Source organism: Vibrio sp. 1580 (assembly GCF_033340055.1).
In genome coordinates, this window is record NZ_JAWOVT010000005.1 from 103,658 (window position 1) to 161,328 (window position 57,671).

The 57,671-nt window shown below is 45.4% G+C and carries 46 protein-coding genes (1 of these 46 cut by a window edge); 20 read left to right on the top strand and 26 right to left on the bottom strand.

The genetic code is table 11. The features are described from left to right. Nucleotides 1-454: 454 nt before the first annotated feature. The 8 genes from yacG to nadC form a co-directional block, all read right to left on the bottom strand. On the bottom strand, nucleotides 455-649 hold the full coding sequence (gene yacG / locus R7093_RS09800) for a DNA gyrase inhibitor YacG (protein WP_017635922.1): 195 nt from the start codon (nucleotides 647-649) through the stop codon (nucleotides 455-457). Between the two features lie 158 nt (nucleotides 650-807). Further along, nucleotides 808-1,548 carry a cell division protein ZapD gene (gene zapD, locus R7093_RS09805; RefSeq protein WP_005373086.1) on the bottom strand — a complete coding sequence of 247 codons (741 nt, stop codon included), beginning with the start codon at nucleotides 1,546-1,548 and terminating at the stop codon, nucleotides 808-810. Nucleotides 1,549-1,575: 27 nt separating this feature from the next. Next, nucleotides 1,576-2,190: a dephospho-CoA kinase gene (gene coaE, locus R7093_RS09810; RefSeq protein WP_047102660.1), complete on the bottom strand. Its 615-nt coding sequence runs from the start codon at nucleotides 2,188-2,190 to the stop codon at nucleotides 1,576-1,578. Beyond that, nucleotides 2,191-3,060, bottom strand: coding sequence for a prepilin peptidase (locus tag R7093_RS09815; protein WP_017635919.1), 870 nt, complete (start codon nucleotides 3,058-3,060; stop codon nucleotides 2,191-2,193). It abuts the gene before it with no gap. A 64-nt stretch (nucleotides 3,061-3,124) separates the two neighbouring features. Beyond that, nucleotides 3,125-4,348, bottom strand: a complete 1,224-nt coding sequence (locus R7093_RS09820; protein WP_047102659.1) for a type II secretion system F family protein — start codon at nucleotides 4,346-4,348, stop codon at nucleotides 3,125-3,127. A gap of 23 nt (nucleotides 4,349-4,371) precedes the next feature. Continuing rightward, a complete protein-coding gene (pilB, locus tag R7093_RS09825; RefSeq protein ID WP_047102658.1) occupies nucleotides 4,372-6,057 on the bottom strand; it encodes a type IV-A pilus assembly ATPase PilB in 1,686 nt (561 codons plus the stop codon). A gap of 3 nt (nucleotides 6,058-6,060) precedes the next feature. Next, entirely contained in the window at nucleotides 6,061-6,519 is a 459-nt protein-coding gene (locus R7093_RS09830) for a pilin (RefSeq protein ID WP_047102657.1), read from the bottom strand. A gap of 262 nt (nucleotides 6,520-6,781) precedes the next feature. Next, nucleotides 6,782-7,669, bottom strand: coding sequence for a carboxylating nicotinate-nucleotide diphosphorylase (gene nadC, locus R7093_RS09835; RefSeq protein WP_047102656.1), 888 nt, complete (start codon nucleotides 7,667-7,669; stop codon nucleotides 6,782-6,784). Nucleotides 7,670-7,761: 92 nt separating this feature from the next. Here nadC and ampD point away from each other — a divergent pair, with 92 nt between their 5' ends. From ampD to lpdA, 5 genes are all read left to right on the top strand, one after another. Beyond that, nucleotides 7,762-8,313, top strand: a complete 552-nt coding sequence (gene ampD, locus R7093_RS09840; protein ID WP_025768186.1) for a 1,6-anhydro-N-acetylmuramyl-L-alanine amidase AmpD — start codon at nucleotides 7,762-7,764, stop codon at nucleotides 8,311-8,313. A 405-nt stretch (nucleotides 8,314-8,718) separates the two neighbouring features. Continuing rightward, on the top strand, nucleotides 8,719-9,486 hold the full coding sequence (gene pdhR / locus R7093_RS09845; protein WP_005379989.1) for a pyruvate dehydrogenase complex transcriptional repressor PdhR: 768 nt from the start codon (nucleotides 8,719-8,721) through the stop codon (nucleotides 9,484-9,486). 48 nt (nucleotides 9,487-9,534) lie between these two features. Then, a complete protein-coding gene (gene aceE / locus R7093_RS09850) occupies nucleotides 9,535-12,198 on the top strand; it encodes a pyruvate dehydrogenase (acetyl-transferring), homodimeric type (RefSeq protein ID WP_005386612.1) in 2,664 nt (887 codons plus the stop codon). A gap of 19 nt (nucleotides 12,199-12,217) precedes the next feature. Then, the gene (aceF, locus tag R7093_RS09855; RefSeq protein WP_318146638.1) at nucleotides 12,218-14,131 is read left to right on the top strand and encodes a pyruvate dehydrogenase complex dihydrolipoyllysine-residue acetyltransferase; all 1,914 of its coding nucleotides are present in this window, start codon (nucleotides 12,218-12,220) and stop codon (nucleotides 14,129-14,131) included. Between the two features lie 267 nt (nucleotides 14,132-14,398). Next, nucleotides 14,399-15,826 carry a dihydrolipoyl dehydrogenase gene (gene lpdA / locus R7093_RS09860; protein WP_005379993.1) on the top strand — a complete coding sequence of 476 codons (1,428 nt, stop codon included), beginning with the start codon at nucleotides 14,399-14,401 and terminating at the stop codon, nucleotides 15,824-15,826. A gap of 145 nt (nucleotides 15,827-15,971) precedes the next feature. On the opposite strand, the gene opaR is transcribed toward lpdA, so the two are convergent. After that, entirely contained in the window at nucleotides 15,972-16,586 is a 615-nt protein-coding gene (opaR, locus tag R7093_RS09865; RefSeq protein WP_005379994.1) for a transcriptional regulator OpaR, read from the bottom strand. A gap of 319 nt (nucleotides 16,587-16,905) precedes the next feature. Here opaR and hpt point away from each other — a divergent pair, with 319 nt between their 5' ends. Beyond that, nucleotides 16,906-17,436, top strand: a complete 531-nt coding sequence (hpt, locus tag R7093_RS09870; RefSeq protein ID WP_005379995.1) for a hypoxanthine phosphoribosyltransferase — start codon at nucleotides 16,906-16,908, stop codon at nucleotides 17,434-17,436. 78 nt (nucleotides 17,437-17,514) lie between these two features. Here the strand turns inward: hpt and can are convergent, their stop codons facing one another. After that, nucleotides 17,515-18,183, bottom strand: coding sequence for a carbonate dehydratase (can, locus tag R7093_RS09875; RefSeq protein WP_005379996.1), 669 nt, complete (start codon nucleotides 18,181-18,183; stop codon nucleotides 17,515-17,517). 281 nt (nucleotides 18,184-18,464) lie between these two features. On the opposite strand from can, the gene R7093_RS09880 reads away from it, so the two are divergent. From R7093_RS09880 to R7093_RS09895, 4 genes are all read left to right on the top strand, one after another. Beyond that, a complete protein-coding gene (locus tag R7093_RS09880) occupies nucleotides 18,465-20,135 on the top strand; it encodes a SulP family inorganic anion transporter (RefSeq protein ID WP_005379997.1) in 1,671 nt (556 codons plus the stop codon). 250 nt (nucleotides 20,136-20,385) lie between these two features. Further along, the gene (locus tag R7093_RS09885) at nucleotides 20,386-21,303 is read left to right on the top strand and encodes an ABC transporter ATP-binding protein (protein ID WP_005380000.1); all 918 of its coding nucleotides are present in this window, start codon (nucleotides 20,386-20,388) and stop codon (nucleotides 21,301-21,303) included. Further along, nucleotides 21,304-22,074, top strand: coding sequence for an ABC transporter permease (locus tag R7093_RS09890; RefSeq protein WP_005386598.1), 771 nt, complete (start codon nucleotides 21,304-21,306; stop codon nucleotides 22,072-22,074). A gap of 127 nt (nucleotides 22,075-22,201) precedes the next feature. Further along, the gene (locus R7093_RS09895) at nucleotides 22,202-23,131 is read left to right on the top strand and encodes a Kdo(2)-lipid IV(A) acyltransferase (protein ID WP_047102654.1); all 930 of its coding nucleotides are present in this window, start codon (nucleotides 22,202-22,204) and stop codon (nucleotides 23,129-23,131) included. Nucleotides 23,132-23,184: 53 nt separating this feature from the next. On the opposite strand, the gene panC is transcribed toward R7093_RS09895, so the two are convergent. The 7 genes from panC to sfsA form a co-directional block, all read right to left on the bottom strand. Then, on the bottom strand, nucleotides 23,185-24,090 hold the full coding sequence (panC, locus tag R7093_RS09900; RefSeq protein WP_005380005.1) for a pantoate--beta-alanine ligase: 906 nt from the start codon (nucleotides 24,088-24,090) through the stop codon (nucleotides 23,185-23,187). Nucleotides 24,091-24,101: 11 nt separating this feature from the next. Then, on the bottom strand, nucleotides 24,102-24,896 hold the full coding sequence (panB, locus tag R7093_RS09905) for a 3-methyl-2-oxobutanoate hydroxymethyltransferase (protein ID WP_005386592.1): 795 nt from the start codon (nucleotides 24,894-24,896) through the stop codon (nucleotides 24,102-24,104). Nucleotides 24,897-24,920: 24 nt separating this feature from the next. Next, entirely contained in the window at nucleotides 24,921-25,406 is a 486-nt protein-coding gene (folK, locus tag R7093_RS09910) for a 2-amino-4-hydroxy-6-hydroxymethyldihydropteridine diphosphokinase (RefSeq protein WP_017635910.1), read from the bottom strand. Beyond that, complete coding sequence (pcnB, locus tag R7093_RS09915; protein ID WP_005386589.1) at nucleotides 25,403-26,770, bottom strand: polynucleotide adenylyltransferase PcnB; 1,368 nt, start codon at nucleotides 26,768-26,770, stop codon at nucleotides 25,403-25,405. The genes folK and pcnB overlap by 4 nt, the downstream gene beginning before the upstream one ends. Before the next feature lie 102 nt (nucleotides 26,771-26,872). Next, a complete protein-coding gene (gene gluQRS, locus R7093_RS09920; RefSeq protein WP_047102653.1) occupies nucleotides 26,873-27,736 on the bottom strand; it encodes a tRNA glutamyl-Q(34) synthetase GluQRS in 864 nt (287 codons plus the stop codon). 95 nt (nucleotides 27,737-27,831) lie between these two features. Further along, nucleotides 27,832-28,278 carry an RNA polymerase-binding protein DksA gene (gene dksA / locus R7093_RS09925; RefSeq protein ID WP_005386584.1) on the bottom strand — a complete coding sequence of 149 codons (447 nt, stop codon included), beginning with the start codon at nucleotides 28,276-28,278 and terminating at the stop codon, nucleotides 27,832-27,834. Between the two features lie 136 nt (nucleotides 28,279-28,414). Then, the gene (gene sfsA, locus R7093_RS09930) at nucleotides 28,415-29,131 is read right to left on the bottom strand and encodes a DNA/RNA nuclease SfsA (RefSeq protein ID WP_047102652.1); all 717 of its coding nucleotides are present in this window, start codon (nucleotides 29,129-29,131) and stop codon (nucleotides 28,415-28,417) included. A 66-nt stretch (nucleotides 29,132-29,197) separates the two neighbouring features. On the opposite strand from sfsA, the gene hrpB reads away from it, so the two are divergent. The 10 genes from hrpB to R7093_RS09980 all read left to right on the top strand — a co-directional run bounded on the left by hrpB (nucleotide 29,198) and on the right by R7093_RS09980 (nucleotide 45,524). Continuing rightward, nucleotides 29,198-31,666: an ATP-dependent helicase HrpB gene (gene hrpB / locus R7093_RS09935; protein WP_258473815.1), complete on the top strand. Its 2,469-nt coding sequence runs from the start codon at nucleotides 29,198-29,200 to the stop codon at nucleotides 31,664-31,666. Beyond that, nucleotides 31,659-34,031, top strand: coding sequence for a penicillin-binding protein 1B (gene mrcB / locus R7093_RS09940; RefSeq protein ID WP_005380020.1), 2,373 nt, complete (start codon nucleotides 31,659-31,661; stop codon nucleotides 34,029-34,031). The genes hrpB and mrcB overlap by 8 nt, the downstream gene beginning before the upstream one ends. Before the next feature lie 122 nt (nucleotides 34,032-34,153). Then, nucleotides 34,154-36,484 (top strand): patatin-like phospholipase family protein, encoded by a 2,331-nt coding sequence (locus R7093_RS09945; RefSeq protein WP_047102650.1) that lies wholly within the window; start codon nucleotides 34,154-34,156, stop codon nucleotides 36,482-36,484. 268 nt (nucleotides 36,485-36,752) lie between these two features. Then, nucleotides 36,753-39,350, top strand: a complete 2,598-nt coding sequence (acnB, locus tag R7093_RS09950) for a bifunctional aconitate hydratase 2/2-methylisocitrate dehydratase (RefSeq protein ID WP_047102649.1) — start codon at nucleotides 36,753-36,755, stop codon at nucleotides 39,348-39,350. A 99-nt stretch (nucleotides 39,351-39,449) separates the two neighbouring features. Next, complete coding sequence (locus R7093_RS09955) at nucleotides 39,450-39,818, top strand: YacL family protein (RefSeq protein WP_017635908.1); 369 nt, start codon at nucleotides 39,450-39,452, stop codon at nucleotides 39,816-39,818. Between the two features lie 188 nt (nucleotides 39,819-40,006). Beyond that, a complete protein-coding gene (locus tag R7093_RS09960) occupies nucleotides 40,007-40,345 on the top strand; it encodes a P-II family nitrogen regulator (protein ID WP_005386570.1) in 339 nt (112 codons plus the stop codon). 27 nt (nucleotides 40,346-40,372) lie between these two features. Further along, nucleotides 40,373-41,602, top strand: coding sequence for an ammonium transporter (locus tag R7093_RS09965; protein WP_047102648.1), 1,230 nt, complete (start codon nucleotides 40,373-40,375; stop codon nucleotides 41,600-41,602). Between the two features lie 152 nt (nucleotides 41,603-41,754). Continuing rightward, entirely contained in the window at nucleotides 41,755-42,768 is a 1,014-nt protein-coding gene (locus tag R7093_RS09970; RefSeq protein ID WP_005386566.1) for a Fe(3+) ABC transporter substrate-binding protein, read from the top strand. Nucleotides 42,769-42,867: 99 nt separating this feature from the next. Then, a complete protein-coding gene (locus R7093_RS09975; protein WP_005386564.1) occupies nucleotides 42,868-44,493 on the top strand; it encodes an ABC transporter permease in 1,626 nt (541 codons plus the stop codon). After that, nucleotides 44,493-45,524, top strand: a complete 1,032-nt coding sequence (locus tag R7093_RS09980; RefSeq protein WP_005380055.1) for an ABC transporter ATP-binding protein — start codon at nucleotides 44,493-44,495, stop codon at nucleotides 45,522-45,524. The genes R7093_RS09975 and R7093_RS09980 overlap by 1 nt, the downstream gene beginning before the upstream one ends. Before the next feature lie 158 nt (nucleotides 45,525-45,682). Here the strand turns inward: R7093_RS09980 and R7093_RS09985 are convergent, their stop codons facing one another. The 9 genes from R7093_RS09985 to R7093_RS10025 all read right to left on the bottom strand — a co-directional run. Beyond that, nucleotides 45,683-47,095: a phosphoglucomutase/phosphomannomutase family protein gene (locus tag R7093_RS09985; RefSeq protein WP_047102647.1), complete on the bottom strand. Its 1,413-nt coding sequence runs from the start codon at nucleotides 47,093-47,095 to the stop codon at nucleotides 45,683-45,685. Nucleotides 47,096-47,220: 125 nt separating this feature from the next. Further along, complete coding sequence (locus R7093_RS09990; protein ID WP_047102646.1) at nucleotides 47,221-49,629, bottom strand: GH36-type glycosyl hydrolase domain-containing protein; 2,409 nt, start codon at nucleotides 49,627-49,629, stop codon at nucleotides 47,221-47,223. A gap of 84 nt (nucleotides 49,630-49,713) precedes the next feature. After that, nucleotides 49,714-51,633, bottom strand: a complete 1,920-nt coding sequence (locus R7093_RS09995; RefSeq protein ID WP_047102645.1) for a beta-N-acetylhexosaminidase — start codon at nucleotides 51,631-51,633, stop codon at nucleotides 49,714-49,716. An 8-nt stretch (nucleotides 51,634-51,641) separates the two neighbouring features. Next, on the bottom strand, nucleotides 51,642-52,532 hold the full coding sequence (locus tag R7093_RS10000) for an N-acetylglucosamine kinase (protein ID WP_047102644.1): 891 nt from the start codon (nucleotides 52,530-52,532) through the stop codon (nucleotides 51,642-51,644). A 2-nt stretch (nucleotides 52,533-52,534) separates the two neighbouring features. Next, nucleotides 52,535-54,274, bottom strand: a complete 1,740-nt coding sequence (locus R7093_RS10005) for a glycoside hydrolase family 9 protein (RefSeq protein WP_047102643.1) — start codon at nucleotides 54,272-54,274, stop codon at nucleotides 52,535-52,537. Between the two features lie 63 nt (nucleotides 54,275-54,337). Continuing rightward, complete coding sequence (locus R7093_RS10010) at nucleotides 54,338-55,333, bottom strand: ABC transporter ATP-binding protein (RefSeq protein WP_005380041.1); 996 nt, start codon at nucleotides 55,331-55,333, stop codon at nucleotides 54,338-54,340. Between the two features lie 47 nt (nucleotides 55,334-55,380). Next, nucleotides 55,381-56,364, bottom strand: coding sequence for an ABC transporter ATP-binding protein (locus R7093_RS10015; RefSeq protein ID WP_005386550.1), 984 nt, complete (start codon nucleotides 56,362-56,364; stop codon nucleotides 55,381-55,383). A 2-nt stretch (nucleotides 56,365-56,366) separates the two neighbouring features. Then, nucleotides 56,367-57,392: an ABC transporter permease gene (locus tag R7093_RS10020; RefSeq protein ID WP_047102642.1), complete on the bottom strand. Its 1,026-nt coding sequence runs from the start codon at nucleotides 57,390-57,392 to the stop codon at nucleotides 56,367-56,369. Nucleotides 57,393-57,394: 2 nt separating this feature from the next. Then, nucleotides 57,395-57,671, bottom strand: partial view of an ABC transporter permease gene (locus tag R7093_RS10025; protein ID WP_318122927.1) — the 3' portion only. 710 nt of this gene lie beyond the right edge of the window; 277 of the gene's 987 nt are visible here — the last part of the coding sequence; the start codon falls outside the window, past its right edge; its stop codon occupies nucleotides 57,395-57,397.

Genomic DNA, 57,671 nt, shown 5'->3' on the forward strand with positions numbered 1-57,671 from the left:
CAAAGATTACAGAGTACCGTGGTTAAAATTCGTCATTCTGGACAGCGACGAAGGAGCGTGATTCAGAATCTACTAGTTGAGAATGTAAGTGTTTAAGTTGTTAGCTTCATCCTTGCTATGAGTAGATTTCTGATGCCGCTATGGCTCCTCGGAATGACAGGAAATGATGGTCAAAGATTACAGAGTACCGTGGTTAAAATTCGTCATTCTGGACAGCGACGAAGGAGCGTGATTCAGAATCTACTAGTCGAGCATGCAAGTGTTTACGTTGTTAGCTTCATCCTTGCTATGAGTAGATTCCTGATGTCGCTATGGCTCCTCGGAATGACGGAAAATGATGGTCAAAGATTATATAGCACTGAGGTTCAAATTCGTCATTCTGGACAGCGACGACGGAGCGTGATTCGGTTCCCCAAGAAGGAACCTAGGGTATTCCTTTACCCTAGGTCTCAATTTAATACTGGTCTTCAGACCAGCCATCACTATCGGACATATCGGGTGCGCCTGGGATGGTGTTTTCTTCATCTGCCCATTCACCAAAATCAATCATTTGGCATTGTTTACTGCAGAAAGGGCGATGAGGACTTTGTTCTCCCCATTCTACGTCGGCGCCACATTGTGGGCATTGAACGATGGTAACTTTAGACATAGTTGAGCGTCCCATTACTAATTGGTGTTAAAGGGTAGTATACCTAAACGAATTAAAGATGGCTTATTCAACGCGCTATTGCTGCTACGAAATTTTATCAAATATAAGCGCAATAAAGCGTTGAATTTTAGATTATGGAGGCGAGGCGTAGTGTCGTCTTAGCTGCAAACAGCAAGTTCAAATTCAATATCTTGTGTGCATGCTTGACCGTTTTCAAACGACATGAACTTGATCGCAAAGCGATTTTTATGACCTGAAATCATAGGATAAACGCCATATTCCATTGGGATGTGAAGTCTTAGAATGTTGGCTTCATCAGCGTCGCTTTGGAAGAAACCTGCACGACCGATTTGAGCTTTGAAATGTCCGGTCTCTCTAGTGAGCTTTAACCATAACGAAAGCGCATCAGATAAGGGCTTTAAGCTTGCTTGCCACTGTTGTGCATCACGCTTTTTACGTTCAATAGGTAGATGAAGCCAGTAGTGTAATGCTGGCAGATCAAAACAGCATGAACCACCCGGTAGATTAAAGCGTTGGCGGATAGAGCTTAAGAAGCGATCTTCTTTTAATGCTTGGCCAAAACGTTCAGCACCCATTAGTTGGCTATGAACGACATCTATCTCTTGTAGTAGGGTATTTAATGCGTCTTGATCGACACCATCAACATTTAGCCAATGGCGGTACGACAGCCGTTGCTTCTCAAGATCTTTAGCCAGTTCACTTTTCAGTTGGATTTGTTCGAAGATCTCAACCATATCGAATAACGCACGGAAAAACAGTTGATACTGATGATTTTCGCTAAACCCAGAGGCCAAGTGAGCCTGACGCAGCAGAGACTCCACTCTTAGATAAATACGAGTTTTCTCATTTAACGGATGTTCAAATTTGTGCGTGGTCATCGACATAAGCCTTTGTGAGTTTCGTTCCTATTTTCGCAGATTTTTCTTACACATGGCTAGGTACTTTTCGTGCAAATCTGTGATTTGAAGCAAAAGATCAGGGTCACTTGGATTATTCTTAACCACATCGTCTGCAAGCGCGAGCCTTTGCTCTCTTGATGCTTGAGAGGCAAGGATGGCGCGAACTTGATCTTCACTCACATTGTCTCGTTTCATCGTGCGAGATATCTGTGTATTCGGTTCTACATCGACGACAAGAATGCGATCACACAAACTATCTAGCTTGTTTTCTACGAGCAACGGCACCACAAGTAACGCATACTCTGAAGTGACTTGCTGCAAATCTTCGATCATCTTTTCACGAATTATCGGGTGCAACAGTGCATTGAGCCATGCTTTTTCATCTGAATTCGAAAAGATTTTTTCTCTCAGCTTTGCGCGATCTAAAGTTTGGTCTTCACGTACGATATCGTGACCAAAGTGTTCAATAATCGCGTTTAGGCCGGGAGTACCTGGCTCGACAACTTCTCTTGCTACAATGTCGGCATCGACGATATCGATTTTAAATTGTTGTTTGAACAGATTCGCGACGGTTGTTTTTCCACTAGCGATACCGCCTGTTAAACCAATAACCAAAGCCATTTACACTCCTAGAACTGAAGTAAAGTACCAGTTTAAAATCTGGTCGCCCCAAATTAAGCTTATCCAACCAGCAATTGCTAAGTAAGGACCGAAAGGGAAAGCTTTTTCAATTCCCTGCTTTTGCAAGCGTAGTTGAATGATGCCAAATACGATGCCAACCACAGAAGAAAGTAGAATGATCATCGGCAGTGACTGCCAACCTAGCCAAGCTCCTAGTGCCGCCAGTAGTTTAAAATCACCATACCCCATTCCTTCTTTACCAGTAAGTAGCTTAAAGCCCCAGTAAACGGACCAGAGACATAGGTAACCAGCAATAGCACCAATGACAGAATCTTGTAGAGTAACAGGACTTATTTCGACTAATGCTAAGGCAATGCCAGCCCAAGTTAATGGTAATGTTAATTGGTCAGGTAACAACATAGTATCGAGATCGATAAATGTTGCGGCGATTAAGATAAAAGTAAAAAAGAGTAGGGCAACGGTAAAGTAACTAAAACCAAAGTAATAAGCGATAAAGCCTGAACAGAACGCGGTGAGCAGTTCAATCAGTGGATAGCGTGCACTAATGGTTGCCTGACAGTTGTGACATTTGCCTTTTAAAAGCAGCCAGCTAATCACAGGAATGTTGTCGCGAATACGTATCGGTGTTGCGCATTTCTGGCAGGAGGAGCGTGGAACGCTCAAGGTCAGCACTTCTTTAGGAGGTTCTATTTTGTATTCAGGAAATGACTCGGCACATTCGCGTCGCCATTCTAGTTCCATGATTTTAGGTAGTCGATAAATAACCACATTGAGGAAGCTACCCACGATCAGACCGAAGATGGTGGCAAATACAACGAATAGCCAAGGGTAGTACTGGAATACTTCCATATTTGTCTCTTGAGCGATGAGTGAAATCAGCAAGATGCTGTTTTAAAGGAGTTAACAGCCCATTCTAGCCCAATACACTCATTAAGTTAAAGATTGGCAAGTACATTGCTGTCACTAATCCGCCAACAACGATACCTAAAAAAACGATAATTAGTGGCTCTAGAATTTTACTAAGGTTGTCGACGGTGTTATCGACTTCAAACTCGTAGATCGTTGCAACTTTATTGAGCATGTCGTCAAGTCGACCAGACTCTTCACCGATCATAACCATTTGTAACACCAATTCAGGGAACACATTACAGTTGCGCATGGCTACATACATTGGCATACCTGCGGCGGTATCACGGTAAACTTCTTCTATGGCGAGTTGATAGTGTAAGTTTCCTGAGGTTTTTGATGTGGTTTTTAAACTGGTTAGAATTGGAATACCCGCTGTAAAGCTTGTGGCGAGTGTTCGACTAAATTTGGCGATAGCGGCTTTTGATAATACAGGGCCCAGAACAGGAAATTTAAGCACAGAGCGGTTGAGCATTAAGCGAAAAGAATCTGAACGCTTAGAGAGGATTCTCGCCGAGGTGAATAAACTAATGGAGCCTAGTGCGATAAACGGACTCCAGTTTTGTGTCCAGGCGGAAAGATCTAACACTTGCCTGGTAAACCAAGGTAAGTCAGCACCAAAACCAACAAACATTTTTTCGAACTCGGGAATGACTTTGGTGAGCATGATAAACGACACGCCTAACGCTACTAGCACTACCATGGCTGGGTAAATCAGTGCTTTGATCACTTTCGCACGAAGCTGCTCATTTTTTTCTCGGTAGGTGGCTAAGCGCTCGAACACTTCCGCTAAGTTACCGGATTGCTCACCTGTTGCGATAAGGTCGGTATAGAGTGGGTCAAAGTGTTCACTTGCAGTGCGCATGGCTTTTGACATGGGCGTACCGGCTTCAACGGCGCGTGTCACGCTCATCAAAATGGATTTCATCTCTGCTTTTTTATTGTTTTCTGAGACCAATTTTAAAGCCTGAACTAACGGCACACCAGTTATCAACATCGTCGAAATCTGACGGGTGAACACCGTGATGTCTCTGCCTTTCACGCGATGGCTGAGTTTAGTGAGAAACGAGATACTGCTTTTCTTTAACTTCTTGATCTTGATGTGCTGTGCGTCTAGACGCTCGCGTACTTCAATTTCTGTCATCGCGAGGGTTTGTCCAGACGTCTTTTTGCCTGAACTGTTGATGCCTTTCCAGCGGAAGTTTTTAAGTTGTGGTGTAGTGCTTTTCATAGAGGTGACTGCTGATTAAAGGATTAAAAATAAAGTACGCGCTGTAGTTCACTAAAACTTGTGATCCCTTGTTTGAGTTTTTCTATGCCCGACATTTGTAACGTGCTCATACCATTTGCGATGGCGAGTTTTTCTAGTTCATGTACCGAGGCACCTTTAATAAGCGCTTCGGAAAGAAATTCATCAAAGCGCATCACTTCATAAATCCCCGTTCGGCCGGAATAACCATGGGTACACTCATTGCATCCATCGGGATTGGCTTTAAAAATGTTGTCGCTTGCTTGAATTCCGAGATGTTGTAGCTGAACGGTAAGCTCTTGTGATTGTTTGCAGTGCGAGCACAGTTTACGGGCTAAGCGCTGGGCAATAATCAAACTAAGAGATGAGGCCAAGTTAAAGCTTTCTACGCCCATGTTTGATAAACGAATAACCGTTTCAGCCGCAGAATTGGTATGTAAGGTTGAAAGTACTAAGTGACCGGTTTGCGATGCTTTTATGGCTATTTCCGCAGTGTCTAAGTCACGAATCTCACCGACCATTACCACATCGGGGTCTTGACGCAAGAAAGAGCGCAGTGCTTCGGCAAAACCAAAACCAATCTTAGGCTGAACTTGAACTTGGTTAATGCCCGATAAGTTAATTTCTACTGGGTCTTCTGCCGTGGAAATGTTGATTTCTGGCTTATTGAGGATACTCAGCCCAGTGTACAGAGATACGGTTTTTCCGCTCCCGGTTGGGCCTGTCATCAGAATCATGCCTTGTGGGCGACGCAGCGCATCCAAGTACAATTGTTTTTGTTGTTCGCTATAACCAAGCTTGTCGATATCCAATGATGCAGAGCTGCTGTCGAGCAGTCGTAGTACAATTTTCTCTCCAAATAGAGTAGGCAGCGTGGATACACGCATATCAATTGCGGTGTCTTGATTCAACTTGAGCTTAATACGCCCATCTTGTGGTAAACGTCGCTCTGCAATATCAAGTTTAGAGAGGATTTTGATACGAGCGGATAAGCGGCGACTTAAGTGGCTTGGTGGCTGCTGTGTTTCAATTAAGATGCCATCACAGCGTAGGCGCACGCGGTACATCTTTTCATAAGGTTCAAAGTGGATATCGGATGCGCCTTTGCGCACAGCGTCCAGCAGAATTTGGTTTATGTAACGGCTGACGGGCGACTCGTCTTGGCTCAAGTCTTCAATGTTGTCGATTTCATCTGCGCCCACATCAACCAGATTGGCTAACTCTTCTTGGTTGATCTCTTTTAACCCGGACTTCTCATGACTCAATGAACGACCATACAAGCGTCGAATTGCCGCGCTGAGTTGACTAAGTTCCCCCAAGACCAATTCAACCTGTAAACCAGTGGCAAAGCGAAAATCATCTTCTGCTTGTTGGTTGGTGGGGTCGGCAACGGCGAGTAATAACGTTGAAGACGTACGCTGGAGTGGGAGTGCGTTATGCCGTGTGATTAATTCACGTAGACCGAGTTGTTGACAAAGTGAGGCGTACTCATACTGAGATAACTCGGGCTGATTTAAACCAAAGAGAGAACTTAAGTGATCAGCGAGTTCGCTTGATGTAAATAATCCAGAACTGAGTAAAGCTTCCGGCATCGAAATGCCAGAAGCTTTGACTTGCTCAAGTAACGATTCTTCTTGGGAAAAGGTGAGTAATCCGACCTGACGAAGAATTGTTGAGAGGTTACTTTGCACGTATTATGCACCAGTGCATGTTTTAGGTAACAATTGTTCAACTGCAGGAATGTCTGATGTACAAGCCCATGCACCTGTATTTGAAGTTCTAGTAAGAACAACGGTATGGCCCGCAACAAGTGTACTAGCATCGTTTCCGGCTGCATCAAAAGTGAATGTTACAGTTCCCGCATCGACGTTCGTGGTATCCTGAGCAAATGCTACGGTACCTAAAGGCATTACAGGTACACCTAGCGCTGTTTCTTGGCCAGCAGCTGGGAATTGTCCTGTTTCTACAGTAAATGCTTCAACATTTGTTTTAGCTCCAGTCAGAGTTGCTAATACCGATGCCACTTCACTTTTCGCAACGTACTTTTGATATTGAGGAAGTGCAATTGCCGCTAAAACACCAATAACGGCCACCACAATCATTAATTCAATCAGAGTAAAACCCTGTTGTTTTTTCTGTTTACTGTTTTTCATTTTTAACCCTTTCCTAAAAATTAATAATGCTCTTGCATTGGCGAAAGATTATGGAGAGTTAAGGTGGGTTGAAAATGGGGAAGGGGTGGGCTCTCGAGTGAGATAAAACTCTTTGGTAGAAAGTTGCATATTGCATGCAGAGTTTTGCGAGTAGTACTATTTTTTTAATGGATAAAAAGAAAGGGCCTATTGGCCCTTTTTAATGATGAATCACTCACAACTCACTGAGTTGGTTGAAGTAATTTAGATTGTGTTGCTTTTATTATTTGAAGCGCATCGAAAGATCCATCGCTTTTAAATGCTTAGTCAACGCGCCTACCGAAATGTAATCGACACCGGTTTCTGCGTATTCTGCGATGGTCTCTAGCGTAATGTTGCCGGAGTTCTCTAAAGCGGCACGACCTGCGTTAATCGCTACGGCTTCACGCATCATTTCTTTTGTGAAGTTATCGAGCATGATGATGTCGGCACCAGCCTCTATCGCTTGTTTCAACTCTTCTAAGCTTTCCGTTTCTACTTCTACCGGTTTGCCTGGGTTAAGCTCTTTCGCTTTTTGGATGGCTTGAGTGATGCCACCACAAGCAATAATGTGGTTTTCTTTAATGAGGTAAGCGTCGAACACGCCGATGCGATGGTTAAAGCCACCACCACACGTCACGGCGTATTTTAGTGCGCTACGCAGACCAGGAATGGTTTTGCGTGTGTCTAGTAGACGACACTCAGTATGCGCGATTTTTTCAGCGTACTCTGCGGTAACTGTTGCGCAGCCAGACAACGTTTGGATGAAATTCATTGCGTTACGCTCACCAGTTAACAAGTCACGAGCAGGGCCTGTCAGCGTGCAAAGGGTTTGGTTAGGTTCGACTTTATCTCCGTCCTTTACGTGCCATTCAATGCTGACCTTGCCACCGAGCTGTTTAAAAACTTCATCAGCCCATGCTTGACCACAGAACACACCATGCTCACGAGTAATAATCGTTGCGGTATTAACCGCCTCGGCAGGGATCAAAGATGCAGTAATGTCGTTATCTGCGTCGACACTGCCACCTAGATCTTCTTTTAAGGTATCAGCGACAGAGCGAGTGATCTCTAAAGGGAGTTGTTGTTTAAGGTATTCTAAGCGTTCTTGAATGTTGTGTGTGTTCTTCATCGCAAATCTTGTCTTGAAAGGGAGATGGCAACGAATGATACTCTCCGGTGTCAATAATTTCAGCAGTTAATTTGCAAAGTAGAGAGGTTGATATGCGCCCAATTATCGAGAATGGCTGGCTGACACAAGCAAAGCATGTTCCGTCACCATTTTTTGATGCCCGCTCTGATATAAACGACATCTCTCTGCTGGTGGTACACAATATCAGTTTGCCTCCTGGGCAGTTTGGTGGACCATATATAGAGGACTTCTTCACTGGCAAGCTAGACCCAAGTGAACATCCATTTTTTGAAGTTATTCACAAAATGGGCGTTTCTGCACATTGCTTGATTAAGAGAAACGGCGAGGTTGTTCAATTTGTTTCTTTTCTCGATAGAGCATGGCATGCCGGTCAATCCAGTTTCGCGGGCAGGGAGCGTTGTAATGACTATTCCATTGGTATCGAGCTTGAAGGGACAGAATTTACTGCCTACACAGAAGCGCAATATCAATCACTTGCAGAGATAACTGAGGTGATTATGCAATCTTATCCTCAAATCACCCCGCCACGAATTACCGGTCATCAATATATTGCGCCCTTGAGAAAAAGCGATCCTGGTCTAAGCTTTGATTGGGTGAAATATAGACTGCTTATACAGCGTTGATTTGTAGCGAAAGTGTAAATTCAAAAAAGCGAAATAAATAAGGCATACGATCAGGTATGCCTTTTTTTGATACCAGAAATATTAATGATTGTTAAAAGTTAACTACATTTTTACGCTCGTACATGCCGTTTTGGTGAATAAATAGACTGATAATTTTGTCATTTTCTGTATTTCTTTTCCAAAACTGCTAGCACGTCGACTTCCCATTTGTATGCTTTATGTAATTGGTCATACCAATTCTATTGCTGTTTTAACAGTCGATTGTTATCAGAGTGTTGGAAGTAAGCTCGTTCTATGATTTAGGTCAATTTTCGGCTGGACAGTGGCGTTTTAATTATGTTAATTTCTGCACCAACTTAAAATTGGTATTACCAATTACCTGCAAGAGTAGAAGAACAATAAATTATGGCTTATCAAAGGATTCGTCAGCCAAAACTCTCTGATGTTATAGAACAAGAGTTAGAAAGGTTGATAGTGGAAGGAACATTGTCTCCGGGGCAACAACTGCCTCCAGAGCGTGAACTGGCAAAACAGTTCGATGTGTCTCGTCCTTCAGTCCGAGAAGCCATTCAACGCTTGGAAGCGAAGCGTTTGTTGACTCGTCGCCAAGGTGGCGGAACATTCGTAAGTGAGAATATCTGGAAGAGCTTTTCAGATCCCTTGTTGAATTTGTTGTCTAGTCATTCTGAAACCCAGCTTGATGTGCTTGAGTCTCGTCATGCGATGGAAGGAATTTCAGCCTACTTTGCAGCTTTACGTGGTACCGAAGAAGATTTTGCGCGTATTCAAGGTTGCCTTGAGCGCATTAGCCAAGAGCAAGCAAACAACGATATCGAAGCTGAATCTGCGGAAGTAATGCAATTTTTGATCGCTTTGACAGAGGCCGCGCACAACGTGGTTTTGTTGCACATTGTTCGAAGCTTAGCACCTTTGCTTGAGCAAAATATTCTACAAAATTTTAAATTACTACGTCGCCGCCCAGAAGCGGTCGAGAAAGTCAGTAAACACCGAGCCAATATCGTGGATGCGATTGTTTCTGGTCAGCCTGAAAAGGCGCGAGAAATGTCCCACTCGCACTTGGCTTACATCGAAGAAACATTGTTGGATTTGACTCGAGAAGAGTCTCGACGAGAGCGTTCTCTACGTCGAATTCAGCAGGGTAATGACTCGTAAGAGCGTTACTTAAATAAGTAGATCCAACCAACAGAAGGATAGATCGCCATGTCTGATATGAAGCATGACGTAGATGCACTGGAAACTCAAGAATGGCTACAAGCGCTTGAGTCAGTTGTACGTGAAGAAGGTCTAGAGCGTGCTCAATTCCTATTAGAGCAAGTTCTAGATAAAGCACGTCTAGACGGTGTTGATATGCCAACAGGTATCACAACTAACTACATCAACACGATTCCTGCAGACCAAGAACCAGCATACCCAGGTGACACAACACTTGAGCGTCGTATTCGCTCAATTATTCGTTGGAACGCTATCATGATCGTTCTACGTGCATCTAAGAAAGACCTAGAGCTAGGCGGCCACATGGCGTCTTTCCAGTCTTCTGCTGCGTTCTACGAGACATGTTTCAACCACTTCTTCCGTGCACCAAACGAGAAGGATGGTGGCGACCTAGTTTACTACCAAGGTCACATTTCACCAGGTATCTACTCACGTGCATTCGTTGAAGGTCGTCTAACTGAAGAGCAGCTAGACAACTTCCGTCAAGAAGTAGACGGCAAAGGTATTCCTTCATACCCGCACCCTAAACTGATGCCTGAATTCTGGCAGTTCCCGACAGTATCGATGGGCCTAGGTCCAATCGCTTCTATCTACCAAGCCCGTTTCCTTAAGTACCTAGAAGGCCGTGGTCTTAAAGATACTTCAGAGCAGCGCGTTTACGCGTTCCTAGGTGACGGTGAGATGGATGAGCCAGAATCACGTGGTGCTATCTCTTTTGCTGCGCGTGAGAAACTAGATAACCTATGCTTCCTAATCAACTGTAACCTACAGCGTCTAGATGGCCCTGTAATGGGTAACGGTAAGATCATTCAAGAACTTGAAGGTCTGTTCAAAGGTGCTGGTTGGAACGTAGTGAAAGTAATCTGGGGTAACAACTGGGATTCACTACTAGCTAAAGATACGACTGGTAAGCTTCTACAGCTTATGAATGAAACGATCGACGGCGACTACCAAACATTCAAATCAAAAGATGGCGCGTACGTACGTGAGCACTTCTTTGGTAAGTACCCAGAGACAGCTGCACTTGTTGCTGACATGACTGATGACGAAATCTTCGCACTTAAGCGTGGTGGTCACGAGTCTTCTAAGCTATACGCGGCATACAAAAACGCGGCAGAAACTAAAGGTCGTCCAACAGTAATCCTAGCTAAGACTGTTAAAGGTTACGGCATGGGTGAAGCGGCTGAAGGTAAGAACATCGCGCACCAAGTTAAGAAGATGGACATGACTCACGTACTACACCTACGTGATCGTCTAGGTCTTCAAGACATCCTAACTGACGAAGCAGTGAAAGAACTTCCGTACCTGAAACTTGAAGAAGGTTCAAAAGAGTACGAATACCTACACGCTCGTCGTAAAGCGCTACACGGCTACACGCCACAGCGTCTACCAAAATTCACTCAAGAATTCATCGTTCCTGAGCTAGAAGAATTCAAGCCACTACTAGAAGAACAGAAGCGTGATATATCTTCTACTATGGCATTCGTACGTGCACTAAACGTTCTACTTAAGAACAAGAACATTGGTAAGAACATCGTTCCTATCATTGCTGACGAAGCACGTACATTCGGTATGGAAGGTCTGTTCCGTCAAATCGGTATCTACAACCCGCACGGCCAAACATACACACCAGAAGACCGTGGCGTTGTTTCTTACTACAAAGAAGCGACTTCAGGTCAGGTTCTACAAGAAGGTATCAACGAGCTAGGTGCTATGTCTTCATGGGTTGCTGCTGCGACTTCATACTCGACAAACGACCTACCAATGATTCCGTTCTACATCTACTACTCAATGTTCGGCTTCCAACGTGTTGGCGACATGGCGTGGATGGCTGGTGACCAACAAGCACGTGGTTTCCTACTAGGTGCAACTGCGGGTCGTACAACGTTGAACGGTGAAGGTCTACAGCACGAAGACGGCCACTCGCACATTTTGGCGGGTACGGTTCCTAACTGTATTTCTTACGACCCAACGTTCGCGTACGAAGTAGCTGTAATCATGCAAGACGGTATCCGTCGCATGTACGGTCCAGAACAAGAAAACGTGTTCTACTACCTAACGCTAATGAACGAAAACTACGCAATGCCAGCAATGCCAGAAGGCGCTGAAGAAGGCATCCGTAAAGGTATCTACAAGCTAGAAACTTACACGGGCGACAAAGCGAAAGTTCAGCTAATGAGCTCTGGTACTATCATGAATGAAGTACGTAAAGCAGCTCAAATCCTAAGCGAAGATTACGGTGTTGCTTCTGATGTTTACTCTGTAACGTCATTCAACGAACTAACTCGCGATGGCCAAGATGCAGAGCGTTTCAACATGCTTCACCCAGAAGCGGAAGCGAAAGTACCTTACATCCAAACAGTAATGGGTACTGAACCTGCTATCGCAGCAACTGACTACATGAAGAACTACGCAGAGCAGGTTCGTGCATACATTCCTGCTGAGTCTTTCAAAGTTCTTGGTACTGATGGCTTCGGTCGTTCAGACAGCCGTGAAAACCTACGTCGTCACTTCGAAGTGAACGCAGGTTACGTAGTAGTAGCAGCGCTAACTGAACTAGCGAAACGTGGCGAAGTTGAGAAATCTGTAGTTGCAGAAGCAATTAAGAAATTCGACATCGACACAGAGAAAACAAACCCGCTATACGCTTAATTAAGAAGGTAGATAAGAAATGGCAATCGAAATTAATGTACCAGACATCGGTGCGGATGAGGTTGAAGTTACTGAGATTCTTGTAAGCGTTGGCGACAAGGTTGAAGAAGAGCAGTCTCTGATCACAGTTGAAGGCGATAAAGCTTCTATGGAAGTTCCTGCTTCTCAAGCGGGTATCGTTAAAGAAATCAAAGTTGCAGAAGGCGACAAGGTTTCTACTGGTTCTCTAATCATGATTTTCGAAGCCGAGGGTGCAGCTGACGCTGCACCTGCTCCTGCGGCAGAAGCAGCTCCAGCAGCAGCTCCAGCTCCAGCAGCAGCGGCAGAACTAAAAGAAGTTCACGTACCAGACATCGGTGGTGATGAAGTAGAAGTTACTGAAATCATGGTTGCCGTTGGCGACAGCATCGAAGAAGAGCAATCTCTTCTAACTGTTGAAGGCGACAAAGCTTCTATGGAAGTTCCAGCGCCATTCGCAGGTACTCTAAAAGAGATCAAAGTTGCAGCAGGCGATAAAGTATCGACTGGCTCACTTATCATGGTATTCGAAACAGCAGGTTCAGGCGCTCCAGCAGCACCAGTGGCAGCTGAAGCTCCTGCGGCAGCAGCTCCAGCAGCGTCTGCGGCAAAAGAAGTGAACGTTCCAGATATCGGCGGCGACGAAGTTGAAGTTACTGAGATCATGGTTGCGGTTGGCGACACAGTGGAAGAAGAGCAATCTCTAATCACTGTTGAAGGTGACAAAGCTTCTATGGAAGTTCCTGCACCATTCGCTGGCACAGTTAAAGAAATCAAGATTGCAGCTGGCGACAAAGTGTCTACTGGCTCACTAATCATGGTATTCGAAGTGGCGGGCGCAGCACCTGCTCCTGCAGCAGCTCCAGCTCCAGCTCAAGCGGCAGCACCTGCAGCTCCGGCTCCTAAAGCAGAAGCTCCTAAAGCAGAAGCTCCAGCGGCAGCAGCTCCAGCAGCGACTGGCGATTTCAAAGAAAACGATGAGTACGCTCACGCGTCTCCAGTTGTTCGTCGTCTAGCGCGTGAATTTGGCGTTAATCTTTCTAAGGTTAAAGGTTCTGGTCGTAAGAGCCGTATCCTAAAAGAAGACGTTCAAGCTTACGTGAAAGATGCACTTAAGCGTCTTGAGTCTGGCGCAGGTGCAGCAGCATCTGGCAAAGGCGACGGCGCGGCTCTTGGTCTACTACCATGGCCAAAAGTGGACTTCAGCAAGTTTGGTGAGACAGAAGTTCAACCGCTATCTCGCATTAAGAAGATCTCTGGCGCAAACCTACACCGTAACTGGGTAATGATCCCGCACGTTACACAGTGGGATAACGCAGACATCACGGCTCTTGAAGCATTCCGTAAAGAGCAAAACGCGATTGAAGCGAAGAAAGACACTGGCATGAAGATCACACCACTTGTGTTCATCATGAAAGCGGTAGCTAAAGCGCTTGAAGCCTTCCCAGCGTTCAACTCTTCTCTATCAGAAGACGGTGAGAGCCTAATTCTGAAGAAATACGTGAATGTTGGTATCGCGGTAGATACACCAAACGGTCTAGTTGTTCCTGTATTTAAAGACGTGAACAAGAAAGGCATCTACGAGCTATCTGAAGAGCTAATGGCGGTTTCTAAGAAAGCACGTGCAGGCAAGCTAACAGCTGCTGACATGCAAGGTGGCTGTTTCACTATCTCTAGCCTAGGCGGTATCGGCGGTACGGCGTTTACTCCAATCGTAAACGCGCCAGAAGTTGGTATCCTAGGTGTGTCTAAGTCAGAAATGAAACCGGTATGGAACGGTAAAGAGTTCGAACCGCGTCTACAACTTCCACTGTCTCTATCATACGACCACCGTGTGATCGATGGTGCTGAAGGTGCGCGCTTCATCACTTACCTAAACTCATGTCTATCTGACATTCGTCGTCTAGTTCTGTAATAGAAATTAGATGAATGAGAGGCGGCAACTTAGCCGCCTCTGCTAATCATAATTACCGACAATTTGGTTATCAGCCTTGCTTCGTTCAGGGTTTTCACAATCGAATTGTTGTCTAGCTCACAGGCTAAATTGATTTACTTTTCACACCATTAACATCTCTGTAAACTGTTAGCGGTCTGAAAATAACTGTTTAAAACAAATCTCTCTTAAACATAAAAAATCGATACCCACTCAGCCTGTTAGGGATAATGACTACAAGAGGTCAAAATGAGCAAAGAAATTAAAGCCCAAGTTGTTGTACTTGGTTCTGGTCCTGCTGGTTACTCCGCTGCATTCCGTTGTGCGGACTTAGGTCTTGAAACTGTACTAGTTGAACGTTACAGCACGCTTGGCGGTGTATGTCTGAACGTGGGTTGTATCCCATCTAAAGCACTGCTTCACGTTTCTAAAGTAATTGAAGAAGCGAAAGCGATGGCTGACCACGGCGTTGTGTTCGGTGAGCCTCAAACAGACATCAGCAAAATCCGCATCTGGAAAGAAAAAGTTGTTAACCAACTAACTGGCGGCCTAAGCGGTATGGCTAAGATGCGTAACGTAACAGTAGTTAACGGTTACGGTAAGTTCACTGGCCCTAACTCTATCCTTGTAGAAGGTGAAGGTGAGCCAACAGTTGTTAACTTTGACAACGCAATCGTTGCGGCTGGTTCTCGTCCAATCAAACTGCCATTTATCCCGCATGAAGACCCACGTATTTGGGACTCTACTGACGCTCTAGAACTAAAAGAAGTGCCAGAAAAACTGCTTATCATGGGCGGTGGTATCATCGGTCTAGAAATGGGTACGGTTTACCACTCTCTAGGTTCTAAAGTTGAAGTTGTTGAAATGTTTGACCAGGTAATTCCTGCAGCAGACAAAGATATCGTGAAAGTATTTACTAAGCGTATCAAAGACAAGTTCAAGCTAATGCTAGAAACGAAAGTAACAGCAGTTGAAGCAAAAGAAGACGGTATCTACGTTTCAATGGAAGGCAAGAAAGCGCCAGCTGAAGCTGAGCGTTACGATGCGGTTCTAGTTGCTATCGGTCGTGTACCAAATGGTAAGCTAATCGACGGTGAAAAAGCGGGTCTAGAAATTGACGAGCGCGGCTTCATCAACGTTGATAAGCAAATGCGTACTAACGTTCCTCACATCTTCGCGATCGGTGATATCGTTGGTCAACCAATGCTTGCTCACAAAGGTGTGCATGAAGGTCACGTAGCTGCTGAAGTTATCTCTGGTAAGAAGCACTACTTCGACCCTAAAGTTATCCCTTCAATTGCGTACACTGAGCCAGAAGTGGCTTGGGTTGGTAAGACTGAAAAAGAAGCGAAAGAAGAAGGCATCAAGTACGAAGTAGCAACATTCCCATGGGCAGCATCAGGTCGTGCAATCGCATCTGACTGTGCAGACGGTATGACTAAGCTAATCTTCGACAAAGAAACTCACCGCGTAATCGGTGGTGCTATTGTTGGTACTAACGGTGGTGAACTACTTGGTGAAATCGGCCTTGCAATTGAGATGGGCTGTGATGCAGAAGATATCGCTCTGACTATCCACGCTCACCCAACTCTACACGAGTCTGTAGGTCTAGCTGCTGAAGTATTTGAAGGTTCAATCACTGACCTTCCAAACAAAAAAGCAGTTAAGAAGAAGTAAGCTTTTTCTGACTGAATGATAGAAGCCGCTGCATTGCAGCGGTTTTTTTATGCTTGTTACATAGGAATATAAATGTGTGCTTAGCTGACAGCAGACAATAAAAAGCCCACCAAACGGTGGGCTGACATATATTACTAGTTAAGCTTTAGTGTTCACGGTTGTAAATGCAAAGCATATCTAAGTATGAATTCACTAGATGTTTCAGTTCCGCTTCACCTTTAGCGCGGTTCGCTTGGACAAACAGTGAGTAACAAATACCGTGGAACAGGTTTGCCAAGTGTTCTGAATCGTGCTGGTCACACACCTCACCGCGTTCAATTGCTTTAATGAACATGTTTTGTACCAGCAACTGGTTAGTACGGTTAGTTGAAACAAACAATGGCCATACTTCATCACGTGTTGAAGCACTCCACTCGAACCATACTTTTAGCCAGTGACAGTCTTGGCTGACAAGCTCGATCATCGCATTCGTAATATTGGCGATGTTTTCACGTGCATGTAAGTCTAGGTCTATGTTATCCGATAGGAAGTTTGAGAACTGACGTACGACGTGATTGAGAACTTCATCCACCAAGTCTTCGCGTGTAGGGAAGTAGTTAAAAACAGTCGCCACAGAAACTTGAGCAATTTCTGCGATATCTGCGTGACCACCACGACCGATGCCGCGGCGCGCAAATACTTCCAATGCGATTTCCATTAACTGTTGCTTACGCTTAATTGGAGAAAGCCTAGTTCTAGGTCTCTTTGCAATTGAGTCCATATCCATTTTCCTTGCCATTTGAGTTGATATTGGGGGTAACCCCCTAATTGATTATTTTAATAGTTGCTTAAAGCAGTGATGAGTGTAATGGTGCATATGCACAAGGTCAACATCTGTAGAACAATTTATATACAGTAATGTCATTATTATTGATAAATTTAGCTATGAACTTTATAAAACTAAGACCTTCTTCCAAGATTTTTTGGCAACAGGATGCGACTTTCAACCCAATGAACGTGGTGATACACTACACGCCGTAAGATTAGGTGATCGTTTGCGTGCGACTTACCTCAACCCACAAATTTAGATTGAGCACAGTATGAAACATACAATAGAAGTCATGATTTCTGAGCAAGAAGTTCAGGAGCGAGTTCGTGAATTAGGCAAACAAATTACAGAGCGTTATCAAGGTAGTGAAGATCTTGTGTTGGTAGGCTTATTGCGAGGCTCATTTGTATTTATGGCAGACTTGGCACGTGCTATCGAACTGACTCACCAAGTTGATTTTATGACTGCGTCAAGCTACGGCAATACGATGGAAAGCTCACGTGACGTTCGTATCTTGAAAGATTTGGATGATGACATCAAAGGTAAAGATATTCTGCTTGTTGAAGACATCATTGACACTGGTAACACACTAAATAAAATCCGTGAGATTCTTTCGCTACGTGAGCCGAAGTCTATCGCGATTTGTACGCTCCTAGATAAACCATCTCGTCGTGAAGTGAATGTTCCTGTGGATTGGATTGGTTTCGAAATCCCAGATGAGTTTGTCGTTGGTGTGGGTATTGATTACGCGCAGAAATACCGCCACTTACCATACATCGGTAAAGTTGTACCTCAAGAATAATCATTGAGAGCAGCATTAAAAATATAAAAAAAACGCCCATCTAAGATGGGCGTTTTTTGTTCAACTTTTAGATATGACTTAGCGACAAAGCAGCTTGTTATCTGTATTTAGAATCGTCGAAAGAGCTTTCTGGTAAGACGCTTCTACGGTTTCCTTAGAGTTAGAACGAATGCCTAAGTACTCTAAGCGACCATCTTCAATTCCGTATACCACACCATGAATTTCAACATCTTGTCCACGCTCCCAAGCGTTTTGCAGGATGGTTGAGTTACCCAAGTTGTACACTTGCTCTGCAACATTAAGCTCGCCTAGTTTATCCGCTCGATCTTGTTGCGGCATTTGATCTAGGTAAGTGCGGTGTTTGAAATAGATATCTCTGATATGTAACAGCCAATTATTAATAAGACCTAGCTTAGGGTTATCAATGGCTGCATTTACGCCACCACATCCATAGTGTCCACAGACAATGATGTGTTTAACCTTAAGAACGTCTACGGCGTACTGGACGACGGATAGACAGTTGAGATCTGTATGGATAACTTGGTTTGCAACATTCCGATGAACAAAGAGTTCACCTGAGTATAGTCCGGTTAGTCGCTCGGCAGGGACGCGGCTATCAGAGCAGCCAATCCAAAGAAAATCAGGCTTTTGCCCCTCAGCGAGTTTTGCGAAGTATTCAGGTCGATCAGATTTGATCTCTTGAGACCATTTCGAATTGTTTTCAAATAACTGTTTTATTTCCGGCATTTTGCAAACTACTTCCCTTAAAAGACAAAATCGCTGCCGCTGTTTGTGTGCACATGCAAGCGATCAGTGTTGTAACTATACACAATGTTACAATTTCGATCTCGTTAAATATTCGTCAGATAGGACTCATCTGACTAGTTTTCATTAAGAAAAAAGTAAAATCTGGTGAAACTATTTGTGGTGTGAATTTAGCCTTAATCTATTTATGGTTTAAATTTTCGCCTAGCTCGTTAAAGTAGTGATATTTTACTTTTTAAAATTGAATGCAGGGAAAATCAGCAGTGTTCGGTAGTCGTTTTGAAGATATCAATTTCAAAGGGGATGTATTTGGCGGGGTAACCACGGCGATTATCTCTCTCCCTCTGGCGTTAGCGTTTGGTGTTGCATCCGGAGCCGGTGCTGAGGCCGGCCTTTGGGGAGCAATAATGGTCGGTTTGTTTGCCTCGTTATTTGGTGGTTCTAATACGTTAATATCAGAACCGACAGGGCCAATGACGGTAATCATGACCGCAGTATTAACCAGTATGATGGCGAAATACCCAGAAACGGGCATGGCTATGACTTTCACGGTTGTCATGATGGCTGGCGCGTTCCAAATCCTATTGGGGACGTTAAAACTGGGTAAATACGTTACCTTGATGCCTTACAGCGTTATTTCCGGGTTTATGTCTGGCATTGGTGTGATTCTTATCATTCTGCAGTTATCGCCTTTGATGGGGCATGCCGCGCCTTCAGGGGGAGTACTCGGAACGTTATCTGCTTTGCCGGAGACCATTTCTAACCTTAAGTTCAGTGAGTTGTTTTTGGGACTACTGACTTTGGGGATTCTTTTTTTCTTCCCTAAGCAATATCGTAAATACGTTCCTGCACAGCTCGTGGCATTGGTCGCGGTGACTTTATTGTCTGTGATTCTCTTTGATACAGAAGATATTCGTCGTATCGGTGAAATTCCTGCTGGGTTACCTTCTCTCGTCGCCCCTTATATTGACACAGATATGTTTGTCGAGATGGTCATTGATGCATTAGTGCTCGGCACATTAGGTTGTATTGATACTTTGTTAACGGCGGTTATCGGTGACTCATTAACTCGTAAAGAACACGACTCAGATAAAGAGCTGCGAGGTCAAGGGTTAGCTAACATGATCTCAGGCTTGTTTGGTGCGCTGCCAGGGGCGGGGGCTACCATGGGGACGGTAACGAATATCCAAGTTGGGGCTCGTTCGCCATTATCTGGTGTGATTCGTGCACTAATGTTGGCGTTGGTTGTACTGGTTGCTGGCGGGTTAACAGAGCCAATCCCGATGGCTGTGTTAGCAGGCATTGCGGTGTATGTTGGCTTTAACATCCTAGACTGGAGCTTTATTCAGAGGGCACATAAGGTAAGCTTTTCCGGAATGGCGGTGATGTATGGCGTTATGTTGCTTACAGTATTCGTTGATCTTATCGTTGCGGTGGGTTTAGGCGTCTTTATCTCGAACATTATCATCATCGAGCGTTTGAGCCGAGAGCAGGCGCGACAAGTAAAAGCGATCAGCGACGCGGATGAAGATGATGTGCCGCTGACTGACAGCGAGCGTGGTTTGTTGGATCGTGCTAATGGTAAAGTGCTGTTCTTTTATCTTTCCGGTCCGATGATCTTTAGTGTTTCTAAAGCCATTTCACGTCAGCACTCTAGTATTTCGGACTATGACGTGATGATTCTCGATCTTACGGATGTACCAATGATTGATGTGACCGTCGGTTTGGCGTTAGAGAATGCGATTAAGGATGCTCTCGATGCCAATTGTGCCGTGTATTTATTATGCCCGAATGAGCGAACACGAGAACAGCTAGAGAAATTCCATGTGATTGACCTTGTGCCTGATGAAAATATGTACCAATTCCGTTACGAAGCATTGAATGCGGCGGTGGCACATGTTGAGGCAGACCAGTATCAGCGCATAACGGCGTAATCATTCTGACAGTTAAAAACGCAACAGTGTCCTGTTGCGTTTTTTTATGCTCTATTTTGTCTTACTCAGAGATAACCTTTACGAGGTAAGGGTTATATTTCCAATATTATCGAAAGGTTTATTTGTAATCATCGTTATTCAACGATAAACTGATGGACCTCCAATACGATACCCAAGGCGATTTTGTAGTAAACCGCTGCTAAATATGAGTCGGTATTAGTAATCACAAACAAACGGCAATCAAGACCTTATGTACGCATTAGAAATTGAACAACTGCGCAAGACGTATGCAGGTGGCTTTGAGGCGTTAAAAGGTATAAGTCTCCAAGTGAAAAAGGGTGACTTCTACGCGCTTCTGGGTCCCAATGGTGCAGGAAAATCGACCACGATTGGCATCATCTCCTCCTTAGTGAATAAAACCTCCGGAACGACGAAAGTTTTCGGTTATGACATTGATACCGACCTCGAATTGGCCAAGCAGAATTTAGGCTTGGTGCCACAAGAGTTCAACTTCAACCAGTTTGAAACCGTTGAGCAAATTGTGATGCAGCAAGCTGGCTATTACGGTGTGTCTAAAGTGTTAGCCAAAGAAAGAGCAGAAAAATACCTGAAAAAATTGGATTTATGGGAAAAACGCCAAGAGCGTGCTCGTAACCTATCCGGTGGGATGAAGCGTCGTTTAATGATCGCAAGAGCTTTGATGCACGAGCCGCAATTACTCATTTTAGATGAACCAACGGCTGGAGTGGATATTGAACTACGCCGCTCAATGTGGGGGTTTCTGAAAGAGATCAACCAAGAGCAAGGAATTACGATTATTTTAACGACACACTACCTAGAAGAAGCGGAGATGCTGTGTCGAAATATCGGCATTATTAATCGTGGTGAGCTGATTGAAAATACCACCATGAAGGCGTTACTAGGTAAGCTAAGCGTCGAGACATTTATCTTGGATATTGAGTCAGAAGTCGAGGTGCCTGAGCTTGAAGGTGTTAATCGACAAAGTATTGTTGATGGCTCTTTAGAGATAGAACTAGATAAAAGCCAAGGATTGAATTCGGTATTCAGTCAGTTAACAGAGCATGGCATTAAAGTTCTCTCAATGCGTAACAAAGCCAACCGACTTGAAGAGTTGTTTGTCAGCATTGTAAGAGAGGGGAGTAATTAAATGTACGGTTTATATTGGACGGCATTTCGCAGCTTGCTGAGCAAAGAAGTCACTCGCTTTACACGTATTTGGGTGCAAACCTTAGTGCCGCCAGCCATTACGATGACGTTGTACTTCATCATTTTCGGTAATCTTATTGGCTCTCGAATTGGTGAGATGAGCGGCTTTAGTTACATGGAGTACATTGTTCCAGGTTTGATCATGATGTCGGTGATCACCAACTCATACTCGAATGTTGCGTCTTCATTCTTTAGTGCAAAGCTACAGAAGAATATTGAAGAACTGCTGGTGGCCCCGGTACCAAACTATGTGATTATTGCTGGCTACGTGATGGGCGGTGTTACTCGAGGTTTGTTGGTCGGTGCAATTGTTACTTGTGTGTCACTTTTGTTCGTTGATTTGCAAGTGGAGCACTGGGGCATTATTGTCGCGACTGTCTTCATGACGTCGGTTGTATTTGCTCTCGGTGGCTTGATCAATGCGGTTTACGCAAAAACGTTTGATGATATTTCGATCATCCCTACGTTTGTATTGACTCCTTTAACTTACTTGGGAGGAGTCTTTTATTCGATCAGTCTGCTGCCTGAATTTTGGCAAGGCGTTTCTAAGATCAACCCAATCGTCTACATGGTGAATGCGTTCCGCTACGGCTTTTTAGGTGTCTCGGATGTGGGCATTGTCACTTCATTTAGTGTACTTGCAGTGTTTGTTGTTGCACTGTATGCCATTGCGCATTATCTAGTAACCAAAGGGATTGGGCTAAGAAGCTAAGCCATTCTCATAAAGCAAAGAGCGGCGATTCACGCTGCTCTTTCGCGTGCATAACAATACATACCCATACAATTTTTCGGTTTTTATCATGGTAGGTTTCAATCATTTGTAATAAATGAGTGATCCTATGAATATTGTCCCGCCGCCGCCTTTCTCCTATCAGTTACTTAAGCCCAAATATTGGTCTGTATGGCTGGCATTTGGATCTTTAGCGATTCTTGTTAATGTACTGCCATACGTAGTATTGCGAATCTTAGGTAGAATCATCGGCTGTATTGCGATGCATGTAATGAAGCGCCGACACAAGATCGCTCTGCGTAATCTCCAGCTGTGTTTCCCTGATTTTACGGATTGGCAATGTAAGGACGTAGTACGAAAAAACTTTCAATATACTGGAATGGCGATCATCGAAACCGGTATCGCTTGGTTTTGGCCAGATTGGCGGATACGTCGGATAACCTCTATTGTTGGAAAAGATCGTTTACTCGCTGAGGAAAAGAATGGACGTGGTGTGTTGGTGGTGTGCAGTCACCATTTAAACTTGGAGATAACCGCTCGTATTTTTAGCCAGTTTGCCCAAGGTTATGGCGTTTATCGCCCAAATTCGAATCCTGCTTATGAGTTTATTCAACATCGAGGTCGAACTCGTTTTGGACATCAAATGATTGATCGAAAAGACGTGAAATCAATGCTCAAAGTTCTGAAGAATGGTCATCGACTTTGGTATTTACCCGACCATGATTATGGCGTTAGCCATTCTGTTTTTGCGCCGTTTTTTGCTGTTGAACAAGCGGCGAGTACCGTCGGGTCTAGTGTTCTCATTGATGCAACAAAGTGCGCGGTTATATCTGGCGTTACAGTGAGTAAAAATCACCATTACACGCTGTACATTGGAAAAGACATTAGCGAGCGTTTCGAGAGACGTAATGCGGTTAAAGCGGCAAGCATCTTGAACCAAGAGCTTGAGAAAATGATAAAACGTGATATTCCAGCGTGGATGTGGCTGCACAAGCGGTTTAAAACTCGCCCTGAAGGGTTAGATTGCGTCTATACGTAGAGTATAAAAAAGGTCGACTAAGAGTCGACCTTTTTACTTTTATGACTCAGAGCTTACTCTGCGCTCTCTGAGTTTGTATTGTTAGATTCAGCTTCTTCCTTCGCTTCGACAACCATATCTACCGTTTGGTTATCGATAAGACGAGCTTTGCCTAGGAACGCAGACATCAGAATGACAGCTTGTGTCGTTTCTGGTGTGATCACTTGTAATGTACGAGCATCACGAATGAAGATCTCATCAGGGTGCAGACCTGCAGCTCGAAGTTGGTCGCTTGCATCTTCGATGATCGATGCGTAGTCATCGCGGCCACCGCGAATGGCACTGCTGATCCAACGCATTGTACGAGCAAGTACAGGTGCACGTTGACGCTCGTCCAGCGTAAGCAAGCCATTGCGTGAACTCATTGCTAAACCGTCCATTTCACGTACGGTTGGTACACCGATGATTTCAATGTCCATTGCTAGGTCATCAACCATCTTGCGGATAACAGCAAGTTGTTGGAAGTCCTTCTCGCCGAAGCACGCGACATCCGGTTGTACGATGTTAAACAGCTTATTCACAATCGTCGTCACGCCACGGAAATGACCTGGTCGAGACGCGCCTTCGAGAATTGTTGATAGGCCAGGGACATCGACGAAGGTTTGCTTATCCAGACCTTCAGGGTAGATAACTTCTGGTGTTGGCGTAAATACCACATCGACCCCTTCAGAGGTTAACTTGCTTAAGTCTTCCTCTAGCGTGCGTGGGTAATTATTTAAATCGTCTGCACGATCAAACTGCATCGGATTAACAAAGATGCTTACGACAACGATATCAGCGTATTCGCGTGCTTTACGCACTAAAGTTAAGTGGCCTTCGTGAAGGTTGCCCATGGTAGGGACAAACGCCACTTTACGACCTTCACGTTTAAAGGTTTTAAGGTGTTCACGAACTGCTGAGATTTCCGCAAAAGTTTGCATGCATTTATCCTCTAGGCAATGGTATGAGCGTCGTCTGGGAATACACCGTTGGCTACATCTTCAATGTATTTAGTAACGGCTTTGCGCATATCACCTGTTTCAGCAAGAAAGTTTTTGGAGAATTTCGGCATGTAGTTGGCAGAAATACCAAACATATCATGCATTACGAGAATTTGACCATCTGTTACGTTACCTGCACCAATACCGATAACAGGAACGTCAAGCACTTGCGTAATACGTTCAGCAAGCTCAGCTGGTACGCATTCTAGTAAGACGATTTGAGCGCCTGCTTCTTGCAGCGCTAATGCGTCTTTTACCATGCGGTCTGCTTTTTCTTGATCGCGACCTTGGATTTTGTAACCACCAAAAATATTAACAGCTTGAGGAGTTAAACCAAGATGAGCACAAACTGGAACTGATCGTTCAGTGAGCATTTTCACCGTGTCGACAAGCCAGTCACCACCTTCAATTTTTACCATATTGGCACCAGCACGCATCAGTTTAGCCGCATTTTCGCAAGCTTGCTCTGGGGTGGTGTAGCTCATGAATGGCATGTCTGCCATCAACAAACAATTTGGGCTACCAGCGCGTACGCAACGAGTATGGTAAGCGATATCATCGACCGTTACTGGCAGAGTATCGTTGTGACCTTGCAAAACCATACCTAGAGAATCACCAACAAGAAGTACTGGCATTTCTTGGCTTTCAAACAGTTGGGCAAAGCTCGCATCATAAGCGGTTGAAGTAGCAAATTTACGACCTTCTTGCTTCCACTTGATTAGGTCGTTGATGGTCATTTTTTTCATGGTTTTATCCTTACTAGGAGTTGGCTATGACTGCCAGATACTGAGGCCGTTTCTATCTACTTGTTCCAGTAGTTCAGAGACCTCGGTCCCATCAGGGAGTTGTAAACTTGGTGCAATTTCCGCAAGAGGGTAGAGTACGAATTCACGCTCTTTCATTCCATAATGAGGAACGATCAGCCTCTCGGAATTAATCACCTCATTGCCATAAAGCACAATGTCGAGGTCCAAGGTTCTTGGTCCCCAGCGTTCGTCTTTACGGACACGCCCTTGTTCTTGCTCTATAGCTTGTGTGCAATTGAGCAATTCAATAGGCGTCAAACTGGTGTTAATAGACACAACCGCATTGATGTAATCCGGTTGGTTTTGTGGCCCCATTGGCGTGCTGCTGTATAGCGAAGAAGCTTGAACAAACTCTGATTTAGGCAGCGTTTTTAATGCTTCAATCGCTTGCTTCGCTTGGCTGACAGGATCAGCCAAGTTACTGCCTACCGCAATGTACGCTGTAATCATGATTTGGGCTTACTCTTTTTCTTGCGATAAGTTTTACGGCGGCGCTGGCCTGTTTTCGGTGATTGACCGTCTAAGTCGGCAGCCATTGCTTGACGCATTTCTCGGCCTGCATTTTGAAAAGTTTCCCACCACTTGGCAAGCTTCTGAGTGTCACCACCTTCAATTTCACCGCGCATTTCAAGAAAATCAAAGCCAGCTCTAAATTTATTGAGCTCCATAAGACGGAATGCACGTTTACCGTTACGTCGTGGAAGACGAAGCTGTAACTGCCAAATCTCGCGAATGGTTGCGGTGTGGCGTCTTGGAATGGCAATTGTGCGAACTTGCTCGTCAAGAATGATGTTGCTCGCTTCCATAATGGCGTCGTAATGGCCTAAGTTGCGCTCTTCCATCAGTTCATCGGCTTTCGCACACAGTGGGTACCACAGCATTGCAGCAAACATAAATGCTGGATTGATGCGTTTCCCATCTTCGATGCGCATGTCGGTAGAATCTAGGACAAGATCCAACATCTGCTCAGTGTGAGAGGAGTAATCTTCTGTAAAGTGCGCTGCAATCGTCGGGAATAGTTGCTGGAATAGGTTGTACTCACGCAGTAGGTGGTAGGTTTCTAAGCCATGACCGGATTGCAATAATTTGAGTGACTCTTCAAAAAGACGCGCTGACGGAATGTCACCGAGCAACGGTGCCATGTGTTCGATTGGCGCTGCGGTGTCTTCTTCAATATCAAAGTCTAGTTTTACCGCGAAACGAACCGCACGCAGCATGCGTACAGGGTCTTCACGGTAGCGTGTTTCTGGATCACCAATAAGTCGAATTAGGCGATCTTCTAAATCTTCAATACCACGTGCGTAGTCGTGAATCGAGTAATCTGCGATGTTGTAGTACATCGAGTTAATCGTGAAATCACGGCGCTCAGCATCTTCATCGATGGTGCCGTAGACGTTGTCACGCAGCAGCATACCCTCTTTTGATTGCTGAGAAATGCTCTTATTCTTTTGCTCTTGGTGGTGACCACGGAATGTCGCAACCTCAATGATGTCTCGGCCAAACATAATATGAGCCAAGCGGAAGCGGCGACCAATCAAACGGCAGTTACGAAATAGCTGTTTGATCTGTTCCGGCGTTGCGTTGGTCGCAATGTCAAAATCTTTTGGTTTTTGTCCAAGCAGTAAGTCTCGAACCCCGCCACCCACAAGAAAAGCATCGAAACCAGCACCATTTAGGCGGTACAGTACCTTCAGCGCATTATCACTGATCTGCTTACGCGAAATGTTGTGCTCTTCACGAGTTATTACATTGAGAGCGAGCTCTGGAATTGTGGCAGGTTCGCTTGGTGTATAGTCGTTTGTATTCATGTGCATCTGGCAATAACTGGGTTTAATCCAATCTTGCTTTGGTTAGTTTTATACGCCTCTAGGGCCTAATTTGCGGCTAATGATAGCCTACACAATGCCATTTGAGAATCACGGTGTGATCTCGATCTCTGCTGGAAGCTGTTCCAACCGCCAGTTTTCGCAGCCCCAACGAAGAATATCTTCTATGTTGGCCGCCCTTACGGTTTCAGGTATCTCGAAACCTAAAAATGTCATGGCGCGCAATAGAGTAGGTTTTGGTGTATCTATATCAATAGCCGTCGCGTGATTTTGTTTCGACAATTTATTGCCGTTGTTGTCCATCGCCAATGGTAAATGCAAGTAGCTAACTTCAGGCTGACCAAGTATTTGGTACAGGCTAATTTGACGCCCTGTCGGCTCGATTAAGTCTGCACCTCGCACGACTTCTGTGACGCCTTGGTCGATGTCGTCCAATACTACCGCAAGATTATAAGCAAATAATCCATCTCGACGTTTAATAATGAAATCTTCATTAACGAGTTGCTCTGGAATCGTAATGGTTCCCTGCTTTTGGTCGAGGAAATGAGCGACAGGCTTGGTCATTTTTAGGCGAATCGCGCCGTCTTTCAAGTTTTTATCGCGGCAAGTGCCAGGATAAAAACCGCCATGCTCTTTAATTTGCTTACGAGTACATTGGCAATAATAGGCTTCTCCATTTTCGAGCCATTTGTTTATTTGAGCTTGGTAAAGGTCGTGACGTTCGCTCTGGTATACCACTTCTCCATCCCAATGCAGCTGATAGGCCTTGAGTGCCTCTAGGATAAGTTGCGCTGCACCTGGCATTTCTCTTGGTGGGTCTAAGTCCTCAATACGTACTAACCAAGCTCCGTTTTGTGCTTTCGCTTGAAAATAACTGCCAAGAGCGGCAATCAGTGAACCAAAATGCAGTGGACCAGAAGGAGATGGGGCGAATCGACCTACATAGCGTGTCATGCGTGTATCTCGAATTTAGTAAACAAATAGGGTGCGAAGATAGCCAAAACAAAAAGGGAGCCTGAGCTCCCTTCAACAATCATAATGCTGGGTGATTAACCTTGCATTTGCTTCTCTTTGATTTCTGCAAGTGTTTTACAGTCAATACAAAGGTCAGCGGTTGGACGTGCTTCAAGACGGCGAACGCCAATCTCTACGCCACAAGACTCACAGAAGCCAAAATCGTCTTCTTTGATTTTATCCAAAGTCTTTTCAATCTTCTTGATCAAACGGCGTTCGCGGTCACGGTTACGCAGTTCTAGGCTGAACTCTTCCTCTTGAGAGGCGCGGTCAACTGGATCTGGGAAGTTTGCTGCTTCGTCCTGCATGTGGTGAACAGTACGATCCACTTCAGCTCTTAGCTGGTCGCGCCAAGCTGTTAAGATTTTCGTAAAGTGTTCAACCTGCTCTGGTGACATGTACTCTTCACCAGGTTTTTCCTGATATGGCTCCACGCCGGCAATGGCTAGGATGCCTATCGTTTTCTTCTTTGATTCTGGCATACAGCATCTCCTACTTACACCTAGTCAACTGCTACGCAGTCAATTTAAGGCGGGTATCTATAGCAAAAAGAGGCGGTGCAAGCAAATACTGAATCGCAAAGTTATCGTCAATGTGAAGACGACATCATTTTTTCTCTTAATTGATAAAATCAATAGCGGAAATCAGCTTCATTCCAGTATCGCTCAGTTCAGCTTTGTAGCAGAGAACTTCCACTCCAGCGTCTTGTGCTTGTTTGAGTAATAGTGAATATTTCGCGTCTATATGGTGCGCCGCGGATACTTTTTCAATACCTGAATGTAAAACAGTGAATAAAAGTATGGCTCTACTTCCATTTTGTGCCATTTCTGTGAGCTCTCTCAGGTGTTTTTGTCCCCGAGTCGTGACCGCATCTGGGAAGTATCCTTGTCCAGTAGAGTCGGTCTCATCAAGAAGAGTGACGCTTTTCACTTCTATATAGCACTTTGGCTTGTCGTCTGCGCTGAGCAAGATATCAATTCGGCTATTTTCATTACCGTATTTCACCTCAGTTTGAAGTGTGTCATAACCACAAAGCTCTGAAATGACATTATTTTCAATAGCCTCTACGGCTAATTGATTGGCACGCGCGGTGTTGATACAAATACGGTGGCCTTTTTCGGTCTCACTCAACTCCCAACTATTGGGGTATTTTCGTTTCGGGTTGTCGGAAGTAGAAAACCAAACTTTGTTTCCGGGTGTTGCACAACCCGTCATTGCACCTGTATTTGCGCAGTGGATTGTACGGATTTCACCAGTATCGAGCTCGATATCGGCAAGAAAGCGTTTATAGCGTTTGAGTAGAGTGGCGGACTCTAAAGCGGGTGTGAAATGCATTTGCTTATTTAGACAAAAAATTTTTTATGTACAATGTTGCCACCATTACACCATAAGGTATTTTCTTTGTCACAATTGCCGATTGAAGCCGTGATGCCTGAGTTGCTGACGGCGGTCAAAAATCAACATCAAGTGATCTTAAAAGCGGCGCCTGGTGCCGGTAAGTCGACTTACTTCCCTTTGCAGTTACTCTTAAATCATTCGGTTGCTGGAAAAATCATCATGCTTGAGCCAAGACGACTCGCGGCGCGTAACATTGCCCGTTATCTTGCTGAGCAATTGGGAGAACAAGTTGGTCAACGCGTGGGTTATCGAGTTCGTGGCGAGGCAAAGGTAAGTTCTGCAACGCAGCTGGAGATCGTGACCGAAGGGATCATGACCAGGATGATCCAAACTGACCCTGAACTGGATGGGGTTGATCTACTGATCTTTGATGAGTTTCATGAACGCAGCATTCATGCCGATACCGCTTTGGCATTCAGTTTAGAAGTTCAAGAGGCATTGCGAGACGATCTCAAGCTGGTGGTAATGTCGGCAACGCTTGACCAACAAGCATTACAATCGTTGTTGCCAGAAGCCAGTTACATTGAATCTGAAGGGCGCAGCTTTGATGTGGCAATGCGCTACCAGCCGTTAGGTGTGAACGAGCATTTACCTACGAGTATGGCAAAAACAATAGAAAGTCTTATGAACAAAGAGTCTGGATCTTTGTTGGCTTTCCTGCCGGGTGTTGGTGCCATAAAACAAGTTGAAGAGCGGTTGTCTCATTTAGCGGATGATATCGACGTATGCCCACTTTATGGTCAACTGAGCTTTGCAGATCAACAAAAAGCGATTACGCCAGCAGAACAAGGTAAGCGTAAAGTCGTTCTAGCGACCAACATTGCAGAAACTTCACTAACGATTGAAGGCATTCGCCTCGTGGTTGATTCTGGGTTAGAGCGTATTGCCCGCTTTGATTTGAAAAACGGTTTAACACGCTTAGAGCAAACACGCATTGCACAGTCTTCAGCGATTCAGCGTGCAGGACGAGCGGGACGAATAGAAGAGGGCATTTGTGTTCGTCTTTATTCTGAAAGCCAGTTCAAGCAGCAACCGCTGGTTCCCCTACCCGAAATTTTGCATTCCGATTTGGCTAGTTTAGTTATGGAGCTTGCCTTTTGGGGAACGGGTGATATCCACGATCTAAAGTGGCTTGATGTTCCCGCTAATGCGTCATTGGAACAAGCGAAGCAGCTATTGGTGTCATTGGGACTACTGACGGAAAAAGGGCAATTAACGTCCGAAGGAAAACAGGCGCATGAACTAGGCGTTGAGCCTCGTGCGGCTGCGATGCTAATTAAAGCGCTATCTTACAGTGATAAGATGTTAAATGCTGCTTTGGCGGCGGTCGCACTGATTGAAGAGCCAGAGAGAAATGTTACCAATATCGCTCATAGCTTGCATCGTTGGCTTGTTGGTACTCATCCAAAAAAGTCGATGTTGTTCAAGCGTGCTCAATCTCTGGCGTACAAATTGGATACGGTATTTGACCTGAAAGGCGTGGATGAAGATGCATTACCGCTGGTGTTAAGTCTGGCATTTCCAGATCGCATTGCGCAGCAGCGCACAAATCAATTTGGGCGATTTACTTTGGCTAATGGTCATGGTGCAGAATGTCATCAGGAAGACATGCTAGGTGGCTGTGAGTATTTGGTTGCCGTTGACTTAATGCGTTCTCATTCTAATTCAAGTCAAATTCATTCGGCATGTGAATTGGATGTCAATATATTGCGAACGACCTTTGATACGCTATTTTCGTCTGAAGAAGTAGTGGACTGGGATGAAAAAAGAGGCCGTCTAATAGCTGAGCGACAAACAAAACTCGGTCTGCTGGTCGTTGAACGCGAGCCGTTGCCAAGCCCGGGCAAAGAAAAAATGACACAAGCTTTACTCACGTATGTCCGCCGCCAGGGCTTACAGAGTCTAAACTGGACACCGGCAGCGGAGAGCTTGTTGGCTCGGATTCGTTGTGCGGTGGAATGGTTACCTGAGCAGTCATGGCCAGTGTTTGATGAAGCCAGTTTGCTGGATTCATTAGAGGAGTGGTTAGAACCATACATGACGTCTGTCAGCTCGGTTAAAGACCTGAGCAAGATAAACTTGGTCGAAGCGCTTAATGCTCTATTAGGTTGGCCACTCAATCAACAACTGGATGAATGGTTACCTGAGCATTACCAACTACCCACAGGTTCAAAGAAGCGTATCCGTTACCAATATGGCCACGAGCCGATATTATCGGTGCGTATGCAAGAAGTATTTGGGGAGAGTGGTTCCCCAACGGTAGCTCTTGGCCGCAAGCGTTTGGTGCTTGAACTGCTTTCACCGGCACAACGTCCATTGCAAGTAACGTCGGACTTGGCGGCTTTCTGGAACGGAAGCTACAAAGACGTTCAAAAAGAGATGAAAGGGCGCTACCCAAAACACGTTTGGCCAGATGATCCTGCCAATCATGTAGCAACAACGAAAACAAAAAGACAATTGAATAATGACTGACAGCAAGAAGCCTAGCGCGAAAAAAGCGCCAGCGAAGAAAAGTACAACCAATAAAGGAACCGCAAAACAGACTCGACGTACGCCGAGTAAAAAGCCGACTAACGAGAAACGTTCGTGGTTGAAAGTTCTGTGGTCGTTTAGCTGGAAAGCTGGCGTTGCACTTGCCGCTGTTTTGCTGTTTGTTGGGATTTACTTAGATAGTGTGGTGAAAGAACGCTTTGAAGGTCAGCTGTTTGAGCTGCCAACGGTGGTTTATGCCCGTATCTTGAATCTAAGCCCTGGTGAGAATATCACCATCCAAGAACTGCGCAACGAGCTAGATGTGTTGAATTACCGTAAAGTGAGTCAACCTCGTTACCCAGGCGAATATTCCTCTTCTTCCACTCGGATTGAATTGATTCGTCGTCCATTCGAGTTTGCCGATGGTCCCGAGCCGGATCGTCACATTATGCTGCATTTCTCTGATTCCGGCTTGCAACGTATTCAGTCTTTAGAATCTCGAGGAGACCTTGGTTACTTGCGCCTAGAACCGAAGATGTTGGGCATGCTGGAGAAAGACCGTGATGAACAGCGCCTTTTCTTACGTCGTGATCAGTTCCCTGAAATTTTGGTGGATGCACTGCTTGCGACCGAAGACCGGGATTTTTATCAACATGACGGGGTGTCACCGCTCGCGATTGCACGTGCATTGGTTGCGAACATTAAGGCGGGTCGTACTGTTCAAGGTGGTAGTACGCTGACTCAGCAATTGGCAAAAAACCTGTTTTTGACTCGTGATAAAACACTGTGGCGTAAAGTTCGAGAAGCGTATATCGCGCTAATTTTGGATTACCGTTACAGCAAAGATCGTATCTTAGAAGCCTACCTAAACGAAGTGTACCTAGGTCAAAGTGGAGGTGAAGCGATCCACGGGTTTGGCTTGGCGTCGCGTTACTATTTTGGGCAGCCAATTCAGGAGTTGCGAATCGATCAGCTGGCGATGTTAGTTGGGATGGTAAAAGGACCGTCTTACTACAACCCAATTCGTTACCCTGAGAGAACGAAAGAGCGTCGTGATCTCGTTCTGCGCCTGTTAATGCAGCAAAACATGTTGACTTCAGAGCAGTATGAACAAGCTGTAAGTCGTCCACTCGATACGCAAAGCAAGCCACGTATTGCGAGCCGTCAGCCAGCTTATTTCCAACAATTGAGTATTGAATTAAAAGAAAAAGTTGGGGAGCGATTTAAGGCAGAGACCGGACTGCGCGTATTTACGTCTCTGGACCCAGTATCGCAAAGCAAAATGGAACAAGCTATCGCGAAAAAGATCCCAGAACTAGCTAAACGGGGTGGTAAAGAGTTAGAAGCCGCTGCTGTGGCCGTTGATCGCCATAGTGGTGAAATCCGTGCGATGGTTGGTGGTAAACGTGTCGGTTATGAAGGCTTTAACCGAGCGCTCAATGCCAGTCGTCCAATTGGTTCTTTAGTGAAACCAGCGATTTACTTAACGGCTCTAGAACAACCGGATAAATACAACCTAGGCACGACGCTACACGACACGCCGTTAAGTCTGAAGAGCAGTAAAGGTAACGTGTGGACGCCGCGCAACTACGATAGAAAATATCGTGGTGATGTGCCACTTTACATTGCTTTAGCGAAATCACTTAACGTACCAACCGTGCGCTTAGGTATGGCACTTGGCATTCCTGAAGTGTCCAATACTTTAGAGCGTTTGGGCGTGAACAAAGACGAAATTCGCCCAGTGCCTTCGATGTTTTTGGGTTCGTTTTCTTTGACGCCATTCGAAGTCGCACAGATGTATCAGACTCTGACGAATTCAGGTAAGCGTGCAAAACTGACCGCTCTGCGCTCAGTCATGGATATGGAAGGTAATGTGCTGTATCAATCCTTGCCTCGTTCATCAAGAGCCGTGGATGAACAAGCTGCATGGCTAACGACCTACGCGATGAAACAAGGGGTTGCTCAAGGCACTGGCCGCTTCTTACAAAGCCAGTTTGGTTGGGCTGCATTGGCAGGAAAAACGGGTACCAGTAATGACAACCGCGATAGTTGGTTTGTCGGTGTTGATGGTCGTGAGGTGACGACAATTTGGCTAGGCCGCGACGATAATAAACCCGTGAATCTAACGGGGTCGAGTGGTGCATTACGAGTGTACGCAGAGTACTTGAAGCAGCGTATTCCTGAGCGCTTAGAGCTCCCATGGCCAAGAGAAATTACCACATTAGGGTTCAAGCCTACATCTGATGGAGGTTTAGAAATGAACTGCCGTAGTGATTACAAACTGCCGGTTTGGGATAAAACCGGTCAGATAAAGCAACAGTGTGAGAAGAAATCAAACTGGTTAAATAGCATATTTGATTGGTAGCATCGCCAAATCAACAACATTAGCTTGTTTATCTGATTAATTCTTAGTACATATTAGGGCGTGTTAGTACAGTACTGCTAGCACGCCCTACTTGATCAGATATTCAATAAAGGAAGAAGTGAATGTTCAAAAAGCTGTTATCAAGCCCATCGGTTCGCAACTTTGCGCTTTGGGTTAGTACCTTTTTGATGATCACTCCTTCTGTTTCCCTCGCAAACTCTCTAACAAAAACGGATGACTTGGAACCTCGACCAAAGGTGGCGGTTGTGCTCGCTGGTGGAGGAGCGAAAGGGGCGGCACACATTGGGGTTTTAAAAGCATTGGAAGAAATGCAGATCCCTGTCGATATTGTGACCGGTACCAGTATGGGCGCCTATGTGGGTGGGCTTTATGCCACGGGTATGAGTGCTGATGAAATCGAGAGTTTTATCTACACCGTCGATTGGGGCAGCGGTTATCGAGATCGTGTTGACCGTAGCCAACGTCGAGTTCGTGACAAAGAGTATGAAGACCGCTATCAAATTAATACCGATCTCGGCTTAAGGTTCGGTGAGGTACGAGCACCAACGGGTGTGGTGCAAGGCCAGAACATGTTGCGAGTATTGCGTGAGACTACAGGGAACTTAGGGCGATTCGATTCTTTTGATGATCTTGCCATTCCTTATCGTTCTGTTGCGACTGATATTCTTGCCCTAGAAGAAGTCGTACTGGGCAATGGTTACCTTGTGGACGCCATGATGGCTAGCATGTCTGTACCAGGAGCGCTTCCTCCCTATAAGCTCAATGGCCATATGCTTGTTGATGGCGGCGTCGTCAATAACATGCCTGTCGATGTGGCTCGCGCCATGGGGGCTGATGTCGTTATTGCCGTCGATATTAGCACCGACTACAAAACCGAAGATGAATTTACGGGGCTGTTTACTGTCGCGGACCAACTCTCTAACTATCTCGTTCGTCGTAGTACACAACAGCAAGTGGACGAGCTTGAACCTCAAGATATCTATATTCGTCCCAATGTGGGCACCATGGAAACCGTCGAGTTCGACAAAATGCCTTGGGCTTTTCAAGCTGGGTACGATATTACCAAGCAATTAAAAGACAAGCTGAAAGAGTTACGCTTGTCCAACGCGGACTATCAAAAATACATCGACCGCAAACAAGAAGTTCGTAAAACTTTGATTTATGGCGATCAGCGTGTGGTTGATGACATTGTGATTGTAAATAACACGCACTACAGCGATGTGTTGTTGACGAATCGTATTGAATTAGAAACCGGACGTCGTATTTCAACGGCCGAAATTGAGAAAGCCGTTGAAAACCTCTACGCGTTAGATCGGTTCGAGCTCATCACTTATCACTTTGAAGAGGTTGATGGTGAGACATTGTTGGTTTTTGATGTTAACGAGAAGTCGTGGGGGCCTAATTATCTCAACTTCCGATTTTTTCTTGAAGATGACTTCGATACAGATAGCCAGTACGGCATAGGGATATCAACCAACTTTACCAACTTGAACTCTCATGGCGCGGAGTTGGCGTTCAACGTAGAAATGGGCACGGATAAGCTGATTGAAGCTGAGTTGTATTCCCCTGTTTTATCTAGCCAAGAACTTTTTGTATCGGGGCGTATTTCCTATGGCAGTGAGAGCCGAAACTTACCTTTAACAGAGCCTCAAGCACCAGATTTAGAGTCAGTAAATGACTTTTTTCCGGTCACTTACGATGATTTTACAACAGAGTTAGCGATAGGTATCCAACCCACATTGTGGCAAGAACTTCGATTTGGCGCTCGCTACTCAACCGGAGATATTGAGCTTTCTACTTTGGCTTCTGCTGGTAAATTGGATTTTGAACGTCGTGGCCTGTTTGCCAATTATCGCCTAGATACACTTGATGATTTCGCATTTCCGACTCGTGGGCTTTTAGTCGATCTCGAATATTTAGTGTCTCATGATCAAAGTCCTCAAGGCGTTAGCCTTTTAGAAACTGACAAAATTATTGAAGATACCGTTTATGAAATCTCTGCACGATTTAAAGGTGCAGTGAGTCATCAGCGTCATACTTTAGTCGGACATGCTGAATATAGTTTTGTAGAGAGTAAAAACTCATCTTTACCGCTTGATCCCAGAGAGTTGGGCGGCTTCTTAAGCCTATCGGGAATCCCAAGAAATAGCCTGATCGGACAGAACTTATTTTTCAGCAGTTTGGTGTACCGATATAAGTGGTTTGATAATGATTTCGGATTGTTTGAAGCTCCAGTCTACCTGGGCGCATCGGTCGAATATGGCGGTGTTTGGTCTGATAATGATCTGAAACTAAACGAAGCGCCGCTTTACAATGCTGGCTCCATCTTCTTTGGTGTTGACTCACCAATAGGACCAATAATGTTGGCATACGGTCGTACCGAGCAAGATTTGGATGCTGTGTATTTGATCGTAGGAACATCGTTTAATTAATCGGGTATGAGAAAGCAAAAACTTGGCATATTTGGTCAAAATTAGCAGAACTTTAGTCGTAAGTTGCTATGTTGGTCAAAATGATAAGATTTTAATTTAAGGTTAAATTTGCTATTATTTTGCCCACAGTTTGGCCTCTACGGCGCTGTTTCTCAATCATAATTGAATGAAAACAAGGGCAATGGAGAGCCAAGTTTCCAAGGATGTTCACTCCTTTACTTTAACAATAGTAATAATAGAGGAGGAACCGCAATGAGAGGAAAAAGTCGTGCTTGAAGCCTACCGTAAACACGTCGAAGAGCGTGCTGCTGAAGGAGTTGTTCCTAAACCGCTAGACGCAGAACAAGTTGCTGGACTTGTAGAACTTCTGAAAAATCCCCCGCAAGGTGAAGAAAAAGTCATTCTTGACCTACTTGAAAACCGTATCCCTCCAGGTGTTGATGAAGCTGCTTATGTAAAAGCGGGTTTCCTAACAGCAGTAGCAAAAGGTGAAGTTAAATCACCATTAGTGAGTCGTGAAAAAGCGGCTGAACTGCTAGGCACTATGCAAGGTGGTTACAACATCGAACCGCTAGTTGAGCTATTGGATGATGAAGCACTGGCAGAGATCGCAGTAAAAGCGCTGTCTCATACGCTGCTGATGTTTGATGCTTTCTATGACGTAGAAGAGAAAGCGAAAGCAGGCAATGCGCATGCACAGAAAGTACTTCAATCATGGGCTGATGCTGAGTGGTTCCTTTCTAAGCCTAAGCTTGAAGAAAAAGTCACTCTAACCGTATTTAAAGTAACAGGTGAAACGAACACGGATGACCTTTCACCTGCACCTGACGCTTGGTCTCGCCCTGATATCCCAGTACACGCACTGGCGATGCTTAAAAACGAGCGTGAAGGAATAAACCCTGATCAACCGGGTACTATTGGCCCGATCAAGCAAATTGAAGAGTTAAAAGACAAAGGCCATCAATTGGTTTACGTTGGTGATGTTGTTGGTACTGGCTCTTCACGTAAATCTGCAACCAACTCAGTGCTTTGGTTTATGGGTGATGATATCCCTTACGTTCCAAACAAACGAGCTGGTGGGTATGTGCTTGGTGGCAAAATTGCCCCTATCTTCTTTAACACAATGGAAGATGCTGGCGCACTACCAATCGAAGTTGACGTAACTAAGCTCAACATGGGCGATGTTATCGATGTTTACCCATATGAAGGTAAAGTTTGCAACCACGAAACTGGTGAGGTTCTAGCTGAGTTCTCGCTAAAAACAGAAGTACTGATTGATGAAGTTCGTGCTGGTGGTCGTATCCCATTGATCATCGGTCGTGGTTTGACAGACAAAGCGCGTCAATCGCTAGGTCTTGAGCCTTCGGACGTATTCCGCAAACCAGGTGAAATCGCAGATTCTGGCAAGGGTTACACGCTTGCACAGAAAATGGTTGGTAAAGCATGTGGCGTAGAAGGCATCCGTCCTGGAACCTACTGTGAGCCGAAAATGACGACAGTAGGCTCGCAAGATACTACTGGCCCTATGACTCGTGATGAACTTAAAGACTTGGCGTGTCTCGGCTTCTCTGCTGATCTTGTCATGCAGTCTTTCTGTCACACATCGGCTTATCCAAAACCAGTAGACGTTAACACTCACCATACACTTCCGGACTTTATTATGAACCGCGGTGGTGTATCTCTTCGTCCTGGTGACGGTATTATCCACTCATGGCTAAACCGTATGCTACTACCGGATACTGTCGGTACGGGTGGTGACTCACATACTCGTTTCCCTCTGGGTATTTCATTCCCAGCAGGCTCGGGCTTGGTTGCCTTTGCAGCTGCGACAGGCGTTATGCCGCTAGACATGCCAGAGTCAATCTTGGTTCGTTTTAAAGGTGAAATGCAACCGGGTATTACACTGCGTGATCTTGTTCATGCCATCCCTTACTACGCGATTCAGCAAGGTCTACTAACGGTAGAGAAAGCGGGCAAGATCAACGAATTTTCTGGCCGTATCCTTGAGATTGAAGGCTTAGAAACGCTAACGGTTGAGCAAGCATTTGAGCTTTCTGATGCATCTGCAGAGCGTTCGGCGGCAGGTTGTACTGTGAAATTGTCTCAAGAGTCGATCGAAGAGTACTTAAACTCTAACATCGTGATGCTGAAGTGGATGATCTCTGAAGGCTACGGTGATCGCCGTACTATCGAGCGCCGCATTACAGCAATGCAAGAGTGGCTAGCAAACCCTGAGCTGATGCAAGCAGATAAAGACGCTGAATACGCACATGTGATTGAAATCGATATGGCTGAAATCAATGAGCCAGTACTATGTGCACCGAATGACCCAGATGACGCTCGTTTGTTGTCTGAAGTACAAGGCACAGCGATTGATGAAGTGTTCATCGGTTCTTGTATGACGAACATCGGTCACTTCCGCGCAGCAGGTAAATTGCTTGATAAGTTCAATGGCCAGTTAGCAACGCGCCTTTGGGTAGCGCCACCAACAAAGATGGATAAAGACCAACTGATTGAAGAAGGCTACTACGGTATCTTCGGACGTGCAGGGGTTCGTATTGAAACGCCGGGGTGTTCACTTTGTATGGGTAACCAAGCGCGTGTTGCAGATAAATCAACAGTAATGTCGACTTCAACGCGTAACTTCCCGAACCGTCTGGGTACTGGTGCGAATGTTTACCTGTCGTCAGCTGAGCTAGCTGCAGTAGGTGCAATTCTAGGTAAGATTCCAACCAAAGAAGAATACCTAGAATACGCGAAGCAAATCGACGCTACGGCAACGGATACGTACCGCTACTTGAACTTCCATAAAATGGATCAATACACCAAGAAAGCGGACGAAGTGATCTTCCAAGAGCCGGCATAATCAGAAATGCACAATTCAAAAGCACCTCACATGAGGTGCTTTTTTTATGGGAGCAATTCGCTATACTCGCACCAAATTGATACGAAATAGGCAATCTCGGTGGAATTTGAATTCATTCGTAACACGTTGATGGGCGAGTACTACGTAAAATGTAGCATGGGACATGAGATTGTAGGGCGCTGGTTGCAAGAAGAAATTGGCAAAGATCCGATGAAGATTGCACAGGTTGAAAAGCTAATTGAGCGGTCATTTTCAGCGCCTTCTCAGGAGCATAACCTAACAGGCACGGAAATTAGCTTGATGATTCAGGGCGACGAAGTTCTTGTACAAGAAAACGCATTAGCCCATGAATATGATGTCGAGATGGAAAGTGAGTTCGACTTCTACAATGCAGAAAGTACAGCAAGTTGTGGGATAGAGGATTTCATGGCACTTATCGAACAGTGGAAAGACTTTTTGAACATTTAATGCACAGTTTTGGGTAACTTCTCTGCCGTTGCTTTAAATTTGTGAAAAGGGCGCACCGATATGGTGCGCTCTTTTTGTTTATAGATATGTAAATTGAGGTTAGTTTTTATTATTCAATAACTTAAAAACTTGGCACGTAGATTGGATTATAAGAAGTGTTTCAGGATGAAAGCTTCGGAGATAACTCAATGAAAATAATCAATGCCATTATTAAGCCGTTTAAATTAGACGATGTACGAGAAGCATTGGCTGATGTCGGTATCGAAGGGATGACAGTATCAGAAGTTAAAGGGTTCGGTCGTCAAAAAGGTCACACGGAATTGTATCGCGGTGCAGAGTATCAAGTCGATTTTCTACCAAAGGTGAAAATTGAAATCGCGACTCACGCAGACAATGTAGATCGCGTTGTTGAAGCAATTACAAAAGCTGCGCAAACCGGAAAAATCGGCGACGGTAAAATTTTTGTTTACGATCTGAACCAAGCGGTGCGTATCCGAACTGGCGAAATGGACGCAGAAGCACTTTAAGAATTCAAAGGATTGGAGATACTTATTATGGAATTAGCAACAACAGTAACCGAGTTACGTTACGCACTTGACACCTTTTTCTTCCTCATTTCCGGTGCGTTGGTAATGTGGATGGCAGCAGGCTTTGCGATGCTAGAGGCTGGCCTTGTGCGCTCTAAAAACACAACAGAAATTCTTACGAAGAACATCTGTTTGTACGCCATCGCATGTACGATGTTTCTGATTGTCGGTTATAACATCATGTATGTCGATAATGGAGAAGGAGGCTGGTTACCTTCATTTGGTACGTTAATTGGTACTCAAGGTGAAGGGGCCGACCACTCTTTAGAGTCTGACTTCTTCTTCCAAGTTGTCTTCGTTGCAACTGCCATGTCCGTCGTTTCTGGTGCGGTAGCTGAGCGCATGAAGCTTTGGTCTTTCTTGATTTTCTCTGCGATTTTAACTGCGTTTATCTATCCAATGGAAGGTTACTGGACATGGGGTGGAGGCTTCCTAGCAGAAGCTGGATTTAGTGACTTTGCGGGTTCTGGTATCGTACATATGGCAGGTGCTTCTGCTGCTCTAGCTGGTGTGTTACTGCTTGGCGCGCGTAAGGGTAAGTACGGTAAAAATGGTGAAATTTATCCGATTCCAGGTTCTAACATGCCTTTGGCAACGTTGGGTACTTTTATCCTTTGGTTTGGCTGGTTTGGATTTAACGGTGGCTCTCAGTTGATGGTTTCAGATTTTGAGAATGCTACAGCGGTTGGTCAGATCTTTCTAAACACTAACGCAGCAGCGGCTGCCGGTGCAATTGCGGCGCTATTCGTTTGTAAAACTACTTGGGGTAAAGCCGATTTAACGATGATTCTCAATGGCGCGCTAGCTGGCTTGGTTGCCATCACTGCAGACCCTCTATCGCCATCACCACTGTACGCGGTTGCGATTGGTGCAGTGTCGGGTGCACTAGTTGTATTCAGTATCATTGCTCTAGATAAACTTAAAATTGACGATCCAGTAGGTGCTATCTCAGTTCACGGTGTGTGTGGTTTCTTCGGCCTAATGGTAGTGCCACTGAGCAACGGTGATGCAACGTTTGGTGCACAGCTTTTAGGTGCCGTAGTTATCTTTGCTTGGGTATTTGGTGCCAGCCTAGTTGTGTGGGCAATCTTGAAAGCAACCGTTGGGATTCGCGTTACAGAAGATGAAGAAATGGAAGGTATGGACATGCATGATTGTGGTGTTGGTGCTTACCCAGAGTTTGTTACGGTGAAATAATCATTAGCTTGTAATAAATGGTTACACACTTAACACAATAAAACCTGCTCCGATGAGCAGGTTTTTTAATATTCGTCATTGTCTTCTTATTGAACATACATATAATAACGCAACTGATAAACGTTATCATTAGCATGGTAAAGGATTAAACAATGAAAAAACTGCTAACTCTTTCAGCACTAACTTGCGCTACTCTAGCTCCAACAGCAATGGCTGCTGAAGAAGTGAACGTCTACTCTTACCGTCAACCTTTCCTAGTTGAACCTATGTTCAATGAGTTCACTAAAGAAACTGGCATCAAAGTAAACGTAAAATTTGCTAAAAAAGGCTTAGCAGAAAAGCTAGCTCAAGAAGGTGAGTACAGCCCTGCTGACGTTATTCTTACGACAGACATCAGCCGTCTAGCTGAACTGACAAACAAAGGTTTAGTTCAGAAAGTCGATAGCAAAATCATTGAAGAAAACGTACCTGCTCAATACCAAGATAAAGAGAATGAGTGGTTTGCTCTAACTCTACGTTCTCGTAGCGTTTATTCATCACGTGATCGCGTAGGTAAACTAGGCGCAGATTTCAACTACGCAGACTTAGCTAAGCCAGAGTTCAAAGGTAAAATTTGTACTCGTAGCGGTAAGCACCCGTACAACGTTTCTCTAGTTTCAGCAATGATTGCTCACAATGGCGAAGCAGAAACCAAAGAGTGGTTGGAAGGTGTGAAAGCAAACCTTGCTCGCAAACCACAAGGCAACGATCGTGCACAAGTTAAAGCGATCAAAGAAGGCCTATGTGATGTTTCTCTGGGTAACAGCTACTACCTAGGTAAAATGGTTAACGACAAAGAGCAAAAAGCTTGGGCTGATGCAGTTTACATCAACTTCCCTAATCAAGAGACTACAGGCACTCACGTGAATATCTCTGGTATGGCGATGGCGAAGTACTCTCCAAACAAAGACAATGCTGTGAAGCTAATGGAATTCCTAACGGGTGACAAAGCGCAGCAAATGTACGCAGAAGTTAACTATGAGTACCCAGTTAAAGAAGGCGTGAAGCGTTCTGAGCTTGTGGAATCTTGGGGTGACTTTAAAGCAGACAAGCTTTCTCTAGACGATATTGCAGCCAACCACGAAGCGGCAATTAAGCTATTAGACGAAGTGAAATTTGACCTTTAATTCCTTGTGGGGGTATAACAGTACCCCCATTTGATTAAAGGATATGAGATGTATTTGCAACAGCATTTGTATTTCATACAGCCTTGCAGTAATTAGGCGATGAAAGATAAACACTCTTTATGGAAAACCAGTAGTGGGGTAATAACTCTGCTACTGGTTTTGCCGATCTTAGCGATCTTCTACACCGCGATTGGTGAAACGGATGATTTGTTTGCTCATTTAATGGCAACGGTCATGCCGACTTATATTTTTAACACGGTTGCGCTAACTGTTGGCGTAATGGTGCTGTCCTTAATTCTTGGTATTCCAAGCGCTTGGATAATGGCCATGTGTAAACTGCCGACCGAAAAATGGTTGCAGTGGGCATTGGTACTACCTCTTGCAATGCCAGGTTATATCATTGGTTATATTTTTACTGATTGGTTTGATTTTGCAGGCCCGATTCAGATCTTTTTGCGTGATGTAACCGGATGGGGACCTGGCGAGTATTGGTTCCCTGACATTCGTACGTTGCCTGGTGCGACCTTTGTGTTGGCTTTGGTGTTGTATCCTTACGTGTATTTATTGTGCCGGGCTGCGTTTATGGAGCAAAATGTCTCTTTATTGCAAAGCGCGCGTTTGCTCAAGTGCTCTCCATGGGAAAGTTTTTGGCGCATCTCGATGCCGTTAGTAAGACCCTCTATCGCAGTGGGTTTATCATTGGTCGCAATGGAGACCATTGGTGACTTTGGTACGGTAAGTTACTTCGCGGTGAATACGTTAACCACAGCGGTCTACGATACTTGGTTGGGGTACTCTAATCTTAATGCGGCAGCCAAGATTTCTGCCATGATGCTCGTCATTGTAGTACTGCTTCTTAGTGCCGAACGATACAGCCGCCGTAAACAAAAGCTTTTTCAAAGCCAATTTAACAGTCACGAAGATTTTCGTTACGAGTTGACGGGCTGGAAAAAGTGGACCGCACTAGTTTGGTGCTGGGGCTTGGTTTCGGTCGCGTTTATTTTGCCGCTACTACAGCTGATTGATTATGCGATCACTTATTTTGCGCAGAGTTGGACCTCAGAGTTTCGTGAATACGCATGGAATAGCTTAGTTGTGTCTGTTATTGCTGCGATTATTGGTGTTGCTGTCGCACTGATCGTTAACTTTACCCATCGAGTCAATGGTAAACGAGAAAGCTTGGCATTTATGCGTCTTTCTTCTATGGGCTATGCAGTACCAGGAACGGTACTAGCCATCGGTGTGATGGTCGCTGTGCTGTTTATGGATCATCGTGTCAACGACGTTGCTAAAGCCATGGAGTGGGGAAGGCCGGGACTTATCTTTTCTGGTTCCATGTTCGCACTAGTATTTGCCATGGTTGTGCGCTTTTCCGCGGTAGCGATTGGTAGTATCGAAAGTAATTTAAATAAAATTTCTCCGTCGTTAGATATGGCATCGCGCACTATGGGTTGTAAGCCGAATGCCATGCTGTGGCGCGTGCACTTTCCGCTGGTTAAGCGCGGTGCACTGATTGCGGCTTTATTAGTGTTTATCGAGTCAATGAAAGAGCTCAATGCGGCTTTGTTACTTCGTCCGTTTAACTTTGAAACACTAGCCACATACGTTTATAACTTCGCCTCGGATGAGCATTTAGAATTGGCCGCTTTACCAGCGGTCCTGTTGGTTCTTGTTGGGTTGATCCCGCTTGTTGTTGTTAACCGTTCACTGGAGCAAAATCACTGATGAGCTGTGCATTATCAATTAAAAACCTAACGTGCCAATATGATGATCAAACCGTACTCGAATCATTGTCTCTTGAGGTAGAACAAGGGCAGATTGTCTGTTTGCTAGGAGCTAGTGGCTGTGGGAAAACAACACTATTAAAGGCCGTTGCGGGATTATTGCCGTTAACGTCAGGCGAAATGAGTCTAAATTGCGTCACAATTGACGATGGGGAAAACTGGTTGCCGCCAGAACAGCGTAATATAGGGATGATTTTCCAAGATTACGCACTTTTTCCTCACTTGACGGTGGAGCAAAACATTGCCTTTGGCTTAAAGCAGTGCTCGACAAAAGAGAAAAATGCCAAAGTTCAAGAGATGTTAGAACTCGTGCATCTTCAAGGTTATGGCGATCGTTATCCTCATCAATTGTCTGGTGGACAGCAGCAGCGTGTTGCGATTGCTCGCTCATTAGCTTACAGCCCAGACTTACTGTTACTGGATGAACCGTTTTCTAATATTGATACGCAAGTTCGCCATGAGTTGATAAGTGAGATCCGTAAGATTTTTAAGGCCCAAGGTGTGACTGCCATTTTTGTTACGCATAGCCGTGAAGAGGCTTTTGCTTTCGCCGATAAAATGGCAGTGATGAACAATGGAGTCATCGAGCAATATGGCACAGCATCTGAGCTTTACTACCAACCTTCAAGTAAATTTGTCGCTGATTTCTTAGGTGGTGGCAGTTACCTTGCTGCTAAACGAGTTTCGAATTCAGAATATGAAACCCACTTGGGCGTGGTTGAAGCCACGGCTCAACAAGATATTCCAGTACAGGCGGAGTGCTCTTTACTGCTAAGACCGCAGCATGTACAAATTCAATCCGATGAAGATAGTTCGGTAACCGTATTGGAACAGCATTTTATGGGTGATCACTGCCGTTATGTGATTAACGCGAATGGTGACCGTTTGTTAGCTACAGCTTCGCAAGCATTAAATATAGGTGAGTCCGTCGCGGTGAAAATTGAAACGCAAGGCGTCCTGGCATTTGCTTAACGCTCCTGAGTATCTTTGCTATCTCGTTTACGACTTCCCAACATACAATAAAAAAGCCCGGCTGTGGAGCCGGGCAAGTGCTCTTCTCCTTTTTGATGAGCGCCTTTTCAGACAGCGTCGACTCTCATCATAGTGCGCGAAGCGGGCACAAGGCTCAGTTATAAAGACAAGAAGTCTTTAAACTGTTGAAGAACACGTTCCGCAGTGTCCTTATCTTGCATCTCTGCAAAAATTCGTAGCAGTGGCTCAGTGCCAGAGAAGCGAGCGATGATCCAACCGCCGTTCTTGAAGTAGACTTTCGCACCATCTTCATAGCTGACTTTTTCGATTTCAAACTCAAACTCAGGCAACTGCTTTTCAACATAAATCTTGTTGAACAGTACGTCTTTTTGCGCTGGTTTGAACTTGCAATCGCCTTCTGCCATGTAGGCATAGCCGTACTTGCTGTAGATTTCATCCAGCAACTCAGACAGCTTCTTGCCGGTTACTGAAATCATTTCTACCAATAGGCTTGATGCGAATACGCCGTCTTTACCTTTGATGTGGCCGCGAATGGTTAGGCCACCAGAGCTTTCCCCGCCAATCAGTGAGTCATCCGCTTCCATTTGGGAGCTGATGTGCTTAAAGCCTACAGGAACCTCAAAGCATTTCTCGCCATGATCTTCGGCGACTTTATCGAGAAGGTGGGTGGTTGCGATGTTACGTACCACGGAGCCTTTCCAGCCTTTGTATTCAAGTAGGTAGTAGTAAAGCAGCAGTAGCACTTCATTTGGATGAATGAAGTTACCTTTTTCGTCGATAATACCAAGACGGTCCGCATCGCCATCAGTACCGATGCCAATATCGTAACCTTGCTCTTTCACTAGGTGCATCAAACGGTAGAGTGTTGCAGCGCTTGGCGAAGGCATTAACCCACCGAAATCTGGGTTTTTGCCATCGTTAATCACATCAACGTCACAGCGGCCGTTGATTAATACGGTTTGCAGTGCGTTTTTCGCGACACCAAACATTGGGTCGATCAAAACACGTAAATTCGCCTTCTTGATCGCTTCGATGTCGATAAAGTCGATGATTGAGTCAACGAATTCGTTCATCGGATTGATGATTTCAATCAGCTTATCTTCAACCGCTTGTTCAAAGTCGACGCTTTTTACATCTTGCGCAGTGAGCGCGTCTATTTGTGATTCGATTTTTTGGGTGATGATTTCATCTGCGTCACGACCGCCTTCAATGAAGACTTTAATGCCGTTGTAATCGGCAGGGTTGTGTGATGCGGTAATACATGCCGAGTATGCGCAGCCCATTTCTTTCGCTTTAAACATTACGATAGGTGTTGGGACAAATTTGTCGATAAAGCTAACCATAATGCCGTTTGCTGCTAGAACTTCAGCGAACCAACGACCTGCTTTATCGGAAAGAAAACGACGGTCATAGCCAATCACAAAACCGCGATCAGCAACCGATTCGTTATTCGTGATGTTTGCAACTGCTTGGGCAACCAAGCGTACGTTATCTTTGGTGAACTCCTCACCAATAAATGCACGCCAACCGCCTGTACCAAATTTGATCATGATTCGATCCTCGATAAGAGCGGCATCCCACCGCGTCTTAAATCTTTGCTAGCGAACCGATGCACTTGTAAAACATAAATGCACCGGATAAATCAAAAGGGGAGAAGGACTCCCCCAAAAGATGATTAACCTAGAGTAACGATAACTTCGTTTACTGAACCTTCCGCTTGAACTGGGACAGAGGCACCATTCACTGCTTCACCGTTCACAGTAATCGACTTAACGCCTTTGCTTACTGAGTCTGGGTTAACGACTTTGATGTTGTACGTTGCACCTAGCCATTGACGAGTCACTTCGAAACCAGGCCAGTTCGTTGGGATACATGGATCGATAGTTAGGCCATCGAAGCCTGTACGCACACCAAGGATAAAGTTGGTAACAGCGAAGTAAGCCCAGCCAGATGTACCTGTTAACCATGGGTGGTTTGCACGACCGTGGTCTTGGTGGTCACGACCCATGATGAACTGAACGTATGAGTATGGTTCTGCAATACGTTTTTCGATGATGTCGTTCTGGTTGTATGGGTTTAGTGCATCGTAGAACTTCATTGCACGATCACCACGACCCAGTTTCGCTTCAGCTACCCAAGCCCATGGATTTGGATGCGAGAAGATCGCACCGTTCTCTTTTACGCCTTGGTAAACACGAGTTACGAAGCCGATATCATCATTCGGTGTTGCAAAAGATGGTGAGTTTAGGTGGAGGCCGTATTCAGAGAATAGGTTCTCATCGACAGCGTCCATCGCTTTTTCGCCGCGTTCTTGAGATACCGCACCAGAAAGTACCGCAAGTGTGTTTGACTCTAGGTGTACTCGGCCTTCCGCTTGTTGCGCAGTACCGATCTTGTCGCCATTCTTCGTCAGACCACGGATGTACCAACCGCCTTCGTCATCCCAAAGGTGGGTTTCACACGCTTCACGAACGTTTGCTGCCATCACCGTGTATTTTTCAACGTCGGCTTCTTTCCCTAGGTATTTCGCTAGGTCGATGAACTCCTGCAGTGCCCAGAAATGTAGGAACGACACCATTGAAGATTCGCCGCCACCTAGGTTCAGACAGTCGTTCCAGTCTGCACGCAGACCTTTACAGATACCGGTTTGACCTACGTATTCAGCCGAGAAGTCTAGCGCGGCTTTCATGTGGTCATAAACCGTTGCATCGCCACCGTCGGCGTAAGGGATCACTTCGTCAAAGAAGCTGTGCTCACCGGTTTCCATCACGTACTTACAGATGGTTGGAACTAGCCATAGATGGTCATCGGAACAAGTGTCTTCGATGCCGTGAATTTTGTCTTCATCAGAAGGTGTTGGAACTACGGTTGGAGATTTAGATGGTTTAACATCAGCTTTTTCTGGATCAAACCAATCTGGATCGAATAGGTGTAGACCGTAGCCCGCTTTTACTTGGCCGCGCAGTAGGTCAACGATACGTTTGCGCGTCATTGCAGGGTTAGCGTGAGGGACTGAGATCGCATCTTGCGCTGTATCGCGGTAACCAAGACCAGTACGACCACCCACTTCGATGAATGAAGCAAAGCGAGACCACACCACACAAGTTTCAGCTTGGTACAGTGTCCAAGCGTTGATCATGGTATCTAGACCTTCGTTTGGTGATTTCACTTGGAACTTGCCACAGCGTTCATCCCAGTGTGCTTTGATACCCGCAAATGCATTGTCGACTTCTGCAAGGTCTTGGTACTTAGCACGTAGACGGTCACCATTGCCTTTACCGATACCTAGAATGTAAGCAAAGCGAACTTCTTCACCCGGCTGGATAGTGAATTGCTTGTGCAGAGAGCCACAGTGGTTGTAACACGTTTGTGCTGTGTTGAAACACTTCCCTTGTTCTACCGCTAGCGGGTTTGCTTCGTCACGGTATAGGCCAAGGAAGCTGTCACGTTGACCGTCGTATGAATCTGGATCAAATGTTGAAGCTAGGTAGTAGAAACCTTCGAAATCGTTGGTGTTGTAGTACAGGTCGTACTCAATCACGCCTTCATTGTAAGCCGTACCTGCCGAGTACAGAGACATTTGATGGTTTTGGTTATCAGATTGAATGTGGCTGAATGAGAACTCAACAAATGAGAATGCACTGATCGTACGTGGTTTGTCAGAGGTGTTTTTAATCACTACATCCCAGATTTCAGCGTCTTCGCCTTTTGGCACGAACAGAGTTTTTGTTGCGGTAATACCGCTGTATTCACATTTGAACTTAGAGTAAGACAAGCCGTGACGAACTTCGTAGTTTGCTTCGTCTAGGCTCTTCGCAACTGGTTGCCAAGAGATTGACCAGTAATCACCTGTCTCATCATCACGCAAGTAAACGTAGTGTCCTGGGCGATCGAATGTCGCATTTGGACGGAATTTAGTAACACGGTTGTATTCTGGAGAGTTGTAGAACGAGTAGCCCCCCGCGTTGTGCGAGATAACCGTACAGAACTTCTCAGTACCTAGGTAGTTGGTCCATGGTGCTGGTACGTCAGGGCGAGTGATGACGTATTCGCGATTCTCGTTATCGAAATAGCCGTATTTCATTTGTGTCTTTCCTTTTTACGAAGCTGCATCAGCAGCCAAAATTTAAAAACTCTTCAAGCGTGATGTTTCGACATCAGTTTTGTATTACTTCCACGGTTTACGGTAATTCACTCCCTGCAAATCAAGCAGAGGTAGATGGCCTTTCAAGCGTGATAAATAGTCGGTCCAATCTCGGTGTTGTTTGTCTGTCCAACATGCTTCTGCCATTGCAGTTAAACGAGGGAAGATCATGTAGTCCATGCGAGGTTGGTTATTGATAATTTCGCACCATAATGCTGTTTGAATGCCCCAAATGCGCTTACGTATTGGGTCGTCAGCAGGCACTTCAGCGAGCGGTTCGTAGTTGTAAGCTTTTTCTAGTGGCAGTGGGTTTGCCCAGTCCACGCCCGGTTCTTCAGGTGCGTAGTCTTGGGTCATATCTAGGTAAGTGGTTTGTGCTGGTTGCAGCACCACATCAAAGCCTTGGCGAGCACAGTTCAATGCCGCTTCTTCGCTTAGCCATGAGTAGATCACCGTATCTTTACTGACTTTGTCGCCGTGTTGAGCTTCTTCCCAGCCCAGCATGCGTTTGCCCAATTTACGAAGTTTGTCTTCGGCATAACGCAAGAAGTGTCCTTGCAAATCTTTGTAGTCGCTGTAACCCAGTTGTTCCATTAGTGCTTGGCATGCTGGGCTTTTTGACCATACGCCGTTAGGTACTTCGTCGGCACCAATATGAACGTAAGGCGCAGGAAAAAGCGCAGAGACCTCTTCTAGCACTTTGTCGATAAATTCATAACTCCCCGGCAGAGCAGGGTTAATGACGTTGTCGTTGTAATGCTGAATACTGCGATATTCGGTGGTATCTTCCGCTTCTACCAATAGGTGTGGTAACGACTTGATGGCGGCTCGGCAATGACCAGGTACATCAATTTCAGGAATGATGGTGATGCCGCGTTGCGATGCAAATTCGATAACGTCTTTGATGTCTTCTTGTGTGTAGAAGCCGCCGTAACGTTCATCAAAGTGCGTGTACTGTGGTTCATTGATCTCATCCAATCCGCGCCAAGCACCAATATCGGTCAGTTGAGGCAGTGATTTGATTTCAATTCGCCAACCCTCATCGTCGGTAAGATGCCAATGGAACGTATTGAACTTGTAATGAGCCAGTTGGTTGATCAAGCGTTTGACTTGCTCAACGGAGTGAAAATGACGAGCACAATCCAGCATCATACCGCGGTAACGAAAACGTGGCCTGTCCTTGATTGAACAGCAAACTACTTCCATTGAGTTAGGTTGATCGCCAACTTTGATTAGTTGTAATAACGTTGCACAAGCATGGGTAAAACCAGACGAAGATCCTGCTTCAATTTTGATTGACTCTTCGGCTACTTTCAGTTTGTAAGCGCCTTCATCCAAGGTTGGGTTGCCTTTGAAGATGATCTGACTGCCATTGTCTGATGCGAACTCAAATTGGTGAATGCGCTTAAGCTCTTCAAGTAGCCATTCTTTAGCTGAATTGGCCAGGCTTGAATAAACCGCGACGCCAGCATGATGATCAAAGCTAAAATAGTGATCGCTGACCTCAATATGGTTTGGTTTTGGCAGCAAGGGCTGTGCATGGGTTAAACTTGCCGGAATCTCACTGCGTTCACGGTATGGTGAAGCTAATACGATAGGCGTGACATCCACTTGTGCGCGCTGTGGGTTTCCATCAACGACAAAGTTGATCATCGCTTCGTTAAAGCCATCCGAGTAATAACGGAATGGGTTCGAACCAATACTGAATTCACAGTAATAGTGATGGTTGGCAGCCAGTACCACCCCTTCTGGTTCAAGTGTGCAAAAACTACCAATTTGAGTCAGTTGACCATTTGAAACGCTGTCTGGAAGAATGTAACGATCGAAAGCGAAAGTTAAGCTCCAGCTGTTCAGGTCTTGGTCGCTCAAGTTATGAAAGGTAAGGCCAAAGCGGCAGTTTTGTTTCTGCTCAGAAAGGACTACGAGATCAACACGATATTCCATATCTACTCCTACGCCGCACTGAGCGAGTAAAGGTTATGTTCTGGTTTGCCAGCAAACATAATTGCGCCTTCAATCGCGTCAAACTGTGGCTCAACAACCCATTGCTGAACTGGTGGTGAAAGCCAACGTACAATGCGTTCAGCTATGCTGCCCATTAAACAAATACGTGTTGCGCCGCGCTTGTTTAATGCCACGAGAAACATTTCTATATCCGCTGCGGTTTGCTTCAGCATTTCAATGGCCAGTGCATCGCCTTGTTCCGCATGTTGGAAAATAGCCGGAGAAAACTGCCCATAATCACGAGGAAGCGCCTGTTTTGACCACGCCACCACGTTGTCTACCTCATTTTCGAAATGCGTCATAACATGTTGTGCTAGGGGCGTTTTTTCTCTGATGCCATCTTCAGCTAACAAAACTTGCTGAACTAGGCGTAGCCCCATCACTGCGCCGCCACCTTGATCCGAAATAGGGAACTCACGACCACCGACAACGTGTTGCTCCAATCCGTTAAGGTAGATGCCACAAGAACCGGTTCCCGCAATCATGATTGCGCCATCTTCGCCATTGTGCGCACCAACGCACGCACCGTAAGCATCGGTATTCAGAGTTATACTGGCAAATGGATGAGGAAGAGACATGAAGGCTTGCCAAGATGCTTTGTGCTCTGCGCCAGCAAGGGCTAAGCCGACGTGCATCGACGCGAAATCTTGTTGTGTCAGACCGCCTTGCTCGGTAGCCGAAGTGATGGATTCAAGAATCGAAGCCATTGCTATTTCAGCACCTAGCATGATGTTGGCACTGCCGCTTTTGGCCTCGCCAAGAAAATTACCTTGTGAATCTTTAATCCTGGCTCGACATGACGTGCCGCCACCATCGATACCGACAAAATACATTCCCATGATTATTCTTCCTTCATATTTTTAGAGGTTGCCAACTGAGAAACATGCTGAGCTTGACTGATTATCGCGAGTAAGTACCAAGCGCCATGCGGGATCCATTGTTCGCCCCAGCGCCAGTTTTGTAACACGTCTTCTTTTTGTGCTGGTGGATTAAATGCAATGTCTTCCTCGTCTTCAAAGCCGCCAGTGATTCCGTTACACACGCCACCTTTTGCGTTGAAGAAACCATATTGAGGGAGGTAATCAGGGTTGTTACGACCATGGCCATCTAGCATGCACATGTCGTATGGGTTTAAGCCTACAACCCAGTTCAATGCATCTTGAGCAAACACAGAAAGTTGTTGCTGTACTTCTTGCGACGCTATATGCGGTTGAGCAAGGTACGCCATGGTCGCGAGTGAGCCCAGTCGAGCATTCTCGCCTTGCCACCAATAGCCGGATTCATTGTTGTGTGCTACAAAAAATGCCTCGCGTTTTGACTCATTTACGCCTTTAACATATTGGCGAGGGTAACCGAATGGGTTGATCACTTTATTCGATATTGTGATCTCAAACTCACACGCTAGGTTGACGATACGTTTTACCGATTCCGCTCGTGCTGAGTCGTCTTCAATTGATAGATATTCGCATAGGGCAATAACTGGTAGACCAGCTTCGGCTGCGTGAAAATATGGACGGCTGCCGTCTTGGTTTGCTGACCAAAAGTGTTGAATCTGCTCGTCGCTCATTTGGCGTGCAACTAAACGTTGCGCCCACAAACGGCTCTCTTCCAAGTAGCGAGTTTCTTTGGTTGCTTTAAACAGTTCTACACAAGCCAGTAGCGCACAGTATTCGTCGATAATGTTTTCTTCCCCATCATTGAGGTACTGCGTATTGTGCTCTTTTAAGTGCCAGTAACCATTTTCGGCAGCGTTGCGGTATTTTTGTTGATCGTATTCACCGTGAACACTTAAACGCGACGCTGCCGCTAGCGCTGCAATGGCGACACCGCCACCTTGTCGAAAGCCTGCTTGATAGTCGTCAAATTTGTGACCAAGTTGAGTTTCGTACGCGCAAATCTCGCGTTGCGCAGTATCTTTGCTCCACTTGTCAAAGACCGTCATGTAGAAAAAGCCTTTTTCGTTTTGCATACGCACAAGAAAGTCTGCACCGAACAGGGCTTCTTCAATCAGACGTGTACGTGTGAAAGCTGCAATGTCTTCGCTTCCTTCAAGCAATGAAACCCCTTTTAGGATGTTCCAAACCACCATTGGGGTTTGTTGAGGATTCAAATAATTCGCGTATGAAAGGTGACTTAAATACTTGCTAACGTCTCCTGATGCGTCGTACCAGCCGCCGTGTACATCAACCTTTTTATTGGAGTTTAGTACTGGAAGTTGTCGATCTTGTTGATCGAAGATCCCGCCGCAACGTTGCGATTTGAAGTAGTGGATCACATCTGACAAAGTTTGATCCAACAGAATGTGTTCGCCAACGATGAAAGAGGAAGAGCGCGTATCTTCTACTTGCAAGAAATAGTCACCTGACGTTGTGAAAGAGGAAAAGTCGATGAGGTAGAAATAGCCCTGATGCCAGTTCGCCACTTTACCTTGTTCTTCAACCGCAAAAGTTGCCACGGTTTGCTCGCTAGTGGCACAAATCAATTGAGTAGTGTAAGAAGACAAGTGTGGTTGTTCGGTCTGGATAATGGCTTTCTTTGGGCCCAGACGTTCATAACCAATGTGGTTAGTCAGTAGCAGCATTCAATGTCTCCGGGAAACGATAAAAACAGGAATGGGCCAGGCTGAACCTGACCCTCGTTATGATTAATCTTCAAATAAGTAACAGCGGACAAAGTGGTTGTCGGACAGTTGAGTGACGCCCGGTAGTCGTTCGCGACATTTGTCGGTAGCGTGTACACAACGTCCAGCAAATGGACAGCCGACAGATTCTGGTGTCCAAAGTGGGATTTCCCCTTTGTTGCCTTTCAGTTTCTCGTGAATAGACTTCGATGGATCTGGAACCGCAGATACCAACAGTTGCGTATATGGGTGTTGAGGATCGTGAATGATTTCTTCAGTATCGCCCCATTCAACCATGTGACCTACGTACATGACCGCGAGATCTTCAGCAATGTAACGCGCTGTTGCGATGTCGTGAGTGATGTAAAGCAGAGACATTTGTTTCTCGAACTTCATCTCTTCCATCAAGTTCAGAACACCGGCACGGATTGATACATCGAGCATCGATGTTGGCTCATCCGCCAATACCACTTCTGCACCAACTGCGATGTTACGAGCTAGGTTTACACGTTGACGCTGACCGCCAGATAGCTGGTGCGGGAACTTTTGCGCCGTTTCTTTTGGTGGAATAAGACCAACTTGTTCAAGTAGGTCGTACACACGCTCTTCCAGTTCTTTCTTGTTGCCCGGTGCTACTTTCTTATGAATCAGCAGCGGGCGCGCAATATGGTGGAAGATATTGTGCGTTGGGTTTAGCGAGCCAAACGGGTCTTGCCACACCATTTGTACACCTTCACGGTAGGTCATTAAATCGTGACGAGAGGTGATATCTTGGATATCACGACCTTTGTATTCAATGATGCCATCGGTTGGTGCGTACATTTTTGCAATCATTTTTGCAGTAGTAGACTTACCTGAACCAGATTCACCTACCACTGACAAGCCGCGGCTCTTGTACATTTTGAAAGAGACGTCGTTGATTGCGCGCATCTTAGATTGTTTGATTGAGTTACTGTTTAAAGGGAAGTCCTTAACGACATTTTTACCCTCAATCAGCAGTTCGCCGAATTGTTTGCTCATAATTCTCTCCAGTGTAATTTTTGTTCTTAGCTAGCGTTTTTTTGTTGTTAAACCTTAGCTTGAGCAATGGTGTCGCCGTACAAATGGCAATTTGAGAGGCGACCTGGTTCAATTTGACGTAATTGGGTTGGTACACGTGTACATGCTTCATGTACGCGGTCGCAACGAGCTTGGAAGCGGCAGCCCTGTGGTACTTCTAGCAAGTTCAAAGGGTTACCTGGAATACCAGTCAATTTGGTCTTTGGTCCAGTTAGTGGAGGGAAAGAGCTACCCAAACCTTTGGTGTAAGGGTGGTAAGGACTTTCCAGTATTTGCTTAGAAGGCGCGACTTCAATCAACTCACCTGAGTACATGATGCCGATACGATCCGAGAACTCGACCATCAATGACAAGTCATGTGTGATGAACAGAATTGAGAAACCAAACTCTTCTTTAAGCGCGTAAATTTTTTGTAGAATTTCACGTTGAACCACTACATCCAATGCGGTAGTCGGTTCGTCCATGATGATCATTTTTGGGTTCAGAGCCAAAGCGATTGCGATTACTAGACGTTGACGCATACCACCAGAGAACTGGTGCGGGTAATCACTCAATCGGCTAGGGTGGATATCAACGATTTCCAGCAGACCTTCAGCGCGTGTTTTTGCTTGAGCGCGAGTCATATTGGTATGACGCATGATGACGTCACAGAACTGCTCTTCCATGGTTAGAACAGGGTTCAAAGCGTTCATCGCACTCTGGAATACCATCGACATTTCACTCCAGCGAAACGCTTGCATGCGATCATCGCTGTACTGAAGGATATCTTCACCGTTGAAGATAACCTCACCACCTGTGATAAACGCTGGCGGCTTATGAAGGCGCATTAGTGAGAAGGCAACAGTGGATTTGCCACAGCCAGATTCACCAGCCAGACCGAATACTTCACCTGGTGCAATGTCGAAGCTCACGTTGTTACAGGCGCGGACATCGCCCGCGTCTGTGATGTAGTCTACGCATAGGTTACGGATGGAAATTAGTGGTGCAGTCATGATTATTTATCTCCGCTCCATAGTGCATTTTGTGGTGCCAGTTCAGGCTCACGTTCTTTCTTGTCTTTTGCTGCTAGTTTTTTCCAGCGTTTCATGCCTTTGTGAGAACGAAGTTGAGGGTTCGCAATTTCGTCAACGGCAAAGTTCAACAGAGCAAGACCAGTAACCAGTAGTGTTAGGGCAATACAAGGTGCTAGTACTTCCCACCATGCGCCAATCAGCATGGCTGATGAGGTTTGCACGTTGTAAAGCATGATGCCCCAACTGATCGTGTTGGCATCACCCAAACCTAGGAACGAAATGACCGCTTCAGTGTTGATCGCGAGCATTACTGAGCCAATGAAGCTCGCACCGACAATTGGGATAAGGTTTGGTAAAATCTCAACGAAGATGATGCGGAATGAAGACTCTCCCAATACTTCGGCAGCTTTAACGAACTCTTTCTCGCGTAGTGCCATAGTTTGAGAGCGGACAACACGTGCACCCCATGCCCAAGAAGTACCAGCGATAATCAAGGCAATGGTGAGTGGGCCTGCTTCACCGATAAAGGCCGCCAACACGAATAGCAATGGATACTGCGGGATTACTAACATGATGTTCATCGCGGCACTCAATACGTCATCCACTTTGCCGCCGAAGTAACCTGCCGATATACCAATGACTGTTGCTAAGAAGCACACGATGATGCCAGCGCCAAAGCCTACACCCAGTGATACTCGTGCACCGTAAGCCACCTGCGACCAGATATCGCGACCCATTCGGCTAGTACCTAATACGTGGTCGGCCTTTTTAGACATAAGCAGTGTACGACGATCGTCTGCTAGGTTTTTAGCGACCCAACCATCAGGGTTGTTTTGTGCCTGTTTTACAACAAAGCTTGGGTATTCGTGTGGGTTACCGGTTCGCTTGTCTGGCGCATGCTTTGTAAGTAAAGGAGCGGCAATCGCAACGAACACGAACAGCGTAACAATGCCAAGACCAATGCGAGCAAATGCGTTACCTAAAATAAGTTTGAATAGTTCTTTCATGATTATTTGCCTCCCGTACGTAGGCGAGGGTCTAGAATCATGTACAGCATGTCAGCCATTAAGTTGAAGCACAGCATGAACATCGTCATGATAATTAACTGACCTTGAAGTACTTGGTAGTCACGAGCGTGAATTGCGTTCAATAGAACAGTACCTAGGCCTGGGTAGTTGAAAATCATCTCGATGATTAATTGACCACCGATGGCCATACCTAAAGACATAGACAGTGCGGTAACACTTGGAAGTAGTGCGTTACGTGCGGCGTAATTGAAGACGACG

Excerpts from the sequence above, each read along its gene's own strand:
- nadC (WP_047102656.1), bottom strand. The coding sequence starts at position 7,669 with ATGAAGAACACACACAACATTCAAGAACGCTTAGAATACCTTAAACAA.
- folK (WP_017635910.1), bottom strand. The coding sequence starts at position 25,406 with ATGATTACAGCGTACATTGCGGTAGGCAGTAACTTGGCTGATCCTGTC.
- dksA (WP_005386584.1), bottom strand. The coding sequence starts at position 28,278 with ATGCCAGAATCAAAGAAGAAAACGATAGGCATCCTAGCCATTGCCGGC.
- R7093_RS09830 (WP_047102657.1), bottom strand. The coding sequence starts at position 6,519 with ATGAAAAACAGTAAACAGAAAAAACAACAGGGTTTTACTCTGATTGAA.
- R7093_RS09985 (WP_047102647.1), bottom strand. The coding sequence starts at position 47,095 with ATGATCAAATTTGGTACAGGCGGTTGGCGTGCATTTATTGGTGAGGAG.
- panB (WP_005386592.1), bottom strand. The coding sequence starts at position 24,896 with ATGAAAAAAATGACCATCAACGACCTAATCAAGTGGAAGCAAGAAGGT.
- yacG (WP_017635922.1), bottom strand. The coding sequence starts at position 649 with ATGTCTAAAGTTACCATCGTTCAATGCCCACAATGTGGCGCCGACGTA.
- lpdA (WP_005379993.1), top strand. The coding sequence starts at position 14,399 with ATGAGCAAAGAAATTAAAGCCCAAGTTGTTGTACTTGGTTCTGGTCCT.
- R7093_RS10020 (WP_047102642.1), bottom strand. The coding sequence starts at position 57,392 with ATGAAAGAACTATTCAAACTTATTTTAGGTAACGCATTTGCTCGCATT.
- gluQRS (WP_047102653.1), bottom strand. The coding sequence starts at position 27,736 with ATGACACGCTATGTAGGTCGATTCGCCCCATCTCCTTCTGGTCCACTG.
- coaE (WP_047102660.1), bottom strand. The coding sequence starts at position 2,190 with ATGGCTTTGGTTATTGGTTTAACAGGCGGTATCGCTAGTGGAAAAACA.
- can (WP_005379996.1), bottom strand. The coding sequence starts at position 18,183 with ATGCCGGAAATAAAACAGTTATTTGAAAACAATTCGAAATGGTCTCAA.
- mrcB (WP_005380020.1), top strand. The coding sequence starts at position 31,659 with ATGACTGACAGCAAGAAGCCTAGCGCGAAAAAAGCGCCAGCGAAGAAA.
- R7093_RS09820 (WP_047102659.1), bottom strand. The coding sequence starts at position 4,348 with ATGAAAAGCACTACACCACAACTTAAAAACTTCCGCTGGAAAGGCATC.
- ampD (WP_025768186.1), top strand. The coding sequence starts at position 7,762 with ATGCGCCCAATTATCGAGAATGGCTGGCTGACACAAGCAAAGCATGTT.
- R7093_RS09895 (WP_047102654.1), top strand. The coding sequence starts at position 22,202 with ATGAATATTGTCCCGCCGCCGCCTTTCTCCTATCAGTTACTTAAGCCC.
- R7093_RS09965 (WP_047102648.1), top strand. The coding sequence starts at position 40,373 with ATGGAATTAGCAACAACAGTAACCGAGTTACGTTACGCACTTGACACC.
- R7093_RS09960 (WP_005386570.1), top strand. The coding sequence starts at position 40,007 with ATGAAAATAATCAATGCCATTATTAAGCCGTTTAAATTAGACGATGTA.
- aceF (WP_318146638.1), top strand. The coding sequence starts at position 12,218 with ATGGCAATCGAAATTAATGTACCAGACATCGGTGCGGATGAGGTTGAA.
- R7093_RS10000 (WP_047102644.1), bottom strand. The coding sequence starts at position 52,532 with ATGGGAATGTATTTTGTCGGTATCGATGGTGGCGGCACGTCATGTCGA.
- R7093_RS09945 (WP_047102650.1), top strand. The coding sequence starts at position 34,154 with ATGTTCAAAAAGCTGTTATCAAGCCCATCGGTTCGCAACTTTGCGCTT.
- sfsA (WP_047102652.1), bottom strand. The coding sequence starts at position 29,131 with ATGCATTTCACACCCGCTTTAGAGTCCGCCACTCTACTCAAACGCTAT.
- R7093_RS10015 (WP_005386550.1), bottom strand. The coding sequence starts at position 56,364 with ATGACTGCACCACTAATTTCCATCCGTAACCTATGCGTAGACTACATC.
- opaR (WP_005379994.1), bottom strand. The coding sequence starts at position 16,586 with ATGGACTCAATTGCAAAGAGACCTAGAACTAGGCTTTCTCCAATTAAG.
- R7093_RS09970 (WP_005386566.1), top strand. The coding sequence starts at position 41,755 with ATGAAAAAACTGCTAACTCTTTCAGCACTAACTTGCGCTACTCTAGCT.
- R7093_RS09815 (WP_017635919.1), bottom strand. The coding sequence starts at position 3,060 with ATGGAAGTATTCCAGTACTACCCTTGGCTATTCGTTGTATTTGCCACC.
- R7093_RS09890 (WP_005386598.1), top strand. The coding sequence starts at position 21,304 with ATGTACGGTTTATATTGGACGGCATTTCGCAGCTTGCTGAGCAAAGAA.
- aceE (WP_005386612.1), top strand. The coding sequence starts at position 9,535 with ATGTCTGATATGAAGCATGACGTAGATGCACTGGAAACTCAAGAATGG.
- R7093_RS09975 (WP_005386564.1), top strand. The coding sequence starts at position 42,868 with ATGAAAGATAAACACTCTTTATGGAAAACCAGTAGTGGGGTAATAACT.
- zapD (WP_005373086.1), bottom strand. The coding sequence starts at position 1,548 with ATGACCACGCACAAATTTGAACATCCGTTAAATGAGAAAACTCGTATT.
- R7093_RS09980 (WP_005380055.1), top strand. The coding sequence starts at position 44,493 with ATGAGCTGTGCATTATCAATTAAAAACCTAACGTGCCAATATGATGAT.
- pdhR (WP_005379989.1), top strand. The coding sequence starts at position 8,719 with ATGGCTTATCAAAGGATTCGTCAGCCAAAACTCTCTGATGTTATAGAA.
- panC (WP_005380005.1), bottom strand. The coding sequence starts at position 24,090 with ATGCAAACTTTTGCGGAAATCTCAGCAGTTCGTGAACACCTTAAAACC.
- hpt (WP_005379995.1), top strand. The coding sequence starts at position 16,906 with ATGAAACATACAATAGAAGTCATGATTTCTGAGCAAGAAGTTCAGGAG.
- R7093_RS10010 (WP_005380041.1), bottom strand. The coding sequence starts at position 55,333 with ATGAGCAAACAATTCGGCGAACTGCTGATTGAGGGTAAAAATGTCGTT.
- R7093_RS10005 (WP_047102643.1), bottom strand. The coding sequence starts at position 54,274 with ATGCTGCTACTGACTAACCACATTGGTTATGAACGTCTGGGCCCAAAG.
- R7093_RS09885 (WP_005380000.1), top strand. The coding sequence starts at position 20,386 with ATGTACGCATTAGAAATTGAACAACTGCGCAAGACGTATGCAGGTGGC.
- R7093_RS09995 (WP_047102645.1), bottom strand. The coding sequence starts at position 51,633 with ATGGAATATCGTGTTGATCTCGTAGTCCTTTCTGAGCAGAAACAAAAC.
- pcnB (WP_005386589.1), bottom strand. The coding sequence starts at position 26,770 with ATGCACATGAATACAAACGACTATACACCAAGCGAACCTGCCACAATT.
- R7093_RS09990 (WP_047102646.1), bottom strand. The coding sequence starts at position 49,629 with ATGAAATACGGCTATTTCGATAACGAGAATCGCGAATACGTCATCACT.